Here is a 57,671-nt window from a genome sequence, read left to right on the forward strand (position 1 = left end):
CCCAAGACCTATTATATAATTTTAAAATCATGCTTATTCTCAATATATAATATTTTTAGGGTCAGTATTCAAAAATTTACAAAAACAATTTCTTTTCTTACTGCATTTTTTCGGTGTAAATTTATTTAATAAAGTGTCTTGTAGTAACTATAAATAAAAAAAATAGCATCAGAAAACAATTTACTTTTCAGCTTGGTCGAAAAATAGATTAGCTTAATATTCTTCGATATACTATTCTCTTAATACTATAAATTGATTCAAAAATCCTTCTTTTCCTAGAAGAATATTTATAATAGAAAAGCCCTTCAGCAAAAAGCCAAAGGGCTGGTTATTGTCTGGCTCCCCTAATTATAGAAAAAAAGAGTACCTATGCTAAATAAATTTTGCAAATTTTTTATAAATCCCTTTTCCCTGCTTAGCTAAAATAATATATTAAAATTATTATAATAACCAGGGGATAGAAGGTAGTAACTTTCCATTCATAGAGGGTTTAATGTTTTCTTTAAACAATATATAACTTGACATCGCTATTTTGGATAATCTCTTTCCATTCTTTGGAAATTCCTGTATCAGTTATAACAATATCAAAATCAGTAAGGTCGGCAAAGTAGGAAATCTTTATTTTCCCAAATTTTGAAGAATCCACCAATAAAATTTTAGTATCTGAAGATTCAATAACTGCTTTCTTGGTTTCCTTCTCGTAATTAGTTGCACAGGTAACTCCTAATTTTTCAGAAACACCTGCAGCTGAAATAAAGGCTTTATTGGCTCTTATCTTCTTGATCATATCAATCCCCTCTGGTCTCTCAAACATGAGAGTATCATCATGAAAATAACCTCCGGGGAATATTAGTTTCCAATTCTTATTTTCATAAACATTAAATAAAATATTTAAAGTATAACATATGATAGTTAGGGGTATATTTTCCGGAATAAATTTAGGGAGATTTTCGGTAGTAGAACCGGTATCTATAATAATCACATCATTAGGGTCTATCAAAGAAGCTGCTTTTCGAGAAATTTTAATCTTCTCTTCCAACATCAAGGATTCGGCAGTTTGAATTAAATACTTTTCTTTATCCGTATCAATCGGGGGATTCCTCTTTAAAACAGCTCCTCCAGGAATAAGAGTAACAATATTCTCATTTGACAGTTCTCCAAGGTCTCTTCTAATGGTCATTTCTGAAACTTTTAGACTTTTTGATAATTCTTTAATATTAACAAAACCATTAACAGATAAATTATTTATTATAAAATCAGCTCGATAGTTTCTTCGTGCCATAGTTTGCCTTTTTATTTATATAATTAAAATTATTTATTTTCAATTTTTTTAAAAGCTAAAGTATGTCTTTATTTTTTTATATAAATTGAGATAATTCTTATAAATTGTATTATAACACACTGAGTGGTTAGATAGAAAAAATTTTTTAAGGAAGCCATATAGCTTTAGTAAATGAGTTGTATATTAGTGATCCATAAGTAGTACAAATCGTTGAATTAATATAATCTCACACTGGTTTGTATAGCATGATATAGTAAGAGAAAATCAGTAAATCCTATTTAATAATCTTTATCCTTCTCCTATCTATTGTGGATATGCCCATAACTATAGCAATGAAGCCGAAAATTACTATCTGAATACTACGACCAAATCCAAGCATCAGCAATCCAGCTTGAATCCAGGTAATAATAATCACTCCAAGCAAGGTTCTTTGAGGACCTCCCACCCCTCCCGTGAGAGCTGTGCCACCCGCGACTACACTCGCAAAAAGCGGTATCATCATATCTGCACCCATCTCTATGGAACCTCCTCCAAACTGTGCCATATATAAAATTCCTGCCAATCCAGCAAAAAACCCACTTAGCATGAAAACGTAAATTCTATTATTTTCCACGTTGAATCCCGAAAGCATAGCACCTATGGGGTTTCCTCCAATTGCGTAAATACGTCTTCCAAATGGTGTCCATATAGCAATGAAAGTGCATATAATCCAGACACCTATCGCCCAATAGAATATCGATGGTAAACGCATTATAAAAGTTACTGAAAGAGCCCTGAAGGTCCTATTACTCATTATGTGAAGGAAGCCCTTGGAGAGATACAGTGCTATTCCTTCAACCACAACAGAAACGCCAAGTGTTGCCATAAAAGAGGGGACTTTCAGTTTTGCAAATAATAACCCGTTAATGAAACCGAATCCTACACATATCGATAAAGCTAATGGTATGACCCAAAGACCGATCTTGTCGATATATAAAACACATAATAACGCAGCAAGCTTCACTAAACTTAACACTGAAAAATCAAAAGATCCCATCATGATAACGAAGGTCAATCCGCAGGCAGCGATTAGGAAGTATGACATCGCATAGACTAAAGTTATTATTCCCTGATATCTGAGAAATAAAGGGTTTATCAGTTGGAAAATAACTATAATCACTATGGTTATAAGTATTGGACCGATTATACTCATATTTTTTCGAAACCATTCTGAAAACGGTTTGACTATCATCTTTTTTCCCCTTTCATGTAATCATTACTCCCTTTGACCCTCTGGAACTTGCTACAATAGAGGCAATTAACAGTAGCCCGGTAATGAGTTGTATCATTGTAGGATCTATAAATGAAAGGGTTAATCCGCGAAAAAGCACAGTAAAGGTCAACGCACCGAGTATCGTTTTTTGGGGCCCACCGCTTCCACCTGTAAGTGGCGTTCCACCCAGGACTATTGCCACAAGCGGCCAAACCATGGTGTTTAGATTCAGTACAACTGGCACAGAACCTCCTTGATTTTGGAAATAGATTACCGATCCTATACCTGTAAATAGCCCACTTATTGTGAAAGCCAAGATCTTATAGTTATCAACATTTATTCCGGCCAATCGAGCTCCTTCTTCGTTTGACCCAATAGCGTATAGATATATACCTATCTTAGTGTACTTCATAATAAATACCGCTGCAATTATTATGGGAATAGTCCATAGAAAAGCTGTGGGAATGTAAGGTATCCACCTCCTGGTTATAAACTCGTATCCGCGAACCGATCTGGAGATTCCGCCTGAGATGATACCGGTTAATCCACAGTATATTACCAATACACTTAAAGTTAGTATAAAAGAGGGTATTTTCGCCTTGGCTTGTATTACACCAACGATGAACCCTGTCGCTAATCCCAAGAGTGGTATAACGAGAATTGAGACCATGCCTAATGTTGGCATGAGAACCCAAACCAGGATACCTCCCAGCATCCAAATTCCTACATAAGATAAATCTAAAGAACCGGTCACCACCACAATTGATGGGCCCAGTGCAAATAACATGAGTGACACAAACTGTCTTAGGATTGTCGATAAATTTAGGGGGGTGAGAAATTTACCTGGGTATAAGCTTGCGAATAACACAACAAGAGCAAATAAAAATAGAGTAACAGGATAAATCTTTATCGTTTGAATTATGACGGATATAATGGAAGGTATCAACTTCTTTTTGTTTGGGATCTTCACTTTTCCAGCTCCTCCTTAAATTTTTCACCACTAATCACTTTTTGAATCTTTCCATGCTTTATAAATATTATCTCGTCACATAGTATAGAATATTCTTTAGGATCATCACTAATCAGAACCATTGAGATACCTCTCTTCTTTATCTCCAAAGTATTTTCGTAGATATCTTTTCTGGCTCCCACATCTATTCCGATAGTAGGGTCTTCTAATAAAAGTATATCAGGGCTTCTTTCAAACCATTTACCCACAGAAACTTTCTGTTTGCTACCACCACTTAGAGAGTAACAATCCGTATTAACCCCTGGAGTCTTTATTTTCAATCCCTGTACTATCTTTTCCGCCATCTTTTTCTCAGCGTTAAAATTTATCACCGGGATGAATTTTCGCAATATTTTTTTAATATTCACTATGGAGATGTTCTTTGTAATAGGCCAGTTGAGGAATAGCTCTTTCCCAGTTTCACCCGAAAAATATCCAATGCCCCTTGATAGCCTGATGTGAGGAGGTTCTTTAGTTTTAGCTTTTTGTCCCTTTATTGTTAAAGTTCCATTCTCAAAACTTATCAGTCCAGCAATTGTATTTATTATTTCACTTTTACCTGATCCCGCTGATCCAAAAATTCCTATACACTCACCCCTGTGAAGTTCAAATGAGATATCATAGTAACATCCATTTTTAGTAAGTTTTTCGACTGATAAAACTACTTCCTCGTTTTTTACTCTTTTAATTTCAGGTTTGTCAATATGTGCCAACGATTCTTTTCCGACTATTGCTCGGAAAAAATCTTCTTCCGTTATTCTATCCTTGGACAAGTTATAATGAGCAACCATCTTGCCATCTCGCAACACGTGTACTTTATCCGTGAATTCCATTACTTCAGGTATAATGTGAGACACAAAGACAAAAGAAGCATTTTTCTTCATGTTTAATATATCGTTGAATAATTCTTTACGTTCTTCGATGGTTAACGGTGCGGTTGGTTCATCAAGTATGATGACTGAGGTAATATTGTTATCTTCATGTTCCAATCTTACATTTAAAATTGCTTTGGCTATTTCAATCATCTTCTGGGTGGAAAGTGGAAGTTCATACATAAAATTTTCAATATTGCATTTTACATGAAACTCCTCCAATATCTCCCTAGCATACTTTTTTATTTGGCCTATATCTAATCTAGAGTATTTTATGTACTTATCCTCATGCCCCAGAAAGAGGAATTGATATACCTTTAAACAGGGTATAACTCCTTTTTCCTGGTAAACTATTGAGATACCTCTTTTTGCTGCCTCTTTTGGATTTTTGGGGAATGGTACTTTTTTCCCCTTATAGTACCATTCCCCATTATCTGGAGGATAAACGCCAACCAGAATCTTCATGAGCGTAGATTTTCCGGCACCGTTTCCCCTACCACGCCTATTATTTCATTTTTACCAATCGCTATGCTAACGTTATCCAGGGCATGCACAACTCCATTAAAGGTTTTAGACACATCCTTTATTTCGAGTATTATATCATCTCTTGGCATCACCATACTAATCCATCCTTTCTAACGTTAACCATCCATACAAATTACAGAAAAAGTAAATATAACGATATGGTCTTTATTCCCAGTTAGGCTCTAATTTTAGTTCTGGTGGGAACTGTTTTGCATATGCTTCTGCCTCAGCCCAGGTATCTGCCCAGCTGGTATCGAGGAAATATTTAAATAGAACAGTAACGTGCTTCCTAAGTGCATCAATGCTTCCAAACTTCTTGGTCATAGCTGGGAAGTAGTAATCATTCTGACCTAACGTAAGATCCCCACCTGCGTGCTTGTCAAAGGTTAAGCCGAGCTCTTTACATTTTGATATGGAGGCTAGTCTAAAATCAAATGGATACTCTGGCGGTGTTGCCTTCATTTGCTTTAATATCTTATTCATATTTTCCTCTGTTGGACCTATCTTGAAGCTTGGATTATTGATTACACCAGAATCTTTGGCTAACTGCTCGATTTCTCCTGGATAACCATAACAATCTATCCTGCCTGCTTGAATCATCTCATCAGGAAGCGGATACCATGCCCCAACACACATGTCGTATGCCATTGGAACCATCCTTCCTCCAAAGTAGGGTACGGCAAATCCAGCGCTAACAATAAAGTTTTTATCGAGTATTGCCTGAGCTGTGGTTAATTCCATGTCTCTGGAAGCCGTATATGGACCTATCATTAAACCGCGGTCTTCAAGTGCTCTCAAGCCACCCATGGTCTGTGAGTCATTAGCTCCCCAGAAACCTTCATAATCCGTGCGCATCGCCAGTGATGCCTCAGCAGCTTTTCGTCCTCCTTCGTAGTTCCATTCACCATATTGGTGCCCCAGTAATTGCATCTCCGGATATTCTTTCCAAGCTTGGAAGACTCCCAGGTTTATATAAACTGTGGAGACAGTAGCGGCTACCTTACTCGCTTGATGTATCAGCACTTTTGTTTTTCCATTCTGCTTCATCTTCTCAAACAGAAGCATTAATGGAAGATAAGTCTGTTCGTCTGATAGAGGAGTATTGTCTACAACCCATCTTGGTCCTAAGTCTCCTGGAAACATTTCCCCTGTATATCCGAAGTGTGTTAGCAAGAAAACGTTATTTTCATTACAAATTCTCGCCAGTTCAGGCATGACAGCTACAGATGGGCAATTTAAAATAATTGCCTTTGCACCAGCGGCGATCATACTCTCGGTTGTGGTAATCCACTCTTCATCGCTACTAGCTAATGCACCAACAAACTCCAGACCAAGCTGCTTACAGGCCTGCTCATCAGCCTGATAGACCATCATCGCATATTCTTGTGACAGATGAAAAGTTATATGGCCTATTAGGAACTTCTCTCCAGGCTCAGCATTCTTGTACTTCTGTGCTAGTTCATTCCTCTCTTTTTCCTGAGCTATTACTTCTGTAAAACCTGTTAGGACAAACATTGCAACCATAGATATAATAAGCAACCATAAAAGTACTTTTTTCATTATCTTAATCCTCCTTTAATTAAATATATTTATTATTGAAAGAAATAATGAAATAACTTATTCACCTCCCTCCCGGTAAGATTTTTATCCATCCCATCTCGTTGAGAAGCTTCCAAGTTTCTGCCTCCGAATGTTTACAATCGATCTATCCGAAGCGGTCGCTCATCTCCTGTCTGCTAACACATATTACGCCTTTGTCGAGAACCGTGTTTCACTACACCATTGAGTACCCACCATCCACGATTAGGGTCTGTCCGGTACAATATTTGGAGTCATCGGAAGCGAAATATAGAACAGCACCGAGAAGCTCATCAGTCCTGCCGAGCCGTCCCATAGGAATACTCTGGGTTACCTGTTTTGTCCAATTAGGATCTGCCATCGCCAGTTTTGCCATTCCAGTATCCGTAGTACCTGGAAGGATCGCATTCACTTGTACGTTCCACTTGCACAATTCCAGGGCAAAGACCCTGGTAATAGGTAGTATGGCTCCTTTGCATGAACTGTATGCACATAGTCCAGCCTGGGCACCAATTGCCGCGATAGAAGAAATATTAATGATTTTCCCGCTTTTCTGTTTTTTCATCACTTTAGCGGCCGCTTGACAGCAAAAGAAAAGTCCCTTTACATTCACCGCAAACATTTTATCCCACATTTCCTCAGTGGTATCTTCCACTGGTGCGGTAAATAAAATACCCGCGTTGTTCACTATGATGTCTAAACAGCCAAATTCTTTGATTGCTTTCTGAACCATTACCTCGGTATCTGTTTTTCTGCTCACGTCCGTCTTAACAAACAGAGCCTTTCCTCCCGAGTTCCTTATTTGCTCCTCGACTTTATGTCCCGAAATTTCATCCACATCCGCGATAACAACGTTTGCTCCTTCCCGAGCCATCCCGATTGAGTAGGCTTCCCCAAGACCCTGTGCTCCACCAGTTACAATTGCTACCTTATTTTCCAATCTCACGGTAATTCCCCCCTTTTTTTCTTATAATCTTCTTAATGTGTACTATTTAACAATATATCTTAATTTTTTAACATAATACTATATTTATTACTTCTTTGTCAAATATCATTTGCTCTAAATTCCGTAGTATTTAGTGTCAAGAACTTGTGGTGATTTTTCTTATCTTAATCTACCAGGTCCTCGCTGAGCAATCTCTTTAGGCTACCAGTTGTCCTATTCATTGTTTACCATCTTCTGTCCTACTTTGCTCAAGCTGAGAACTCCTTTTTTTACTCCATTTCATCCCTTTTTTTGAACTCTATTTTTAGGTTTCCTCCCCTCTAAAACATCAATTAAATTTTGGGCAGCTTGCATGCCCATTTTTTCTATAGCTTCTTCTGTATAGGCAGCAATATGGGGAGTCATTATTACATTATCTAATTCCTTTAAGGGAGATTCCTCTGGTGGTTCTTTACTATAGACATCTAAAGCTGCTCCTTTAAATTGATTATGCTTCAGAGCTTTATAAAGGGCCTGCTCATCTACTATTCCACCACGTGAAGTGTTAATTAAAAATGCTTCTTTTTTAACTTTTTCCAGTTCTTTATAACTAATCATGCAACGTGTAGCATTGTTTAATGGAATATGTATAGTGATATAATCTGACTTTTGAAGAAGCTTTTCTAAATTAACATACTTAATACCATGCCTTGAAGCAAATTTTTTATCCTTGATTAGATCGAAAACTAAAATATTCATTTCAAAACCTTGAGCTCGCTTAACAACTTGTTTGCCTATTTTCCCAAGGCCGATAATTCCAATTGTTTTCTTCCAGACTGACTTTCCAATAATTTTTTCCCATTTATCACTTTTCATTTTTTTATCTGCTTCCGGAATTCTTCGAGCTAAACTCAATATTAATCCAAAAGTTAAATCTGCGACAGCATCAACATTAGCCGTGGGAGTATTGGTTACTGTAATGTTCTTTTCTGTCGCTAAATTTATATCAATATTGTCCAAGCCTGTGCCATACTTGGAAATTACTTTTAATTTATTTGCTTTTTCAATTATTTCGGTACTTAGTTCATCTATTCCAATGATAATCCCATCTATATCGCTTACAAGATTTAGCATTTCCTCTTTTTTATAAGGTCTGCTAGTATTATTTCTTTTTATTTCATAACCTTTCTCTGTAAGCATTTTTAAAGGCTTATCTGAGAACGAAGCAAAAGAGCGGGGAGTGATTAATATTTTCATATATACAAACCTCCTTTTTCCTAAATCCCAAATAAACTGATAACAAAATACCATTAAATAAAAGTTATAATACTCATTAATCCTAATAGACTATCCGCCTGAAATCATAGGCAAAATTATTATTTCATCGCCATCATTAAGAATGGTATTCTCTTTCTTTAGTTGATTAATTGACCTATTATTGACCATAACAATTCCTGTAGACACTACATTTTTATATTCTATCTGATATTTATTATTAAGTACTTTAAATACATCCTTAACATTTACTTTATCGTTCTTAAAGAATAGTTCTTCTTTGGAATGTCCACTAATCTTTTTAAAATCCAGAAAATATTTTACGGTAATCTTCAAAACAACTCACCTTTCAAGCTTAAATATTATCAAGGTTTAATTCATGTAATCTTTCTTTCGTTGGTCTACCATCCATGTCCCAGCCTCGGACTTCATAATACTCATCAAGCATGGTATTATAAATCTTATCACTAACCACATGCCCTTTTGCTTGACCTTCTGGCATTTTCTCTGTTCTTAGTCGTTCCGGAATCATATCATCTTTCCTAAATCTACCTTCCCTGTTGATAATTAATCTTTCTAAATTATATACTCTTTCGCCAATAGTCATAAGTTCCGGAGTAAAATCATAACCGGTTAAATATTCTAAAGCCTTGCCTTGAGGTTTATTAGTAAAACCATATCCGCTTCTAACTACAGTACAAATACCCAGTGAATCGATATAACCTCGGGTATCCTGAATAGATTTTATCAACTGACCCTTTCCCTCAACAGCAAAACGATCATATTCACCTGATATAAGTTCTTCGCGAATGCTCCAACCCCCAACATTATGACAAGCACCGCGGCTTGAAGTTCCATAAGTCAATGCATTACCATAAAAACCTCTTGGATCATAAGCTGCTAAAGGTAATCCTTTAACCTGCATTAGATATTTTTGCATTTTCGGCATTTTCTCCGCAATGCCTAACATACCTTCTGCAAGCAAATCTCCTAAATCTTCTCTTTTTGCTATTTTCTCAATCATATTTACCATTGCCACCCCATTGCCAAACTTAAGCTCAAGACCACCAGTATCTTTCTTGGTAATATACCCTCTTTCAAATAACTCCATTGCAAAACCAATAATCACACCTACTGACATAGTATCTATGCCCAGCTCGTCGCAAATTTCATTGGCCTTAATAATAGCGGCAAAATCACTCACCCCACAAACGGCTCCTAAAGTACCTATAGATTCATATTCCGGATCTGATTTTGCTCCTTTAAAAATACCTTCTTTAACTTCACATAACTGTGAACAGGCTACCGGGCAATGAAAACAGGCTTGGTTTTTTATAAAGTAGTGTTCTTTCATATATTCTGCTGTTATCGTGTTAATCCCATCAAATACTCCGGTTTGGAAATTGCGGGTCGGGTAACAACCAAGTTCATTCATAATAGCAGTATATTGAGGAGTGCCATATTCAGTATGACTCGCTTTGGTTTTACGTGCGTAAGCAGTAGCTTCTTTGGACACTTCTTGAAATTTATTCGGTTCACTTACTGCTATTTCACCGGTTCCTTTTATCGCGATAGCTTTTAAATTTTTTGAAGCCATAACCGCTCCGGCGCCACCTCGCCCCATACTTCTTTCACCAATCTGAATACAAGATAATCTAACCCTATTCTCAGCTGCCGGGCCACAGGAAAGAACCTGATCTTCTCTTCCTGCCTTTTCTTTCAGTATTTTATTAACTTCTTTAGTGGTTTTTCCCCAAAGATTTCCCCCTTTTTCAATTTTAATTTGATTATCTTCGATTAAAATATAAACGGGTTTATTCGCTTTTCCCTCAATAATAAGTCCATCATACCCACTTTTCTTCAGATGCGGGCCAAAAAATCCTCCCCCATTGGAACATAAATATTGCCGGGTTTCAGGAGATTTAGTTGCCACTCCTATTTTGGTAGTCGCCGGTCCTGATGTACCGGTCAATGGTCCGGTAAATAAAATTAATTTATTATCAGATGAAAATGGCTCAATATGATTAGCTATTTCATCATAATAAAATCTTGCTGCCAAACCGCGTCCACCTAAAAACTTTCTCTGCCATTCAGGATTAATATTTTCCTCTTTTATTGTTTTATTGGTTAGATTTATTCTTAAGTACTTTCCCTGATAACCTCCAGAAAACATCCAACTAACCTCCTCTGCCTCAAGTAATAAGATATTTATTTACTATATATTTCACTTTTTCTTCTATTCGTCTTTCCCTTTCAAATTTTCAAAATTCTTCTATCCCTAATGACCAATCAATTATTATCATTTCTACACTTTGTACCTTGTAAAAATCATAATAAATATTTAACTTTTAGACAGCAAATCGCCTCCTTCGCCACTGATCAAAAACAACAACACCAATAATGATTAAACCCAGAATAACTCGCTGCCAGAAAGCAGAGACATTGAGTAAGTTTAAACCGTTACCCAGTATGCCCATTGTAAATGCGCCAATAAGTGAACCGATAACACCACCTTCACCACCAAAGAGATTTGTTCCGCCAATGACTACAGCAGCAATACTCTGCAATTCCGCTCCTTCTGCCATTAAAGCATTGGCTGAATTTAGACGGCCGGTTAGGACAATGCCTGCAACTCCAGCAAGTAGTCCCATAATGGTATAAGTGATGATTTTGGTACGCACAAAGCTTATGCCTGAAATTCTAGCAGCTTCCCGGTTGCCTCCTACAGCATAAATAGCCCTGCCTAACGTAGTACGAGTCATAATCATCCAACCCAGAATAGTTATAACTACAGTAATTAGTGCTGGAACTGGTACACCTAAAATGTCACCGCTACCCAGCCAGATTAATCCTGCGGGTAAATATCCTACAAGTTTAAGGGCAGTGAAGTGAGAGGGAACCGGCAGGCCTTGTGTTAAAATCAGCGCTAAACCTCTTGCTGTAGTCATCATGGCTAGCGAAGCAACAAAATCAGGTATCCTTCCTTTGGTAATGACGACACCAGTTATAAATCCCGTTAGTGCTCCAGTCCCCAGACCCAAAATTATACCAACTGCCATATTGAGTCCCCAGTACGACACTGCTACCGCAGACATTGAAGCTGAGAGAGCAAGGACAGCACCAACAGATAAATCTATACCAGCACCGATAATAACCATTGTCTGACCTATAGCAAGGATGGCATTGATGGAAGATTGTCTTGTAATATTTAAAAAATTACTCATAGCAAAAAAATGTGGTGTAGCAAAAGCAAGGTATATAATCAGGAAAAGCATTGCTACAATTGGACCCCCTTTTAGCAAAATTTTCCTGATTACTTCACCCCCCATAGAGATCCACTGATTCTTTAAAGATACTGCCGAAGGCGCTCTTGAGGGTAACGAGCTTTTGGTATTATTTTTAAATGTAGATATTTTTTTTCTTTGTTCCCTCATAATTTTTCCTCACTTTTTTCCTAACTTTTTTATATCTTAACTGGCACTTTTTAACAGTTGCTCCTGTGTTGTCTTTCCTCTTTGATATTCTGCAGTAACAGTTCCTCTTCGCATTGCGAAAATACGGTCAGCCATAGCCAAAATTTCTGGTAACTCAGAAGATATCATAAGGATTCCTACTCCTTCCTTAGTCAACTGATTAAAAAGCTGAAAAATCTCGGCTTTTGTTCCTACATCAATACCCCGTGTAGGTTCATCAAAAATCAAAATTTTCGATCCACTACACAACCATTTGGATAAGGCAACTTTCTGCTGATTACCACCACTAAGATAAGTAAGCTTCCGAGTCAGGTCAGAAGGATGGATACGCAGTTCATTAACGTATTTTTCTCCTATTTGCTGCTCTTTTCGGTGCTTGAGCAGACCTAACTGTGAGATTCTTTTTAGACTGGCTAAGGTTATGTTTGACACTACGGACATTGGGTGTATGAGGCCATCTTTTCTATCTCTGGTGAGATAACCCAATCCTAACCCGATTGCCTCTTCAGGAGAAGATATGGTTACTTTTCTACCATTAATATAGACTTTACCACCATCAATCTTTTCCAATCCAAATAATGCACGGACCAGGGTAGTACACCCAGCTCCTAACAAACCAAAAATGCCTACTATTTCCCCTTCATGTAAGGTGAAGTCTACATGATTGATGGTCCCTTTTATCTCCAGTCCTTGCACCTTCAAAATAGGCTTACCAGGATTCGTTTCCTCTTTGGGAAACTGTTCTTTAAGCTCTCTCCCCACCATCATTTGAATAATAGTATCCTCGTCAGCTTCATTCACGGGTAATGTAGCAATCTTCTTTCCATCTCTCAAAACAGTTACTCGTTGGCCTACTAAGGGAACCTCGGACAAGTGATGGGAGATATAAATAATAGAGATCCCTCGTTCATGCAATTCATTTACGAGGTTAAAAAGTTGTTGCCGCTCCTCTTCTGATAGTGCTGATGTAGGTTCGTCAAAGAGTAGAATTTGTTCATTTAAAGATAAAACTTTAGCGATTTCTATGAGCTGCTGCTCAGCCAGACCAAGATGCCTTACAGGCACAGTAGAGTCAATATTTAAGTTTAGTCTCTTCAGAATTTGTTGAGCCTTTTTATATATTCCTGGCCAATCAACAAAGAAAAACCTACTTCTGGGTAATCTACCTAAAAAGATATTCTCAGCTACACTCAGGCTGGGAACGAGACTCAACTCTTGATATACCATACCGATTCCCAATGTACGAGCATGATAAGGACTGGTTATTTCGATTTGTTTACCTCGGAGGCTGATACGGCCACTATCTTTGGGCAAAGAACCGCTAAGGATCTTCACTAAGGTAGATTTACCAGCACCATTTTCACCCAAGAGAACATGGGTTTCTCCTTTATAAAGGTCAAAATCAACATGATCCAGAGCATGAACACCCGGGAAACTTTTATCAATAGCTTCTAATTGTAATAAAGGCTCTTTTGGCATTCTTCTCCTTCTCCTTTTAGAAAAATAAGTATACTGCTCTATTATAGGCACACAAGATAAACGAGTTACTATCCATTTTTATGGAACTTGACAATGTTCTATGTTGAAAAGCTACCCGTTCACTTATTCTGTACAGTAACTTTATCGAAAAATTTAAAAATCTCATATTGATAAGAGATATAATGCTAAATGTACAAAAAAGCAGATTATAGAAATCAACTTATTTTAAGTTTGTTATAAAGAGGTAGAAGGGGCTTTTTATAGAGGGACCCCTTCTACCTCTTAGCTTATTTCGCCAGATATTCAGCCTTGATTGCATCCCAGTCTATAGGCTCAAGCTTTGGTTCAGGATAGAACTCATCCGCATTTTCCTTATACATTGTCCTGGGCCTGATGTCGAAAATCGGAGGGACATCTAGTCCTAGAGCTGCCCTAACCGCATATTCGACTCCATACCAACCCCAGTCCGCAAATCCATGAGTTGTTTCTGCTACCATTCTTCCTTCACGCACTCTCTCCGCTGACTCCGGTGTAACATCATTGGTGAATATTTTTACCTCATCTTGCCTGCCAGCAGCCTCAGCAGCTAGCATTGCACCCATACCCATCTCATTAGATGCGGCCCACATAAAATCAAGCGTTCCTTTGGGATGGGCTGTGAGAAAGTCTTCCGCTGCCTTGATACCTTTTTCTCTGTTCCAATCTGCTGCCAAGGTGCCCACTATTTTGATACCTGGATACTCATCAATCACTTTGTGAAAACCGACCAATCGAGCTGTAGAGAAGAAACCACCGGCAATCCCCTCGATAATGGTTCCGGTTGCTTTTATAGCTGCTTTTTCTTCTGGGGTGACAGTAGCATATAGGTTTTGCCACCATTTTAGGTCAAGGTACTCTCCTGGCTCAACCGCAACTTTTCTTCCTGTACCTAATACACCCGGTCCACCAAAGTAATCCAGCACAGAATAGGCAGAGATTTCAGCTGCCATACCATTATCGAAGCCGATATAAGAAGCTACCTCAACTCCGGCAATAGGCTCTAACAAGTTTACAATGATCACCGGGATACCTGCTTCGGTAGCTTTACGAATAGCCGGAATAATCACTTCAACTTCTATCGGCGAGATGGCAATCACATCTACTTTCATCTGAATAAAGTCTTCGATAATTGCCACCTGATCCCCAAAAGCGATATGTGAGGCCGGAGCCCGATAGAGGAGAGTAACTGGAATTCCATTAAGACTGGCATCGTAAGCACCTACCTCGAAGTAATGTGTTGCAGTTCTAAAGACCCCGGTGATATCAGGTGGTGTCCATCCTATAACTATTTCCTTGGGTAATTCTTTTGCAAATATACCAAATGAACTTAAAGTTACTAACAAAGCGACAACAAGAATTATTAATAAACCTTTCTTTAACACCTTTCAATACCTCCCTTTAATTTACTAAAATTTATTTAATTATCCGTAAATAAACTAAATATATTTTAGTTTATAATCACCCCCTTCTTTTCAAATCTATAATTTATATAGTTATTTATAACCACCTCCTTCTTTTTTATATTTAAGGTATGATTATAATTATGAGCAGTTTCCCTATATTCTCTTTCTGATATATATTATTTTCCTTCCATTTTATTTATTTTCTAAATTATAATATTTATTTAATAATTAGGATTATCTATTACTTTAATTTGCCCACCTTTCTCAAGAATTAATTTACTAAATCCTTTACTTTCAATAATGCCATAATTATGTCCGGCTTCACCAGGATAAACCGCAAAAAAGATTAATGGTATATTCCCAGTATTTATCGTCCTATGGGCCCAATAGGGAGGAATATAGGATATGCTTCCTGATTGCATATCCAGGATCTTAACTTCTGTATCTTTCTTCTGCATTAATAATTTACCTGTTCCCTGTAATACTAAATATATTTCCGCAGTATCTTCCTGTTCATGAAAATGTCCTTTGGTCATATGGTATTCGTCACCTACTCGTCCAGGATAAATAATGCTGGTGCAGTGCTGTAAATGCCCATGTTTCTCGGGAACATCGATATTGTAGACTCTATATATTAAAGGATCACCATCATTGATAATCTTTCTAGTAGCTTCTAAATCATGATACATTCCTTCCATATCGCTCAAATGGCGAACTAATATAGCGCAATTTCCAAGAATCTCACCCGTATTAAAATTTAAATAATTATTAAAAGGTTCCATTAAACCTATGCCTCTCCTTCCTTCTCAATTTCATTATGAGAAGCTATTTAACCTTCCCCGGTCCAGACCAAGAAGGTTCTTTTAATTGTGCAAGTCTTTGAAAAGTATTAGTAAGATTATCAATTAAACCAATATAGATTTCAGCATATTTTTTATAGTGTTCCTGATATTCGGCTCGGGGTTCTATTCGATCTTTGACCCGAACAAATTTTTGTGAAGTTTTAGCCAAGTCATCAAATAGCCCCACAGCATAGCCACCAATAATTGCACTACCCAGAATAGCTGGTTCTTGCTGGGTAACTATGGCATAGGAAATATTAAGAGTATCTGCCTTTATTTGATTCCACAACTGACTCTTCGATCCCCCACCTAAAACCCTAACCTCCTTAAATTCAATATCGGGATAGAGATTTTTCATAATCTTCAAATAGTAGTAGTATTCATAAGCTATACCTTCAAGAATGGATCGGTAAAAATGATTTTTACTCTGCCCCCAGCTGAAGCCAACCCAACTCCCTCTCAAATTGGGTTGGGCTGGTAAGACTCTTCCTCCGAGATGAGGAATAAAGAGCAGCTTATCACTGCCAGGCGGAATTTCAGAGGCCAGCTTATCAAGAAATTTATAGGAATCTTGCCCTTTTGCTTCAACTTCTTCTGTTTCCTGATGGGCTATTTCATCTCTAAACCATCGCAGACAAAGCCCTCCACCATTTATAAAAGCAATGGGATTCCACAGATTTTGAATAACTGAGCGTGAACACATAACAGTACCATATTTTAAATCAGGGGAAAATTCATTGGTACAGCTGGCTAAAACCGATGCTGTACCAGCCACATCGAAAATAATCCCCGGTTTAACTATTCCTGCTCCTAAATAACTGGTAGTGGTATCCCCGGCTCCAGCTACGATAGGAATACCATCCACCAAACTACAATGATTAGCCGTTTCTTTACTTAAATGCCCGATGATATCCCAGGGTTTGACTATTCGTGGTAATTTTTCCTTGGGAATACTAAAGATATCACATAATTCATTATCCCAAATCATTTCTTGAATATTGGCTACACCAGAATAATGGAGATAAGTATAATCTATAAAAGCATCAAAAGAACTCAAGCCTGCCATCTTACCAGCAACATAACATCCCGGGACAATAAACTTGGCAATCTTTTTGAAAACTTCCGGACGCTCCTCTTTCCACCATAATATTTTTGGGCCATGGGCATAGGTAGGTGGACAACCGGTCTTCTTCAGTACTTCCTTTCCTGCCCTTCTCTGCATCAACTGAATATAAGGTTCGCAACGAGTATCCAACCAGGAATCATAACGAGCCGCCGGATGCCAATCCTTATCAACCATGCCAATTCCTGACATCTGGCCATCTATTGTTATGGCAGCCACTTTTTCTGGTTTTATATCTGCTTTTTCCATTATCCGACGGATAGTTTTTACTGCTGAGCTGTAAAAATCCTCAAGTTCCTGCTCGACCCAACCAGGCTTTGGATAATAGAGTGAAGATTCTTCGTAAGCCTCAGCCAATAGAACCCCTCCTATGTCAAAAAGACCTGCTTTTGTTCCTGCAGTTCCTATATCTACACCGATTAGATAGTCTGCCATTTAGTCAACCTCCTTAAAAAATTGATTCTCTTTGCTATTTTGCGGTATAACCGCCATCAATAGAAAGGACAGATCCAGTGGCGTATCCTAAATGATCAGAAGCCATGGCTAAAATTGCTGCGGCTATTTCTTCTGGTCTTCCTAATCTATTTAAGGGGCGGCATTCTTCAAGTTTACGTCTTTCATTTTCTGGATTTTTAGATCTCTTCAAAGCATTTTTAACTAACGGAGTCTCTGTTGTTCCCGGACATACTGCATTAACCCGTACCCCTTTCTGGGCAAAGTCTACAGCCATACTTTTAGTCAGAGAAATAACTCCCGCTTTGGAAACATTATAAGCTACCTGATCGGCAATGCCAACAAGACCGGCTTCGGAAGCAACATTAACCACTACACCGCTACCTCTCTCAAGCATAACTGGTATGACATAATGAGAACAAAGATACATCCCCTTTAGATTTACGGCCATCACTTTATCCCATTCTTCTTCAGTCGTTTCAATTACATCACCTTGATAATAGATTCCAGCATTATTAACTAAAATATCTACCCTGCCAAATCTATTCATAACGTCTTTAACCATATTATTCACACTTTTTCTGTCGGCTACGTTTAGTTCAATAAAAAAGGCGTCCCCACCAATGAAAGAACTAGTCTGTTTACCTTTTTCGACATCAATATCAGCTACAACGACTTTGGCACCTTTTTCCGCAAAAGCTATAACTGTGGCCTTGCCAATTCCCACGGCAGCCCCCGTAACTATAACAACTTTATCTTCAAAACTCATGATCTATCTCCTCCAATATAAATCTTTGAAGATCAATATAAAAATAACGCTTATTGTACAATTTATATACTTATAAAGCTTCAGGTAATACCTTCGAAATATTTCAAGCCCATGATACTTTCTGCAGCATATTGATCGAAAATATTTTCTGAAAATCCTCCTTCAAGAGCAAGGTATGGGTCAGAAATCGGTGGTAATGGTTCTAAAGTTAAAGCATATTGATAATTTATTTTCTTCAATGCCTTAATAAGGGCTTTAAAGTTTATATGTCCTCTTCCTACTGAACAACGATTACTGTCTGCTATATGAATGTTAATCAGGTTATTACCGGCTATTCTAATTGCTTCTGGTATATCTCGTTCCTCTATATTCATATGAAAAGTATCAGCCATAATTTTTACATGAGTTGAATTTACCTCGCTGGTAAAATATAAAGCATCCCGGATATTATTGACCAAATAAGTTTCATACCTATTTATCGGCTCTACTGCCAGCAAAATATCTTTTTTCTTAGCATATTTCGCTACTTCCCGAACTGCCTTCACGGAATTTTTCCAGTCTTCTTTTTTGCTTAGAGATGGACTTAATTTAGATACAGCAGCGGGGACAATAATAACAAGCTTTGCACCTATTAACTGGGCATAATCTATACACTTGAACAAATATTTAATCGTCTGATCCCTGATTTTAATATCTGATGAAGCCAGATCTCTTTTTATTTCTTCTTTCCATAAATACATTCCAGCAATAGAAGAAACTTTAAGTCCATACTTCTGTAACATTTTTTTGACCTTTTTAGGTTCATATTTCGCCTTATCGGGTTCTCCTTCAAGTTCAACCGCATCATATTTGTATTTTGCTAACCTTTGAAGGCTCTTTTCCAAGTCTTCCGTTGCATATATCCAGTTGCTGATAGAATATTGCATATTTCTACCTCTTAAATTTTATATTGATAAAAATAATTATAATTTAACTGGTTTACCGGTCTTAATCGATTTATTTGCAGCAATAACTATTTCAATCGCTTTTTCCCCATCTTTAATACCAACTTTTGGATCTTCATTATTTAATATACAGTTAACAAAATGCTTATCTTCTTCTAAGTATGCATCCTTGAATAAAATCCTCCAGCTTTTATTGCCTTCTTTAATTAGTTGACTCTTATTATTCCATACTAAAACTGAATAGGCCTGTTGGGAACCTATTTGTAGCATTCCCTCTGTTCCTAAAATTTCCATCCTCGCATCATAACCATAGGTAGCAGGACAACATCCATCAATCATGCCCAAAACTCCGTTTTTAAATCTTAAATTAACTGCAGCAGTATCATAGAAATCAGGATATTTTTCCTTATATTGGGGGCATTTAAAATTATCAGCCATAGCAAATACTTGTTCATATTCACTGCCAACTAACCACCTCATAGAATCAAAATCATGGCTGTTAACCTCTGCTAAAAGCCCATTGCTTCTTTTTACATCACAGTACCACTTTGGTGGTAAACCGGGTCCTCGTCCTACAGATTTTACAAGAATGGGAGTCCCTATTTCTCCTTGTTCGATAATTTTTTTAGCTTTTAAGAAATTTTGATCAAACCTCCTCATAAACCCAATTTGAAACTTCACCTGATTTTTTTTTATTGTTTTTTCCATTTGATCTGCTTCTTCCAAAGTAGAAGAAAGCGGTTTTTCACAGAAAATATGCTTTCCGGCATCAGCTGCTCGAATAACCGTTTCAGCATGAATGAAGGTCGGCGCTGCAATACAAACTGCATCAAATTTTTCACATCTTAACGCTTCTTCAAAGTCGATAAAAAAATTATTGGCACTTAGCTCTATGGCAGCTTCCTCAGCAATCTTTTTATTAGTATCCACAACTGCAACAATTTTTGTATCAGTTATTCCAAATTCATAGTTTCTTGCATGAACCATTCCTGCTCTACCGGCTCCAATTAAACAAAACTTTATTTTTTCCATTGAAACACATCCTTAATTATATTTCGTTATAAAGTTCAACCCTTACTTTCCCTTTATCTCCCCTAAAACGCGATTCAAAATAATCCATTGCTATATTATCCTTTGTATAAGTAATATTTTGCATTAAGTGCATCGGGGCTCCTAATTTAATTTTTAAAATTTGAGAATCATATTCTTCGGCGACAATCGGTTCCAGGGTAATTTTTGCCCTATATGGTTTTAATTCATACTTATTAATAAGTGTACGATAGAGTGACTTATTCTCTAAATCTTCATTTATTAAGCTCGGACATAATTTATAAGGAATAAAATTCATTACGCTAACGACTGGTTCATTCTCAACAAATCTTATCCTGTTAAGAAAAATAATCTTTTCACCTTTCAGGATGTTTAACTTATTAGCTGTTGTTCCTCTCGCAATCTTTACTTCCTGTTTAATGACCTTTGTTTTTGGTATATACCCTTTTTCTACCATATCATCGTAGAATGTAGTTAATCTTTGGATAAACCCATAATCTATCTTAGGTTTTGCTATAAAAGTTCCTTTCCCCTTTTCGCGATAAAGTAAGCCTTCATTGATCAATCCTCTTAATGCTTGCCTAATGGTCGGCCTGCTAATTTGATATTTTTCGGATAATTCTTTTTCTGAGGACAGTAAATCACCTGGCTGTAATTCTCCAGTTTCGATCCTCTCTTTTAATATCTCTTCTAATTGGAAATATAATGGTATGGGTGAATTTTTATCTAATGTGTCTACATTTATTTTTATCATTCTAAGAGCCTCCGTCTTAATTATTTTTTAGTATACCCCCTCTTACATTTTCAAAAAAAACTTAAACTATTTTTAGTTAAGTAATGCAGTTTCAGAATTTAAAATCCTACCTATTAAATCTCTAATTGCTTTCTTATTTTTAATATTATTAAATCTTAATATCTCTACATGACATACTCATGTAAACATGTCTTTACATTCTATATATCTTTATATGACATTTATTTAAAAAATCCTTCTTTTTTTGGAAATATTTTAAATTTTTTTTATAATCCTAACTCTTAAGGCTGTGATCCCGGCTTAAGAAGGTATAAAATATGATAAGGGCAGCCATTAGGAGTAGAAGCGTGAAAGCATTTTGAAAAAGATTCAGGAATCAACATATAATTCATAGAATTATTAAGCATAATTTCAAAGTTAGCTGCCTAAGTAGGGGATATCTATTTTATCTTCTACTCTGGAAATAATAAGCAATCTTTGGTCTTTGAACTTTTCTCTAAGGTTCGGTTAAAATTTTCTACAATTTAATAGATGTATAATCTACTGAAAATATTTTTTGCTTTTTATAAATAACTATATAGTTTTATTTTATAATAATTTGGGAGGTCAATTATGAATATAGAAAAAAGATTGGAAGGGAAAGTAGCCATCGTAACTGGCGCAGCATCTGGAATTGGAGAAGCTGTCTCAAAGATTTTTTCCATTAATGCCTGCAAAGTTGCCTTGATAGATATTAATAAGAAACGTTTGAAACAAGTGGAAGCCGATATTTACAAAACCAATGGTATATCCCTTACTTTTTGTGCCGATGTAACTGATGAAGATAAGGTCATTAAGTTTTTTAAGCAGACTATAGATGAATGGGGTCATTTGGATATTTTAGTCAATAGTGCCGGCCGTGATTCGCTTTCTCCACCAGTTTCTGAAGTTACATTGGAGGAATGGAATAAAACCATTGGTCCAAACATGACCGGCGTTTTCTTATGCTGTCGTGAGGCCTTCAGGTATATGGAAAAACAAAAGTCCGGCGGTAGAATTATCAACATGGGATCTACCTCTGCCATGCTTGCATCAGGTCCTGGCCATAGCCCCTACCGGGCTTCAAAACATGGTATGATGGGTTTTAGTAAAAATATTTTGATTGAAGGTAAGGATAAGAATATCGGTGTGACCGTGATCAATCCTTCTCATGTAAAGACACCAATGACCGAAATCATTGACCAGGGTCTTTATGATGGCTCTCTGAAAGCATACCTTGATGGATGGTTAGACGAAAAGGAATACAAAGAGGGAATTTATGCAAGCTGTATTGATGTTGAAAACGTGGCTGAAATAACCCTCTATATTGCCACAAGAACTCCTGATGTGACCATCCCACATATTACAATCTATCCTACTCATAAAATTCATCGCTACGGAATGGAAGTCTAATATAAAGAAAGCCTTGATTTCTTTGTGAATATGCTTTCCAATTATATTTGGTACAATAAGGTTGTTTTTGTTATTTCAGTTAAGGCTAAATTAGAAATTAATTCAGGAAAAATATAAGCATTTTTTAAAATCCCTACTAAAATTTTATACTACTGAATCGTCTAATCCATATAATATCCACCATTGATATTAATCGTTTCTCCTGTAATAAAAGCAGAGGCATCCGATAATAAAAACAACACTGCCGATGATACATCTTCAACCGTTCCTAAACGTCTAACTGGTATTAACTCTCTCATCTTATTTTTCTTTTCTTCATCCCAACCATTCATGATAGATGTCATTATAGCATGAGGTGCTACTGCATTAACGTTAATACCATAAGGACCTAATTGCCTGGCTAATGATTTGGTTAAAGTAATTATTCCACCTTTTGAAGCCCCATAACATGGTGAAGTATTATTATCTCCTCGTTTCCCAGTGATGGAAGAAATATTTACAATTCGTCCGTACTGATTTTTTTTCATGAAAGGCACAACTTCGCGAACACAATACATAACTCCTTTTAAATTAACTGACAATATTTTTTCTAGGATATCATCTGTGGTATCTTCAATAGAAGCATAACTCAAAATCCCAGCATTATTTATTAATAAATCAATTTTACCAAAATAATTTATGGTTTCTTTTACTACCTTACTTACCTGATTACTTTTGGAAACATCAGCTTGAAAGATAATAATTTTATTATTATTAAAGTTAAGCTCTTCTTTTAAATTATTTACTTGTTCTTCCTTAATATCAAAAGCAGCAATTTTTGCTCCCTCTGAATACAAATCTAAGGCTATTTGTTTACCTATCCCTTGGCCTGCACCAGATATTATGGCAACCTTACCTTCAAAGCATCTCTTAAACAAGTTATCTTCCTTCGTTTTTTTATGAACCACCCTTTTTAAAATTAACCTCACTTTTAATAAGTTTTTATCATTTTTCTAAATTCATCCATAATTTTTACTCCAGAATTAGTACCTATCCTGTCTGCTCCATTGCTTATTAATCTCAAAGTATCTTTTAAATTTTTGATTCCTCCCGCAGCTTTTACTTGGCAATAATCTTTTACAATACTTTTTATTAACCTTACATCATCCACTGTTGCTCCTTTTTTACCAAATCCGGTAGAGGTTTTAATAAAATTTACACCAGTATTCAAAGCACATTTGCAAATATTAATTTTTTCATTCTTATTTAAATAACATGTTTCTATGATTAATTTTGTAGTCCTACCCTCTGCAGCTTTTACCAGTTCCTTTAATTCATTCTCAATATAAAAATAATCTTGAGATTTTAATCTCCCAATGTTAATTACAAAATCCAATTCATCCGCTCCTGAATTAATAGCATCTTCTATTTCTACTGCCTTACAAAAAACTGAAGTTAACCCTAAAGGAAAACCGATAGCGCAGCATAATTTCGTATTACTTTTATTAGTAATACATTTGGCAATGGAAGCGAATCCAGAATTGACTGCTACAGAGGCAAACTGGTATTTTACACTTTGATGGCAAAAAGCCTCGATATCTGAAATCTTCATATTAGGTTTTAGAATAGCATTATCTATTTTTGAGCTTAAATTTTCATAGGTAAGATTCATTTCGTTTATTAATCTAAACATCTGATTAGAATGAACCATAATGAATTACCTCTTTGGTTAAAAATATAAATTATAAAAAAGAAAAATATTTACTTTAGTTAGCCCAATTTAAAGATCTCTTGACAGCTTTTTTCCAACCACTATATAGTGCTTCTTTTATATCTTCTTTCATCTTTGGTTCATATACTTTCTCTAATTTCCAATGATGTTCTAACTCTTCTGTGCTGTTCCAAAAATTAACTCCTAAACCAGCAAGGTATGCTGCTCCTAAAGCTGCCATTTCAATAATAGCTGGTTTTTCTACTGTAACACCTAATATATCAGCTTGAAATTGCATTAAAAAATTACTCTTCGAGGCACCTCCATCTACCCTTAAAGTTTTTATTTCCTCACCGGAATCAGTCTTCATTGCTTCTAATACATCTCTGACCTGGTATGCTATAGACTCAAGAGCACTCCTGGTGATATGTTCCTTAGTAGTACCTCGAGTAATTCCGATAATTAGTCCTCTGGCAAACATATCCCAATAAGGTGCACAAAGACCCGTAAAAGCAGATACAAAATAAACACCGCCTGTATCCTTTACCTTTTCAGCTAGTTCATCTGATTCTCTTGCGCTTTTGATTATTCTTAATCCATCTCTTAGCCATTGTATAACCGTACCACCATTAAAGACCACCCCTTCTAATGCATAGGTCACCCTTCCCCCAATATTCCAGGCAAGATCAGTGGTAAGTCCATTTCTCGATAAAATCGGCTTTTCTCCTATATTCATCATTAAAGCAAGCCCTGTACCATAGGTATTTTTTACCATACCAGGTTTAAAACAAATCTGTCCTATAGTAGCTGCATGTTGATCTCCTGCATCGCCAGCAATAGGTATTTCTTCTCCAAAAAATACCCGTTTATCAGTTTTGGCCAATATACCACTGGAAGGTAATACGTCAGGCATAATACCTACAGGTATATTCAACATATTACATAGTTCATTATCCCACTGAAGTGTATGAATATTAAAAAGCATCGTTCGAGAGGCATTAGAAAAATCTGTCACATGATAAGCTCCTCCACTTAATTTCCATATAAGCCAGGAATCAATATTCCCCATATATATTTTACCGTTAGCAATCTCCTTTTTTACACCAGGTACATTTTCTATAATCCATTTGATTTTCGTAGCCGAAAAATAGGCATCTATCACTAAACCAGTTTTTTTTCTAACTATTTTTTCATAACCTTTATTTTTTAAATCATCGCAGATATCGGCAGTTCGGCGACACATCCAGACAATAGCATTATAAACTGGTTCTCCTGTATCCTTATTCCATAATACAGTTGTTTCTCTTTGATTGGTTACCCCTATAGCTGCAATTTCCGCTGGTGAAACATTACCTTTTTTTAATGCTTCTTTTATACACTCCATGGTACTATCCCAATACTCTAACGGCTTATGTTCAACCCATCCCGGTTTAGGATATATTTGCTGTATTTCTTGATAGGCTATGGAATGTATTTCTCCATTCCGGTTGAATAAAATAACCCTTGTACCACTTGTCCCTTGGTCAATAGCCATCACATATTTTTTATCCATATTACACCTCATCCTTCCTTACTTTAATAAAGTAATTAAAACTTTATTCAGTAAATGGAATTTTGAAATTATATTAGATGAATAAAACTCATAAATAACTTATTGTATTACCGATCTTATCATTACGCCTTCAGCGTTATCTTCTTTAATATCTATATTCTAATTACCTTTAAGGCACGATTGAGATTTTTAGTCCTTTTCCAGAAATTACTTTCTCGAAGGCATTTTCAATTTCTTTCAAACCAAAAGTATGAGTAATTAACCCTCGAATATCAAATTCTTTTTTACTTAAAATTTCCATTGATTTTATAAATTGTAAAATAGTTGATCCTGTGGTTGCTGTTATATTTAACTGTCTGTAGTGAACAATATTAGACTTAAACATAATACTATCTTTACCTTCGGGTAGTCCTCCAAAAAAATTAATCCTTCCCAACTTAGCGGCTAAATCCAGGACCTCCTCTTGAACAGATGGAATTGAACAAGCAGTTATGATAACATCAGCTCCTTTTCCAGCAGTATGAATAAATACTTCCTCTTTTAAATTAACTCTCGAGGGATTTAAAATAATATCTGCTCCATATTTTTTAGCTAATTTTAATCTATCGTCACTAATATCCGAAATTATTAGCTTTCTTGCTCCAGCAATTTTAGAAAGAATTAAGTGAAGTAAGCCCATAGCGCCAGCACCTATAATTAAAACACTATCACTTGGGCCAATTCTCAGAGATTCATAAGCATTGTACACACATGATAAGGGTTCATTTAATGAAGCTTCAAGAAAATTAAGATTTTCAGGTATTTTAATTAAATTCCCACCAATAATTGCTTTATTTATCACTTTCATATACTCAGCAAATCCACCATTCAGATTAATTCCGAATGCCTCATAATCATTGCATAGGTTATTATATCCTGCTGCACATAAATAACAATGGCCACATCCAACATTGGGAGCTACAGCAACCCTATCCCCCAAATTAAATGTAGATATATTTCCCCCTTTTTTAACTACCTCTCCTACAACCTCATGTCCTAAGATTCTATGTTCTCCTTCTTTCATTTGGCGATATCCATATTTTAATATCTTAATGTCGGTACCACAAATATTACAGGCTTTAACCTTTATTAGTAATTCGTTTTCATTGATTTCCGGCATGGGAATTTCTTCTACATCAATTATGTTCCTACCTTTATAAATTGCAGCTAATATTTTTTTTCGCCCCCTCTTAATTGAATAATAAAAAACGATAATTTAAGGAATTTCTATACTAAAATTTAGGGAATACTAAAAAGCAAATATATCTATAATTACATTACCACAATACATAATGAGCTAGACCCAGTACTTTAGAAGCATCTTAAGGTTAAAATGATGAATGATTATCTTTTTAATTGATACTGATCCATTATTGTTTGAGTCTATCTGTGTCAACATCTTCTTTATTTATTAAATGACCATAATCCATAAAACTTTCAATGGTAAATTTTACAGCTTTCATTTCCTTCATATACAAATATCTTCTTTTTTATCCCAAACAAGCGATCTCTTAACAGCTCTTTTCCATCCAGCGTATAATTCTTCTCTCCTATCTTCTTTCATTTTCGGTTCGAATACTTTTGATAACTTCCATTGTTTTGAAATTTCTTCCTTATTCGCCCAGAAACCTATTCCGAGACCGGCTAAATATGCCGCACCCAATGCTGCCATCTCGGTAACTAATGGCACTTCAATAGGTATACCAAGTAAATCGGATTGAAATTGCATTAGAAAGTCACTATTAGTTGCTCCACCGTCTACTCTTAATGATTTTGCATTTATACCAGAATCTACTGTCATTGTATCAAGTACGTCTCTTGTCTGATATGCTATAGCTTCCAAAGCACTCCTTGCGATATGCTCTCTACTAGTCCCCCTGGTAATGCCTATTATCAAACCTCTCGCATACATATCCCAATACGGAGCACATAATCCGGTAAAGGCTGGAACAAAATATACTCCTCCTGTATCTGCTACTTTTTCTGCAAGCAAGTCACATTCATGAGCAGTTTTAATTATTTTCAATCCATCCCTTAACCACTGGACTGTTGACCCACCCGCAAACACAACGCCTTCAAGTGCATACTCAACATTATTATTAACCACCCAAGCAATATTGGTGGTCAGACCATTCTTTGAAAATAAAACCTTTTCTCCAACATTCATCATTAATGCTAATGCAGTGCCATAAGTATTCTTTGCCATTCCCGGCTGAAAGCATACCTGTCCAAAAGTAGCTGCATGCTGGTCACCAGCATCACCCGCAATAGATATTTCTTCCCCAAAAAATACATCCTTATTCGTTGTCGCCATTATTCCACTTGAAGGTTTTAACTGCGGTAAAATATTTACAGGAATATCCAAAATATCAAGCAACTCTTTATCCCACTCAAGAGTATGTATATTTAAAAGCATTGTTCTTGATGCATTTGAATAATCCTCTACGTGATAAGCCCCCCCACTTAACTTCCATATAAGCCAGCTATCTATGTTACCCATGCATATTTTTCCTTGCGAAATTTTTTCCTTAACGCCAGAGACATTTTCAATAATCCATTTAATCTTCGTTCCAGAAAAGTATGCATCGATTAAAAGACCAGTTTTGTTTTTGACAGTATCTTCATATCCTCTTGTTTTTAACTCTTCACATATACTTGCAGTCTGGCGGCTCTGCCAAACAATTGCATTATAAACAGGTAGCCCAGTATCTTTATCCCACAATACAGTTGTCTCTCTCTGGCAGGTAATGCCTATCGCTGCTATTTCGCTTGCCTTAACGCCACCTTTTTCGAAAGCTTCCTTTGTGCAAACCATAGTTGTATCCCAATATTCCATTGGATCATGTTCAACCCAACCAGGGTTTGGATATATCTGTCTTATCTCTCTATAAGCTTTTGAATGAACTTGGCCTTCATGATTGAATAGAATAACCCGTGTACCTGTTGTACCTTGGTCAATTGCCATTATATATTTTTTTTCCATCTATTCTCCTCCTTAAAATTATTTAATGCTATTTTTGGGCAAGTTTACATTCATATATGGGCAAACTCATGGTATTCTGCCCTTCGATTTTATAAAATTATTAATATTGTTTCTTTTTATCTTTGTTACTTTTTATAAATCCGGAATAAATAAAACTTTATTAAATATCTCTTTTTTATAGTACATCATTTCAAAAAATTCTTTACAATCCTCTAACTTTGCTCGGTGGCTTATTATTGGCTTCACTTTAATTTTTCCTTTATCCATGAAATCTAAAGAGGATTTCCATTCATTAACCGGAAGAGGAACAATAGATGAATTCCACGAACCAATAATAAATAATTCTCCTCGGAGTATCTTATTCACTTCTTTACTGGGAAGCAACAGATCATCGTAAGATATTCCGCAATAAATCACCTTACCCATTTTACTTGCTGATTGAATTGCTTGTAATTGAGTTATTTTGTTTCCCGCTAACTCAATAACAATATCTGCTCCTTTGTTATGGGTGTAATCCATTATTGCCTCAATAACATTGTTATTTTTTGCGTTAATTGCTAAATCGACTCCTATTTTTTTAGCTAAATCTAATTTTTCCTGAAAAATATCTACGGCAATAACTTCGGAACATCCTAAAATTTTTAACCATTGTATGGCAATAAGTCCAATAGCCCCTAAACCAAAAACTACTGCTGATTGGCCAGCATTAATATTTGCTTTTCCTATGGCATGTAATGCCACACTTACCGGATCAGTCATTGCGCCACTTTCATAATCTACATTTTCAGGTAATTTAAGAAGATTGCTTTCCTTTACTACAATATATTCCGCCATTGCACCGGGAATACGAGAGCCATAATATAGATAATCATCACAAAGATTATATTTTCCTATTTGACAAAATTCGCACTTTCCACAAGGAATTAATGGCATGGCTGTCACTTTATCTGATACCTTAAAAGAAGAAATGCTTTTACCTATCTCCACTACTTCACCACTAAATTCATGGCCGATGATAATCGGCATTTTGTGAGCTCCCTTAACCATTACTCTTGGTATATCAGATCCGCAAACCCCACAAGCTTTAACTTTTACAAGTACTTCATTTGAATCTTTTATTTCAGGAACTTCTGTCTCCACGCAACTTAGGTTTGCGGGAGCAAATAATGTTACTGCTCTCATCATTGTTACTTATTCTCCTTATTAAGTACATTTTAATTTAATTGATTACTTTTTAAATATTAAAATATTGATTTAATCAAAGAATTTTTTAATAACTCTGGCTAAACATTTGTTACCTACATTTCCGGCATTGGCTTCCTCTATATCTAAATGAAGTGCTAATTTACTTTTAGAAGAAACCCTGATTACTACATCCTTATAAATAACGCCATGCTCTCCTGATACTTCCACCTTGACTCGATCTTCATCTTTCACACCATAATGTTCTGCATCTTCAGGAGCCATATGAATATGCCGCGCGGCTCGAATAGCTCCCTCTGAAAGAGCCAAAACGCCTTTTGGTCCGATAAAAATGATAGGTGGAGAGCCTTTTATATTCCCCGATATTCGAGTAGGAAGGTCTAATCCTAAAAAATAGCCATCGGTAATAGATAATTCTGCTTGCGTATATTCTCGCAAGGGTCCAAGAATTCTTACCTTTTCAATCACTTTCATATTTGCGCTAACTATTCCCACCTGTTCATTGCTGGCAAATTCTCCGGGCTGAGATAAATCACGTAATTTAGTAAGCTTATAATCCTTTCCAAATAAAACATCCAGGGAATCTCTGGTTAAATGAACATGATGATTGGAGATCTCTACGGGAATAGAAAAAAGATGAGATGATTCTTTTTTCGGTTTTATTTCTTTATAAATCGTTTCAGTTATCATATCTACAAGTTTTTTATATTCTTGCTCTTCCATTTTTTATCACCCTCGACTCATCTATCCTTTATCATATCAGAATAATATCAGACACTGACAATCTTTACACTGGCACTACAACCCAGCCGGGTTGCCCCAGAGTGAATCATTAATAAAGCATCTTCGTAAGTACGGATCCCACCCGCTGCTTTAATTCCCATTTTAGGACCAACAGTCCTACGAATCAGAGCAACATCATGGGCAGTAGCTCCGGCGGTAGAAAAACCGGTAGATGTCTTTACAAAATCAAAACCAACTTTTTTTACCAATTGAGAAGCTATTACTTTTTCCTCGTCTGATAATAAACAGGTTTCAATTATCGCCTTGGTAATCGTGGTCTTCCTGCAAGCCGTAAATACTGCTCTTAGATCAGCTTCTACCGTCTTTAGATCACCGTTTCTTAAAGCACCTACATTAATTACCGTATCTATTTCACCAGCTCCGTTTTCTATAGCATTACGCGTCTCGTAAGCTTTGGTCCTGCTGTCTGTTGCCCCTAACGGAAATCCCACAACAGCACAGACCTTGACTCCACTTCCCCGTAATTTTTTAGCACAATAAGACACCCAGGAAGAATTAACACAAACCGTACAAAAACCATACTGAACGGCTTCTTCGCATAATTTTTTCACCTGAGCTTCTGTTGCGTCAGGCTTTAATAAAGTATGGTCAATATATGGTGCAAGGTCAGCAGGTGTATTAATTTGTATATTGCAACCCACAGAAGAACCCTGTATGTTTTTATTACCCAAATCAGATTTAAAAGAAAGATTATCAGAAGAAGATGTCTTCTTTAACTTTGATATTATTTCATCACTAATCTTATCTATCAACTCTTTTTTATCCATCTTATCTATATCCATAATTTTAAACCTCTTCTTTTCATATTTTTATTTATTTCTTTCTGCAGCCATTATTTTATTAACTCTTTTCCAATGTCTTCCACCAGCAAAAGAAGTTTCCAGCCATAGTTTTACCATTTCGCGTAATTCATCCGGAGTGTGTAACGGGCCACCTAAAGTTAAAACATTTGCATTATTATGTTCTCTGCTGTTTATAATCGTTTTTTGGTTATAACACAGGGCAGCTCTTATCCCTTTAACTTTATTACAAACCATTGAGGAGCCAATTCCGGCTCCATCAATCATAATTCCTCTATCGCATTCCCCGCTAGTCACCTTCCTGGCCACTTTAAGGGCAAAATCAGGATAATCGACGCTATCCTTACTAAAAGTTCCGACATCTGTCACTCGATAACCAATGGTACGCAAATAATCTCTAATAATTTCCTTGGCCTCAAATCCACCATGATCTGACCCAATAGCTACACAACCCACTTTGTCCCGAACATTATTGGGGATAGGTTGGATTTTTTCAGGGGCAGCGGTAGAATATAATCCACTCACCACATTCTGGATAATTTTTATTCTATTTATACTATCAGTCATTTTCATTAACCTTATTCTATACTTTAATTAATTGTATCAACAATTCCTACAATCATTGTTCTAATCGGGGCTGTCGAATTATTTATAATCAAACGAGAAGAATTTCCTTCATCAATCACCAGGACCGTATCTCCCACCCCTGCCTGGACAGTATCCAAAGCCAAAACACTTTCTCCTTGGAGTTCTTCTTGGTCATTCACCGGCTGAACGATTAAAATCTTATATCCTTGATAAATCGGAAGCTTTATAGTTGAAACTACATTACCAATTACTTTGCCTAAAATCATAATTATTCTCCAATATTTACCTGATCAACTATACCCATAATAGTCAAATCAGAAGGGTTGAACCAATTTTTAAGTCCCAAAGCTGCCTCTCTGCCACCTTCATAAAAAACAATGTCATTTATACCTGCCTGAACCGTATCGCAAGCTACTACAGGATCACCAATTTCTTCTAATTTTTCATTAAGAGGTTGGAGTAATAACAGTTTTATATCTTGAAAAGATTCTACTTTCTGGGTACAAACAACATTACCAATAACTTTCCCTAATTTCATCTCTATCCTCCAGACAAAAAGCTAATAAAAAATAAATTAATCGATAGTAAATAATCGTTAGTAGGACAGGCCTCTCGCCTGTCTATTTAGTTTTTATTGTAGGGATCGGATTTATCCGACCCGTTTTCATTGCGGGTTCGATGAATCGAACCCCTACGGAAAGAAATGCTTATATGATTAAAGTAATTTAAACAATTCTAAAATAACCAACCAAGACACAACGTCTTTCCCTGGTAAAGGTTCTTGCTCGGGTTAAGCCCTCCCCAGTAGGAGTAGCGATGGTAAAGGAAGTATAACCGGCACCTCCAAATCCCAAACCACTATAATTGGGTCCATTTTTTATAAAGAGAGAACAGTTCATCAATTTAGCCATCCTGGAAAGTGTAGCAATATTCCGGGAATGAATAGAAGCAGTATGCCTGAAATTATGCTCACACTGCACGGCAAAATCTATGGCTTCATCGACATGGCTAAAGCGAACCAGGGGAATCACCGGTAAAAGCTGTTCAGTCCAGACCAAGGGATGATAAGGATCTACTTCGCAAAGTAATATTTTAGTTTGATCAGAAATATCTAGTCCTATATCCCGGGCGATTATACTGGCATTTTTCCCCACATATTCTTTATTTGGTGCCCCTTCATGCCCGGGTTTGCCCGGGTCAGCGATGACTAATTTAGTAACCTTTTCAATCTGATCGTCTTTTAATTCATAAGCGCCATTTTTTATCATTTCCTCTTTTAATTTATCGGTAATTTGAGAAACGGCTAAAATCTCTTTCTCACATATACAGACAATATTATTATCAAATCCTGCTCCGATCACAATGTCGCGACCGGCTTTAACTAAATCGGCAGTTTCATCAACCACACAGGGAGGATTTCCGGGACCAGCCGCAATGACTTTCTTGTTACTGTTCATAGCGGTTTTCACTACCGCCGGACCACCGGTTACTACCAGTAATCTAATTTTAGGATGTGTCATTAAAGTTTGGGCTGAATCAATAGTCGGATTAGCAATAGCACAAAGAACGTTGGGAGGACCACCGGCTTTTACAATCGCTTGATTGATCAAGGAAACAGTCAAGCAGGAACTTCTTTTTGCTGCAGGATGAGGATTAAAAACTACCGAATTCCCACCGGTAATCATACTTATTCCATTATTAATAACTGTAGAAGTAGGGTTGGTTGAGGGTATAATAGATCCAATAACCCCATAAGCTGCTCGTTCCATCAAGGTCATTCCATGATCATCGGAGTAGGCTGTAGGTTCGAGATCTTCTATCCCCGGTGTTTTTAAAGCTGCTAATCTATTCTTTTCAATCTTGTCTTCTATTCTGCCAAAAGTTGTTTCTTCTACCGCTAATTTAGAAATTTCTTCCAGATGATCCATTATTATTTTGCGTATGCTCCGAATAATTTCTCTACGTTGATCCAGGGTTAATTTAATCAGTTCAAGATGGGCAGTCTCGGCAGCATCCACAGCAGCATTTATTTCTTCAAATATTCCATCCTGACCAGAAAAAGGCCTGTTTAACGAATCATTTGATATTGCTTTATCACTTTTTGTATCTTCTAATTTATTAAGTACGCTTTCAATGATTGATTTTAAATCTTTTTCGTTTATTTCCATCATTTACCACCTATGTGTAAATCTCTTTTTTATCTTTAATAAATAAAATAAGGTTTAATCTCCGGATGAGGGTTGGGGATAATGACCTCTTTACAAATCAGACCTTTCTCACTTATGGTCTTTACCGCTGCCCTGACTGCAGCTTCCACCTCGTCTATATTACCAATCATTTTAATATAAGATTTACCACCCATCCCTGCAGCCAATCTAATCTCGTTAACTAAAACATTAGCAGTTTTGGCAGCTATATCGGCAGCCTCAATACTGGCAACAACTGAAAAAAATTCTACTACAGCTACTGCATCCCAAATCTTACATTCAACCGTACCGACAATTGCCGGAATAATTTGAGAATGTAAATTGGGAATAAATAATTCATCAACGATATAACCTTCTCCAATTTCCTTACCAGCGGTAAGGGAAGCATCAACTGCTGCCACATCACCGGTAAAAAGAATGACAAATTTTCCCGGACAAATCGTCCTGGCATCTATTACTTTTACCGAGGCAGCTTTTACTATGCCGTCTAAAGCCTTTATTCCGACTGCTATACTGTTAAATTCTAATACTCCAAGAACGATTATATCCATATCTTACCTATCTTTCATCATTATTTTTTAATAATAATCTTTTGCTCGTCAATATAAATTATTTTACCTTTAATGCTCGCGTGTAACCGAGCACCCAATTTCCCTTCAGGAATTTCTGCAATAAGATCACCCTCGTTTACTTGTTCATTAACTTTCACTACAGGTTTCGAAGGAACGCCCGTGTGTTGTTTGAGCAAAATCTCCACCTGATCGGGATCATTTTCCATTACTGGTAATGGATGTCGATCATCCTCATCATACTTTTCTAATCTCAAGCGGTTTTTAATCCTCGAACTGGGTATTTTTCTGTAATCTTGCTGCTCTCTTGGACTTTCTTTTTTCTCCGAAAACTTGGCTTGATAGCCGGATACCAGAAGATTTTCCTTAATTTTTTGATTGATAATGCGAGGGGATAATTCCATCGGACAAGCGAACACCTCGCAAAGCCCGCATTCACTGCATAGAAAAGCATTTTGAATCATTTCGTAAGGAATATCGAGTCCAAAGTTTATCTGTCTCATAATCTTATGGGGATAAAGCTCATGACCTAATAAATAACGAGGGCATAAGTCGGTACAATAACTGCATTGACAGCAAGCAGCTTTACTTTGCTTGATAATATATTCAATTCTTAAGGTCTTCCTTAAAACTAAGGGGTGGTCTCGAGGTAAAACTAAAATCCCGGTGGTAATTTTAGTGACCGGTGAATCAAGGTCAAAGACTACTTTGCCCATCATAGGTCCCCCCACAATAACTACAAAATCTTCCAAGGTAGGTTCACAAAGATTGATAACTTCCCGGAAAGAAGTACCAATCCGAGCAATGATGATACTCGGCTTTTTTACTTCTCCTATGCAGGTGAGTGTCCTTCTGGTTACTGCATTACCTTTCTCTGCCATAGACACATTTCTCAAGGTCTCTACATTATTTACCAAACAACCTATATCCGGAGGAATACCCCCTTCCGGAATAACTTTACCGGTAATTTCCTGTACCAGAATGAACTCATCACCAACTGGATAATAATCCTTAAGAAGGAATAGTGATATATTTTTCTTTCCATTTATAGCTTTGTTTAATTTTCCCGCAATAGAAAGGTATTTTTTTTTCAGGGCAATGACCCCTTTTTTTGCACCAGTCAATTGTATAATTAACTCTAAACCTTTTATTACCTCTTCTCCCTGTCTTTCAATAATATATTTATCATTATAAAGAAGAGGTTCACATTCTGCTCCATTTCCAATGACTACATCATATTTATTGGCAACTTTAATATGAGTAGGAAAACCAGCACCGCCAGCTCCTACTACTCCCATATCTCTGAGCACATTTTCAAGTGCCATAAATTATTCCCCTTCTTATAGACTATTCGCCTATTTTTTAAAAACAATTTTATTGTATGCTTCTACCATATCGACAATTCCTACAATGACGCAATCGACTGGTTTTTGATGGGTAATTTCCGTCTGTCTAGCAGAACTTCCCTGAGAAATAATCACTATCTCTCCTACTCCTACTCCGACCAGATCTACAGCAACCAGATAATTACCATCTGTTTGCCCTTTATGGTTGCAAGTTTGAACAAGAAGACACTTCTTTCCTTTTATTCCTTCATCCATTTGGGTGCTGACTACAGTCCCCACAATTTTACCAAATATCATCTTAACCTCTTTTTATTAATTTCTTAAAATTTTAGGAATAAACAAACTAGACGTTATTGAATAATCGAGCCCTTAGTGGTTAGTTTAAAATTGAAAACTTTTTGCTATAAATTAATGTTTTTTTAAATAGGGGTTGAATTTATCCGATCCGTTCTCATTGTGGCGGGTCCAATAAATCGAACCCCTACAAAAAAGGAAGATCTCTAAACAATTTTATTATTTTTTGTATACATATTCTCCTTTAATATCTATAGAATCAACGATAGATATTATTGTTGCATCACTCGGTTTTCCTTCGGTAGTTGCCGTCATCCTGGAACTACTTCCGGCCACAAAAAAGACTATTTCCCCTAATCCTGCTCCCACACTATCCATTGCTACCAGATAATCGCCTTTCCCCTGCATGTTGGTAGGATTAATTTTCTCCAGAAGTAAAAATTTTATGCCCTCAATTTTCGGTTCTTTCCTGGTTGATACCACTGTACCCACTACTCTTGCCAGTATCATATTTTTTCCTCCCGTATGATGAATGTATCAATTAATCAGTACTCATTTTATCTTTTTTGTTTTTACTCGGACCTCTGCCCAAAGGGAGAACACTATCTACATTACTGTGTGGCCGTGGAATAATATGAACAGAAATTACTTCACCAACTTTTTGGGCTGCTGCATTTCCGGCATCAAGGGCAGCTCGAACAGCTGCTACATCGCCACGTACAATAGCAGTATTGTACCCACCACCAATTTTTTCATAGCCTACCAAATCTACCCTGGCTGCCTTTAACATCGCATCTGCTGCCTCTACCATTGCTACAAAACCTCTTGTTTCGATCATTCCCAATGCATCTGTATAAACGTCCATCTTTCTTTTTACCTCCTTAATGTTATTTTTCTGACAAATTTTTTTACTTTTTTAACATTTTAACATACTATTTTTTTCATGTCAATACTTTTTGGTTATTTTTTATAAAACAATTAATATTTTTTATAATTTTTAAATCTCTGCAAAGATATTTAAAAATTGTTGTTGGGTAGGCTGAAAAATTAACGGATTACTAAAGAAGTTAAAATAAAAAAATTATCTTTTCCTTTGAATCTTTTCCAAATATCCACACTCTCTAAAAAATTCAAGAGGATTTAAAGGAACCTTCATCTCCTCTCTTACTTTAAATAAAAGAGGTGTTATATCAGTTTCAAAGGCTTCAGTGAGCACCTTCTCCGCCATAATTATATCTTCATCTTGTTGGAATTTTTTCAAAGATCTTCTATCTACAATGAGAGCTTTTGCATAGATTTTATGAATATTTACAACACTTTGGATCATTTCTTCAATTTTTGGCTTAAGATTGTGACATTGGTCTATCATATAAGCTATGTTGGCTTTTATTCCATCCTCTTCTGCTGATACCAGTTCATTGAAAATAAGGAAAAATTCATAAGGATTTATAGAGCCCACAGTTAGGTCATCGTCAGCATATTTTTTATTATTAAAATGGAATCCTCCCAACTTTTCCTCATCTAAAAGATAGGCTACTATCTGTTCTATATTGGTGCCTAAAGCGTGATGTCCTAAATCAACCAATACCATCGCCCTATTCCCTAATTTTAAACACAAATTATATGCGCTACCCCAATCAGGTATATCGGTATTATAAAAAGATGGTTCAAAAAATTTATATTCTATAAGTATTCGCATATCATCTGGTAAATTATCATAAATTTCTTTCAAACTATCTTCTAATCTATGCTTTCTCTCTCTTATATCATCCTGCCCGGGATAGTTGGTTCCATCGCCTAACCAGAGAGAAATATCCTTGGATTTAAGTGTCTTGGCAATATTGATACACTCCAGAACATGATTGATAGCTTTTTTTCTCACTTTTTTATCAGGATTACAAAGACTCCCCAATCTATAATCCGGGTCTTGAAATAAATTGGGATTTATAGCTCCCGGTTTTATTCCCAAAGAAAGAGAATATTCTAAAAGAGCATGCCAATTATCAGTGATATCCCAAGGGATATGTAAAGCTATAGACGGACATATGCCGGTGATCTTATGTACTTCTGCTGCATCCTGAATTTTTTCCCTTACACTATTAGCAGCTCCTTTTTGCTTAAAAATTGCAAAACGAGTTCCTGAATCTGAATAACCCCAACTTGGAGTTTCAATCTTTAATTCCGTTAACTTTTTCTCAATTTTACTTACATTAATTCCCTTCTCTTCCAAAGAGGATTTTAATATTTTATAACTTGTTTTATAATCTCTCATTTTAATCAGGATAAATAACCCTATTCCTCCTTTCTTTAGAATATATCTTTGTTTTCTGTTTTATTGAGAATGATTCTTTAAAAATTCTTCCACTTCCTGGCGATAAGGCATAGCAGGAGCAGTACCAATTTTGGTTACATTGAGACTGGCAACAGCATTGGCAAAATAAGTCGCATCCACTAAATTCTTTCCTTCAGAAAGAGCAATAGCCAAGCCTCCATTAAAAGCATCTCCTGCTCCCGTAGTATCCACAATCTTTACTTCCTGGAAAGTAGGTACATGGGTAATCTTTTTAGAATTTACTACTAAAGCTCCTTCTTTACCCAGAGTAACCACCACATCTTTTACTCCAGCAGATATCATTTCTTTTGCAGCTTTTTCAGCTTCTTCAATTGTATTAACATTTCGATTAGTAATAAGCTCTAACTCACTTCTATTGGGAGTGATTAAAGATACTTTCTTTAAAATATCTTTCTCTAATTTCTTCCCCGGAGCAGGATTAAGAATAGAAATAGTATGGTTAGATTTATACACCAGGCTTATAACATGTTCTACGATTTCCACCGGAATTTCTAACTGCAGTAGTACTATATCTGCACTCATAATGAGATCTCGGGCATTTTCTACCAATTGAATATCTATTTCCATGTTAGACCCAGGAGCTACTACTATCATATTTTCAGCAGTTTTATCATCTACTAAAATAAAAGCCATTCCCGTGTGTTGAGTTTTGCTTACCTTAAGATAGTCAATGTTGATCCTCTCTTTTATAAAATTATTTCGGGCAATCTCCCCGAAATAATCTTCCCCTACACAACCGACGAAACAAACTTCGGCACCTAATCTTGCCGCCGCCACAGCTTGATTTGATCCTTTCCCTCCAGGGCCTAATTTAAATGGCCCTCCCAACACAGTTTCTCCGTGTTTTGGAAGCCAGGGAGTTTTGGACATCAAATCAGTATTATAACTTCCCACAATTACAATCTTATTTTTTTTCAAACGAATCACCTCCATAAACTATCCTTTTACCGCTCCAAAGGTCAAACCTCTTACTAAATATTTCTGGAAAAATACTACCAAGATAACTCCGGGGATAATTGCAACCAGAGAAAGAGCCGATAATTCTCCCCATTGAATTCCATGACCCCCGATTAACTCTGAAAGAACTACCGGTAGAGTTCTTACATTGGATCTGGTAAACATAAGGGCAAAAAGAAATTCATTCCAGGCAAAAACAAATACAAATAGTGCTGATACTACCACTCCGGGAATAATTAAGGGAAAGGTAACTTTCCGAAAAGCCCCAAAACGAGAATAACCGTCCACTAAAGCCGCAAACTCGATCTCCTCGGGTAGGTCTTCAATAAATCCTTTAATTAGCCATATAGCAAAAGGCAAATTGATCAATAAATAAGACCATATCAAAGCAAAGTAGGTATCCACTATCCTTAAATATCTAAAAATATTAAACAGAGGTAATACAGCGATGATAGGTGGTGCAAAGAGTAGAGAAAGAACAAAAAAAGATAAATTTGGTCCTCCAAATTTAAATCTTCCTAATCCGTAACCGGCAAAAAGGGCGAGAACAACCACTAAAGCAGTACCGATACAGGCTACAATAAGACTATCTACTGTTCCTTTTGAACCACCCAAAGAAAGTGCACGAGTAAAATTATCAAATTTAAAATGAGTAATCCAAAAAATGGGAGGATAATGGAAAAATTCTCCTTTTTCCTTAAAAGCCCCTATAAAAATCCAATAAATGGGAAAACCAAAAAGTAGAACAAAAAAAGTAAGTAATAAGTTTTGAAACCAAGTGCGTAATTTTTTCCTTTTTTCTCTTTGCCTAAATTCTTTTAATTTTTTATCATTCATACCCATTTACACTCTCCTCCTTTGCATAACCTTTCTAACAAAGATCGTGGCAATAATAGTCATTATTATTAATTGAACTAATGCTAAGGCTGAAGTATAGCCCACTTTCCAATATTTTACCCAACTGATGTAGGTGTATAAACTAAGTGTTTCGGTGGTAATACCAGGACCTCCTCCGGTAAGAATATACACCGGGTCAAAAATCTTAAAAATCCAAATGGTCCTAAAAAGAATTACTAGAACGAACATAGGACGAAGAAGAGGTAAAGTAACACGCCAAAAGGTCTGCCACCCCGTTGCACCATCGACATCAGTCGCTTCATAGACTTGATGTGGAATAGATTGCAATCCGGCAAGTAAAATTAAAGTTACAAAGGGAGTCCATTGCCAGGTATCAACTAAAAAAATTGAAAATAGAGCTAATTTCGGATCAGCAATCCAAGATGATCCAGCTCCGCCTAAAAATCGAATAATGTAATTCAGAGGACCATAATGTTCGTGAAATATTATTCTCCAGTTAAACCCCAACACTACCGGGGTAACCATTATAGGTAAAGCTAAAATGGTTATTGCAAGTTTTTTAAATCTAAAATTTCTATTAAGAAGAAAGGCAAGGATTAATCCTAATATAGATTGGGCAACTATTCCGGCTATCATTAATACTGAAGTATTTTTAAAAGCATTCCAAAATCTCGCATCTTTAAACACTAATCCGAAATTGTAAAACCAGGCAAAACGTGGGGGAACAGGCACTGTAAGGCTCCAGTCAAAAAAGCTTGCGTAGAGTAAAAATCCCAAAGGTCCTACAACGGTAACCACCAGGATGATAATTGAAGGTAGGGTTATCCTTTTTGCAAAACTATTTCTTCCAATTAGAATATTGGTCGATATTTCTTTCATATACATCCCTCTTTCTCACTTTAAATTTAATAGGGGAACGAGAACCTCCCGTTCCCCTAAAAAGAACATGGAACAATAAAAGCTCTAATCCTTAATCAATTAATCCTACTTCTTTCCAGCCTACTAAGAGTTCATTGTAAATTTTAATTTGATTTGCTTTTCCTAAACTATCGGTAATACTGTTCCATTCTTTTGCAGTGGCATCCAGAGCTTCTTTTGGCGATAATTCTTTGGTATATGCTTTGCCCAAATTGACTTCTAATACATCGAGATATTGTGCAGTACCAGGCAAACTTAAATCAGGAAAGCCATAAGTTAAATTATTCGCAATAGCAGCCAAATACTCTGCAGCTTCTTTTTCTGGTCCAAATGCTGAGAAAGCTGCCGGATTACTGAAATGAGATTTTCTAAATGGATCAAGACCAGTCTCGGGAGTAGAAACATCAGCTAAGGAAAAATCATCAGAAAGAAGTTTAGCTACATAGTAAGCTGCCTCCGGATTCTTGCTATCTTTGGCTACAGCTAGAGTTCTTCCACAAGGCATAGGAGCACGGTATTCCAGCTTTCCATCTTTCATGACTCCCGGAACATGGGTAACCCCGACATTTCCTACAATTTTTGATTGAGCAGGATCATTACCCTTCTTCCAGTTACAAGGCCATTGTAAACACATAGCTGTTCTTCCTAAGATTAAAGCATTGGTTAACTCATCATACCCATAAGAAAGAACGTCCGGTGGGCAATAAGGGAGAAGATCTACTAATCTTTGTAGGGCAATCACTCCTTCTTCCGTATTTATCATAGCATTCATATCTTGATCAAAATATTTCCCACCTCGACTGGCAAATTCTGCTAACCACCAAGCATAAGCGAAACCACCTCTTTGAGCTAGGAAGGCAAAGCCATAGAAATCTGAATCTAATACCTTCCCTGCTAAGGTTTCCCCGGTCTTTCTGGTGAAAAATTCAGCTACATCCAATACTTCATCCCAGGTTTCTGGAGGAGCAAGTTCCTTATTATACATTTTTTTAAAATTACTTTTCTCTGTCTCATCATTAAATAAATCTTTACGGAAGTAAAGACTTAAAACATCTCCATCATAGGGGAGAGTATATAACTTGCCCCCATAATAGTCATAAAGTTTTAAGAAACCTGCTGCGATATCATCTAAACGAGGATCATATTTTTTCGCATATTCATCCAAAGGTTTGAGATATCCCATTCCTGCAAATTCACCCAGGTACATCGGGAATAGCACAACTAAATCATAAGCTCCCGTACCGGCAATAAATTCACTGGTTAGCTTTTCATAGACATTAGCAAAAGGCGCAGTAACTACATTCACCTTGATTCCTGCCTTGGCAAATTCATCAGCATACCATTCAAAAGGACGAGCATTATGTCCTGCGTCACAGAAAGCAGTAATGGTAACATTGTTAAATTTTGCTTGAGCTTGAACCAGCATAGAGCAAGAAAAAACTAATAACAATGAAGTAATTAAAATAAACAAATATATTTTTCTCATTAGTAAACCTCCTAAAAAATAATTTAACTTTTTATTGAACCCTACACCCTTACGGGTATAGTATGTATCCTTGCAGACTATGAATACTTTATCACCTCCTTTTACTTTTTATATTGCGGATTAGGAGTAATTTGCTTTAATTCTTTCTCCGGTAGTGGGATTAAATATAAGAATTTTCTCTAAGTCAAAAGTAATGTCTACTTTCTCACCTAATTTAAAAGAATACCCCGGGCTAAGCTCGACTCTGATTAAAGCATCACCAATCTGCACGGTTAATATACCGGACTCACCGATATCTTCAAAGACATATACTTCTCCACTTACTGTCTGACCTTCGGTAGGCTCAGAAATATAGATATAAATAGGCCTAATCCCCAGCATTATCTCAATGACATCTCCCTGGTAAAATTTTTCTATAGAATCTTTATAGTTTTCGGGAATCTTCAATTTTTGATTATATAATTTTGCCATATATTCATTTTCTTCTCTTACTAGAGTGGCTTTTATAAAATTCATCGGTGGTTCTCCCACAAAGTCTGCTACAAAAAGGTTCTCGGGATACTCATATACTTCTTCTGGTGTTCCGATTTGTTGTAAAACCCCTAAGTTTAAAACAGCTATTCTATCAGCTAAAGCTAAAGCTTCCAATTGATCATGAGTAACAAAAAGCATAGTAAGATTCTGGGTTTTTTGAATTCTTTTTATCTGTACTCTAAATTCCGTTCTTTGTTGGGTATCTAAATGAGAAAGTGGTTCATCTAAAAGATAAAGAGAGGCGGGGCGTATCAATGCACGTGCTAAAGAGGTTCGCTGTTGATGTCCTCCGCTCACCTCAGAAGGAAGTTTGCCTAAAACGTTTGTAATATCAAGTATATCAGCTATTTTCTTGACCTCTTTTCTCACTTCTTGATCTCTTTTTCCTCTTATTCGAAGGGGAAAAGCGATATTTTCAAAAAGACTAAGATGAGGATATAAAGCATAAGTTTCAAAAGCCAAGGCAATATTTCTTTCTTTTGCAGATAACCAATTTATAATTTCCCCGTCAAGGTAAATTTCTCCTTTAGTGATATCCTCTATACCAGCAATCATCCTAAGCGTGGAGGATTTGCCACAACCCGAAGGTCCCAATATAGCCAAAAGCTCCCCACTTTTAAGAGATAAATTCAAATCCTTTACAGCCTCCACAGTTCCTTGTACGTAGTGTTTATATACGTTTTTTAATTCTAATTTTTCCACAATTTTGCCTCCTAGAAAATTCTATTTCCCGAAATAGCATCGAAGAAATCAAGTTTTTCCTCCTTAAAATCTACGGATATCTTATCCCCCAAAGATGCTTTAAAGGATTTTTCTTCCCTAATTTTAATGATAGTATTATTCAATTTAATTGAAATGATGTTATAATGTCCTGCAATTTCACTAACGTACACCTCTGTATTGATAATTTTTGCATTTTCTTTTTGTTTTAAAACACAATGCAGATCAAAAGGTCTGATTCCAATAATTAATTTCTCTTGATTCATTTTCAATAAAAGCTTATCGGCCAAAGATTTTGATAAAGATATGGAGACATCCCCAATCTGGAAAAAATATTGTCCGTCTTTTGCTTTTAGAATTCCTTCGATTAAATTTGTGGGAGGATCTCCCAATAAATTTGCTACAAAAATATTCGCAGGCTTCTTAAAAATCTCTTGTGGGGTACCAATCTGTTGAGTTACTCCCTTATCTAAAATCAGTACTTTGTCACCCAAGGAAAGTGCTTCTCTAAAATCGTGGGTTGCATAAAGTATGTTCATTTTACGTATATGTTGAATCCTCTTAAATTCTCCCCGCATTTGGTATCGTAATTTTGCATCTAAATGAGCTATAGGTTCATCCATTAAATATTCATTGGCTTTTTTAACCAATGATCTGGCTAACACTGTTCTTTGTTTCTGACCTCCGCTAATCATTGAAGGAAGTCTTGAAAGAAGTTCTTCAATTTGCAAAACATGCGCAATTTCTTTTACTTTTTTATCGATTTTATCTTTAGGCAGATTTATAGCCTCTAATGGTGAACTAATGTTTTTATAAACAGTTAAGTGTGGATAAAGGGCATAATCTTCGAAAACCATAGAAACATTTCTGTCCTTAGGTTCCAGTTGGTTTACTAACCTGTTTCTAAGAAATATTTTCCCCTCTGTAACCTCTTCCAATCCGCTAATCAATTTTAGTGTAGTAGTTTTTCCTGCTCCTGAAGGTCCGAGTAAAACAAATAATTCTTCCTCTTCACAGGAAAAATTTAGATTTTTAATCGCTTCATTTTTCCCATATTTTTTATAAACATTTTCTAATCTTAAAGCTTCCATTCCTGCCTCCTAAAATTATTTTGTTAGAACAATTTTTACTTTTTCCGGTAGATCTACTATCTCCAAATCTTTTTCTACGGTAGGTTTTTTAAGAAGAAGGGTAAATTTCATTTCAGGAGTAATAGTGAAGGGAAGCCAATGCCATACTCCCGGAGTTAAGAAAAAAGAAGCAGTACCGTCTATCCAAAAAGCTTCAATAGAATCTATATCCGGAACTTTTTTGTCAGGAGTTGCGGGAGCCAGACAAAAGATACCGACTCCTGATGTAGGAATAAAAGCTTCCAATGAATTTTGATGTCTCTCAATCTTATCCAGTATAAATTCTCTTCTCTTCCTTTTTATTTCTAAAAATCCTACAACACCCTCTTCCCCTAACTGAGAAATGTCGGCTACATTATGCCAGTAATTGTGGTTTTCTGAAAAGGTGGCAGGAGATTCTTTAAATGAAGGGACTACTATGGTACCAAACTTGGTGAAATTATCCTTTGTGGGATACTTTACTTTAATTTCCATTTCTTTTCCTCCTAATTTTTATAATTTTTGCTTATACCGATAATATTGTTAATTAAAAAACATTTAAAAAGCTCTCTGGAACATTTAAATTTTTCTGGGGTTTTTAAAATTCTTTTCTTTTTTCGTATAGATTGGAGACCTTTAAAAATTCAATATTGCACTCTTTTAGGCAAATTAAATAAATAAATTGATCTAATTATATATTTTTTATTTCCTTCTTTTTGCTTTTTATTATTTCATATCTATTTTTCATATACGACATATCTAAATAAAACCCTCTTTTTTTTAATAAAATAATTAAAAAAGTTAACTTTATCACAATATTATTTAAAAATAGTACATAAAATAAAACATAAAACATTATTTTGATCAAAATAGTGCTTACGATTTGAATCCACTATATGTGTTTTGCTTTTTCAAGTAAGTATTTTTCAGCTTCTGCCGACCATAGACCATTACTCTTTTCTACTATCTTCGCCAATTGAGTAAATAAGGGATTAATTTTTCCCTCTTTCTTAAAATCGGAAATTGCTGTTAGTTCCATTTCGATATTAGTATAAATCAACTTTTTGTTACCGGGTATTTTAGGAAGATTTAAAGTAGTATTCACCACACAATTTAATCCACCGATATGAGTAATCATGGCAGCAGGGTTTATGAGATCTTTTCTCATCATCTCCAGAGACTCAATCATATCTTGAGTATTCCCCCCACTAGTTCCGACAATATGAGTCGAAGCATAATGGACATTATAAAAATTAAGCATTGCTGAAAACTCAGGATCGCTTGGACCAGCAAAAAAATTTAAACAACCATCTTTTGATAAAATTCTATCACCCTGTTCTACTACTTCTTTGACCGGTGCAAAAACAAATACATCATCATATTTCTTCCCTTGAGCTACGGAAATAAGGGAGACTTCTGGATTTTCCATACCTTTAGTATTTATATATTTTAATTCAACTCCTTTCTTTTTAGCTTCATTCACGGTATGAATTGAGGAAGCCCTTTCCAATCTTGTTTTATCAACATCAGTTACTACTAATAATTTAGGTCTTCTATCACTATGCAAGGCATAATCTATTGCTCCAAGACCCATTGGCCCCGCTCCGGCTAAAATTGCCACATTTCCATTTTTTACAATACCCATATGATGAATATACTGACCCTGGATAGTATGATAGGCAGCATGAAAAGCGCCTATGATGCAGGACATGGGTTCAGCTAGAGATCCGCCGTAAAAGGCTTCCCCCTTATATTCTAATAAACAATCCATCTCCATCACTTCATTGGGTATAATGATATAGGTAGCATCTCCACCTACATAAGGGAAAGAATAACCGGGGGCATGAAGACTCCCTTGATAATTTAGAGCAGGCTGAATAGCAAACTTCTGACCTTTTTTGAATTTATGTTGCCATTTTTTACCAACTTCAATAATTTCGCCACAAAATTCATGACCGATTATTACTGGATTTTCCGCCACATTGTGTGGCACTCTCTTATGGCCAGCTCCTTGAACTACCGCTTTATAAGAAGACATGCAAAGACTGTCGGAAATAATATGAGCAATAATTTCGTCATTCTTCATTGCTGGGAGATCAAATTCTTCCAACCTCAAATCATTTTTTCCATATAGTCTTACTGCTTTAGTCCTCATTATCACCGCTCCCTAAAATTTAAATAATTTATTTCAGCATGACCTGACCACCGGTTATCGGTATGGCCTGGCCTGTTTCATATTTTTGATCGATGATATAATAAATAGCTTTTATAATATCCTCACCAGTACAACCCCTCCTCATGGGAATCTTTGATTCGTAGAATTTCTTCACATCTTCAAGGGTCTTTGCGCCCGGAACTTTCCCAGTCCTAAGGTATTGGATAAAAAGACCATTTTCCGGATCTGCCCATAGAGGGCCTTCAAAGAAATTTCCCGGACAAACGGCATTTACTTTAATATTATCCGCAATAAGCTCTAAAGCAAAACTCTGTGTAAGACCTAAACCTCCAAATTTACTTCCCGCATAAGCACTATTTTTATCTGAACCTTCAAGCCCGGATTTGGAGTTTACTTGAATAATATCGGTAAAATATTTTTGGGTAGGTATATTTTGAAGTGCCATAATTTTGGAAGCATGTTTTGCACATAGAAAATAACCAAAGTAATTCACTTTATTGACAAAAGCAAATTCACTTAATTCCATTTCTTTTATACTGCCAGCTTTTAATACCCCCGCATTACTTATAAAAATATCAACACCACCAACTTTTTTTATAATCTCGAACATCATTTCTTTAACAGAATCTTCATCTCCTACGTCTACTTTTATAGGGAAAGCGATTTTCCTTTTGTATTCATTATTTAGCTCCCCTGCTAACCGGTTAGCTCCCTTTAGATTAATATCGGCAATAAATACCAAGCATTCTAATTTTGTCAACTCTCTTACTATGCTTTCTCCAAAACCCTGAGCGCTTCCGGTAACTACTGCTATTTTGTTTCTTATTATCTGATTTCTATATAATCTTCCGCCATGATGATTCTTTTCCAAACTTCGATTGCAGTTATAATCAGTTATTGTTTCAGAATTTTTATTCTCTGTAGAACTTTCAAGTTTAGTGATTTTACTTGTAATTATTATTTCTTTTTGGACATCATTAAAACCATTCTTTATATTCGCTGCCTGCTCATAAGATTCTCCCAGGTAAAATACACCAATATTTTCCAGAATTACGATTTTTGGTTTTTGTTTATTTTTCTTGATATAATCTTGGAACTTATGAAGAATAGAAGGAATTATTTTTTCTACAAGTTTTCCTTGGTTTAGTTGATGGCTATTTTTAATTTCTTTTAAATAAAGAGGTATTATTCTATCTGATTTGATCTTGTTAAAAGCAACGTTCATTTTTTTTGGACTATCTTCAAAAATAATAATATTTCCTTTTTCCCCATCAAAGGTTAACCCGCGTAAAAGCGGAGCAATAGTTTCTATGTAAATTTTCTTCATTTTTCTCCTCCGAGTAATAATATCAAAACATTATTTTAAAAATTTATTTGTTGATAACCAAGTTCAGGGTGTCGAACATCTATTTTCCTGCCAATTTCACTATATATGGTAATCCTTTCTTGTAATGATTTACTTTTTAAGGGATTTTTATGATTAAATAAAGCATATTTTTCATCATAATTCGCCAGTTTTTCATGGGCAATAAGAGCCCAGGTTGCTTCAATTAGATGAGCAAACTCTGGCCTTAGAATGATGGGGTAATTAAAAGATTGTCGTGGGCTGTTTATATCCACACCACTTATTTCCATAAGTTCATATTTTTTACAGAGTCTTTGCAAACGTAAAAGTTGGCTTAGGGTATTACGTGGTGGCATATAAGTAATTGCCTTAAAACCTATTTTTTTTAATTCAGGAATCAGTTCTCCCAAGAAATCATCTTCAAACTTTTCATCTCTCTTATCACCGGTGGGCGATTCAGTCACATCCCCTAAATAAGCATAAGCGGGGATAGCGTTTATAGAATGACTGAATTTCACTGTTTCATATACAGATATGCATTCATCGTACTCCGGTTGAATGAAAATTTTATCTAAAAAAGAGCTCTTTAATATTCCCAAAAGGTCATATAAATAAAATGGATTATGGGTATCGAAGAGATATTTTTCCACTTTTTTGGAAAGCACCATACTAAAATCCTCTTTTAAGAAGGCAATAAGTTTTTCCCCTTTTCCTATTTTTTTAATAATTTTTTTAGCAAAAGCATAAAGAATATGACGTTCAGTTATGCTACCGCCTTCTTTCGCCTGGGAAATTCTGTAAACCTCTTTCTTAAAATCAATCTCCTCTATTCCATAACTTTTAATCAACTGATTCAGTTTAGCTAACATTTTTTTGTTTCTCTTATTGCGAGCTATCTGTATTGGATCTAAAAATTTCATAGCTCTTGCTATCCCTATTTCAGGGATACCATGAACAGCAATATAGCCTATATTTTTAGAATCAGGATTATTCAGTTTTCTTCCTTCAACACGAGTTCCGGAAAAATTTACCCGTAATTCAAATCCTACAGTTGAGGCAATACCTAATATCTTGCATGCTTCTATCAGCTCCTTACAGCCGGAAACAGAATCATGATCCATAATCCCTACAGATTGAAGACCCACTTTCCAAGCTAAATAAGCAGCCATAGAAGGTGAATAAGGACTAAAAGAGTAGATAGTATGTATATGATTATTTACTTCTTCTGTTTTTTTGAACTGTTCTTTTTCTTTTTCTCTTAATTTATAGATTTTTTCCAATCCATAAAGTCTGAACTTTTTATTACTACCATTTATTTCTTGAATAATTTTATCCTTCATCTTTTTATCTCGAACTAATTTTAATCTTTAATAAAAATCTTATATCCCCAGTTTATTTCTTCTAATCTGCCCGGTTGTAGACTGATCAGTGGTTATTTGATGCCCCTCTAAAAGATAAAGACGTTCATGAATCGCATCAATAATCCACTCTTTCTGGGGGAAGAAACTAGATTCCATTTCAGCGGCAGGGGTAATCCAGTTGCGGGAACCAACTACCACTGCAGGACCATCAAGATAGTCAAAAACAAATCTGGAAACATTTGAAGCAATAGTATGAAGGAAAGAACCTCGTTCACAAGCATCGGAAACAAGCACAAATCTTCCTGTCTTCTTCACAGACTCGATAATCAATTCATAGTTTAAGGGATTAATAAATCTCAAATCGATTACTTCTGCCAAAACTTTATATTTCTTTTCAAGTTCTTCTGCAGCCTCCATTCCCTTGTAAAGAGTTGCCCCTATAGTGAGAAGAGTAACATCTTTTCCTTCTTTCCTGATAATTGGCTCACCTTCCGGTACTTCGTAATAATCTTCGGGAACTCCGCTGGGAACAAAGTACTCTCCTATATCATAAAGTCTTTGACTTTCAAAAAATACTACCGGATCTGTACCGTGTAAAGCAAGATTTAACATGCCTTTGGCATCATAAGGCGTAGCAGGAAACATGACCTTAAGACCAGGGATATGGGCAAGCAGGCTAGTCCATTCTTGAGAATGTTGGGCACCATATTTATTCCCTACTGATACTCGAATGATAAGGGGCATAGTAAGGAGACCTGCTGACATTGACTGCCATTTAGCTACCTGATTGAAAAGTTCATCCCCTGCCCGTCCGATAAAATCACTATACATCAGCTCTACTACTACACGTCCCCCACATAAAGCATACCCTACAGCTGACCCTACAATGGCTCCTTCAGAAATAGTCGTATTAAACAATCGATGATAAGGAAGAGCTTCGGTTAACCCTCTATATACGGCAAATGCCCCTCCCCAATCACGATTATCTTCTCCGTAAGCTACCATTGTTGGATCCTCATAAAAGCGATAGAGCATGGCTTCAAATAAGGCATCACGATAAGTAAAGACTTTTACTTTGGGGTAAACTTTATTATTTTCATCCAAAGCAAAACGGTATTTATGGGTAATTGATCTAACCCGGGGATTATCTTTTTGGGAAATGAGTACTTCTGGTGTTCGTTTTTCCATTCTATCTTTGTGCCGATTTGAAAACATGACTGTTTCAAAAAAATCGGATTTTACCCTGGGCGAGATTTCTTGAGATACTGCTAATTTCAGGGCTTTCGTAATTTTCCAAGTTACTTCCTGTTTTAAGAACTCTACTTTAGAAGAGGTTATTACTCTGTTTTGTTTAAGGTAATCTTCATATCCTTTAATGCAGTCAACCTCTTGCCAGGCTGAAATCTCTTCTTTGCTCCTGTACGATGATGCATCAGAGGGCGAATGACCTGAAATTCGATAGGTAATAACATCCAGAAGAACCGGACCCTTTCCTTTAAGAAGGATTTTTTTCTTTCTTTCAATCGCATCAGCTACTGCCAAAGGATTATATCCATCCACTCGTTCAACATGCAAGTTTTCAGGGTTTACCCCGGCTCCTACCCGGGCAAGAATTTTGTAACCCATCGTTTCACCCGAGGTCTGACCACCCATGCCATAGAAATTATTAAAGAAATTGAACAGAATAGGGGGAGCACCTCCAAGATCTTTATCCCAAAGTGTACGGTATTGATCCATTGCAGCTAACATAATGGCTTCCCATACCGGACCACAGCCCATAGAGCCATCTCCGATATTACAGATTACTATGCCTGGCTTTCGATTAATTCTTTTAAAAAGAGCAGCACCTACCGAAATATCCGCTGCACCTCCGACAATAGCATTATTGGGCATACTGCCAAAGGGTGCAAAAAAAACATGCATCGAACCTCCCAAACCCTTATTAAAGCCGTTAGCCCGCCCGAATATCTCTGCTAAAACTCCGTATAGTACAAAATCTTGAGCAAGCGATTTAATATTACCTTTATGTTCCTTTTCTACTACTTTTAAGCAAGCTCCATCCATATAAGATTTCATTATCTTAAGAAGTTTATTCTCATCAAGTTGATCTATTGCCGAAAGACACTTAGCTAAAACTTCTCCATGACTACGATGAGAACCGAAAATGAAATCTTCGATCCCAAGATTTACACACTGACCCACCGCAGATGACTCCTGACCGATAGATAAATGAGCAGGGCCTAAGTGATCATATTGAATCCCCTCATAAGAACCTTGGGTTTTTATCGCATTCAGCATGGATTCAAATTCTCGGATGATGAGCATATCATAGTAAACCTTGAGGAGTTTTTCTTCTCCATACTTCTTTATTTCTTTTTTTATATCCGGTTTATACTGATTTAGGGGAATGTCATTTATTTTCAATATCTGTGGTTTTCTGACTTCTTTGGGGTCAATGAAAATAGATTTAGGCATAACTTTCTCCTTTCTGTAAAAGTTTTCTTACTATTTTCTCATCATGATAAAATCACATTCATTTTTCTATTAGGCTAATTTTATATTGTCCAAATTAAAATTTGCTATTCGCCTAATAATTTCCTGCAGGAATTTAGCTGCCGGAGCACCGTCTACTGCCCTATGATCGAAGGTAAGAGATAAACCAAGGTGAGGAATAAATTGTATTTTATCTTCTTTTAATAATGGTTTAAGAGAAAGATTGCATATACCAAGAATTGCTACCTGAGGAATATTTAAGATAGGAGTAAAGCTTTCGATGCCCATTGTTCCCAGATTGGTGACCGTAAAGGTCCCTCCCTTTAGTTCATCCGGTAAGATAGTATCCTCTTGACAGGCAGCACTTAATCGTCTTGCTTCTTGAGAGATCGCCTTCAAAGATAAGAGATGGGCATTATGAATGATCGGTACTATAAGCCCTCGTGGGGAATCTACTGCAAATCCCAGATGGACTGGTTCAAATTCAAGTATCTTATCTTTCAAGAAATGAGCATTCATGTTTTTAAATTCAGGAAGAAGGTGAGCAATAATATACAGCAGAAAATCATTGATATTAATTTTGCTTAGCTCTTTCATTGAGGCACTGGATTTTAGCGATTCCCGACCAGCCAGTAAATTAGAAGCGTCAGCAGAAGTATTTAAAGTAAGTTGAGCAGTGCTTTGCAAAGAAGTTAGCATTCTTTCAGAGATAATCTTCCGTACTCCTTCAACTAAAATCTCTTTAGCGGGACCGGAAAAATTCTCACTAACCGTACTTGAAATAAGTGCTTCACCTTCAGATATTGCTTTTTCAATATCTTTCTTAATAATCCTTCCTCCCGGGCCTGTACCGGTAAGCCGGGAAAAATCAATTCTTTTCTCCTCTGCCAAAAGTCTTGCTACCGGCGAAATGGATATTAATACAGTCTTAGGAGAAGGTGTTGTTTTTTTAAAAGCTTTATCTGGGACTTGGACTTTTTGCTTTTCAATATATTCACCCTTAGAAATGGAGACAGTTTTTTTGGGGATAAGATGGTCAATTTTTTCTCCCGGTTGCCCTATAATAGCGATAGTATCAAGAACTGGAACATCCTCTCCCTCCTTATAAAAGATTCTTAATATTGTTCCGGTTTCAGGAGCCTCCACTTCAAAAACAGCTTTATCGGTTTCTACTTCACAGATAGGCTCTTCAGCTTTTACTTTGTCTCCTTCTTTTTTATTCCATTTAATAATGATACATGATTCAACAGATTGTCCTTGTTTGGGCATAAGTACTGCTATAGCCATTTTAGCCCCTCCTTAGTGTACTTTACTGTTTTTCTAAATAATATATCAATAAAATAATCATTTGGTATTTTAAAAATAATTAAATATTTATATTTAACTAATTTTATCCTTATTCTTCAGGACAGTATTTTTTAATATCAAAAGATTTCCTGATTATCTTTCTGCCCTCAACAATTGATTTAATTTGTCCCATAGATTTTGCCTGAATCATTAGATTCCCAATGGCAGTTGCTTCAACCGGTCCTGCAAAAACTGACAGACCTGTTACATTAGCAACAATTTTACATAGGAGACTGTTTCGACTTCCCCCTCCTATGATATATATCTCTTTGATAGATTTACCGGTGATCTCTTCTATCATTTTAATCGTTTTTGTATATTTATCTGCTAAACTCTCTATAATCCCTCTGGTAATCTCTGCCGGTGTCTCTGGTACTTTTTGCCCTGTTTCCCGGCAATAAGCTTTTATTCTTTCTGGCATATTATCATCAATCAAACCGGGTTTTAAGAATTTTGAGTCATCAGGGTCAATCCTAAAATTTGCAGGACCATATTTTAAAGCTATTTCAGTTAGTTCATCATAAGAATATGACTTTACCTTCTCATCCCAGAATTTTTTACACTCCTGAATAATCCAGAATCCGGTTACATTCTTTAAAAATCTAAAGCCTCCATCCGCAGAGCCTTCATTGGTAAAATTATATTTGTAGCTCTTTTCATTAATAATTGGCTCAGGGCTTTCTATACCCACTAAAGACCAGGTTCCAGAACTAATATAGGCATATTGAATATTATCTTTCACGGGAATAGCAGCCACTGCAGAAGCGGTATCGTGACAGGCAGGAGCAATAATCACAACCTCTGAGCCTGCGCTAATTTCCCGTACAATAGTCGGTAAAAGTCTCCCAATCTTTGTTCCAGGCAAAATTATTTCTCCAAATATCTCCTTCCTAAATCCAAGCTTATCCATTATCTTGGTTGACCAGTCCTTTTTTATAGGATTATAAAGCTGAGTAGTGGTAGTGATTGAATATTCATTTTTTATAATTCCAGTTAGCCAATAATTTAAAAGATCAGGAATAGTTAGGAAATATTTTGTATTTTCAAAGATTTGAGGTTTTTTCTTTGCAAATGAATATAATTGATAGAGGGTATTAATCTGCATAAATTGGATGCCGGTCTCGGAAAATATTTCCTTTTTGGGTATTATCCTAAAAACTTCCTCCATTATATGGTCTGTCCTATTGTCTCTATAATGATAAGAATTCCCCAGAAGATCACCATTATCATCCAAAAGAACATGATCAACTCCCCAGGCATCAATACCAATGCTCGCTATTTGATGGGGATATTTTTTAAAAGCTTTTTTTAAACCTTTCTTTATCTCATTGAATAGTCCCAGAATATCCCAAAAAATACTATCTTTAATCCTTACTAAATAATTCGGGAAACGATGTACTAATTCCATTTTTGATAAATCACCAACAATAACTCTTCCGCTTTCGGCACCCAGATCAATCGCTACAAACTTTTTCATACTATTACCCCTTTTAATTTAGTTCTAAGCAAAGAAAAATACTGATCAATCTTTTTTGACTTTTTTCAACTTAAATTACTCTATTCTTTAAACAGGTTCTGTCGATATTTTTCATCGGGTCTTCCCGATATATGTGTTACCATATCATTAGAAAGGGTATTTATGCCTCCTGCAAGTAATGCACCAAAACGAATTTCCGCTGCCTTAGCAGCAGTTAAAGTAATATTTTCTACTTCGGTCGGAGTAGATCCTAAAGCAACAAATCCATGGTTTTGAAAATAGATAGATTTAGGCCTCTCTCCATGTTTCTTTAAAAATATTTCAATTTCTTTTTTTACTTTTTGCGCCAATTGAACTCCCGGATCAGTATAAGGAATGAAGATCGATTCTTTTCCCAATAGTATAATTTCATCAGGATAAATTCTCCCTTTCAGATTCGCCGGAAAACTCTTTGAACAAGTCAATCTATTTACAGCAGTGGGGTGAGTATGGCCAACAAAATTTACTCCCTCCAAGCTAAGGCAAATAGCATGCAACAGGGTTTCTACAGAAGGATTTGCTAGATGTTTTTTATCCACTTTTGCTTTTTCAAAGATGTAATTAATTTCTTTAGCATTCGGATTCTCCATATTAATAAGCTGCACGATTGGTGCAAAATAAACTTGAATAAAATCATTCTCGGTTACAGTGGCCAGCTGTGTCCCGCTTGCTTTTATAAAAAAACTATCAGAGACATCTTTTATCTCAACTTTAGCTGAGGTATTACCCTCTCCAATAATGGCAAGGTGATAGTCTATTCTTCCTAAATTATTAGACAGTTTTACTAACTTATGTAATGCCTCGACCTGAACATTTTGCCATTCTTTCATTTTCCCTTCCCCCCTAGTGAATTGCTTTTTTGTACTTAACCTTATATGCTGTAACGTCTTAAAAAAAAGTCCTTTTATTTGTAAAATATTTTCTAAAAGGAAACTACCTCTTATATGATCAATTTTCACTTTTTTGAATAAATAAAATTGTTTTGATTATTTTCTCTTCATATATTTATTTAAAAATATATTTAATCCATATGAAAAACCTCTTCCAAAGAGGTGATAACCGGGGAATTATCTGGATTAGTTTCCATAATATCTTGCATATAATCCCACCATTTTTTCATTATCTCTTTAGAGGGGAGTTTTTCAACTGTATTATTTTCTTTTAATTTTTGCACCGCAAAGAGAGTAAGCGTTTCTTTATCAAGAAATATGGAATAATCATAAATTCCCGCCCTGGATAATTCTTCTTTAAGTTCAGGCCAGATTTCATTATGTCTTTTTTTATACTCTTCTTCATAGCCCACCTTTAATTTCATTTTAAATACTGCTCTTTTCATTAACCTGCTCCCAAAACTATTTTTAGGTTTTAATCTTTCCAGTAATTGGGGAAGCATAATTGCTAAAATTAATAATAAGCCTATAATAATAGTCATTACCTTGCCAGGTATATTAATTAGGCCCATTCCGAATTTAAGAAATCCAATAATAAAAATGGAAATAACTACTCCAAAAATATTTCCTTTTCCGCCGGTAATAGCTACTCCACCCAGCACAACTGTGGTGATAATCTCCAGCTCCCAACCACTAGCAATATTTGGACGTGTACTCCCGATTCTGGAAGTTAGCAAGATTGAAGCTAATCCTGAACAGAGTCCGGTAACGGTAAAAATAGCAAGACGTACTCTGTTTACAGGTATCCCTGAAAAACGAGCAGCAGTAGAATTATTTCCAATGGCAAATACCTTCCGTCCTATAGTCGTTTTATGTAAAATGATACCAAAAATTATAGCAAGTATGAAAAAAAGGATCAATTCAAAAGGAATCATGGTGTTTCCTATGTATCCCTGCCCAAAAAAAGCAAAAGAGGTTGGGTACTTGGTAAATGCCTTGTCTCCGAGAATAACATAAGCAATCCCTCTAAACAAAGACATACTTCCCAGAGTAAC

The 57,671-nt window shown here is 36.0% G+C and carries 51 protein-coding genes and 1 pseudogene (1 of these 52 running past the window's edge); 1 reads left to right on the forward strand and 51 read right to left on the reverse strand.

The genetic code is table 11. From position 1 onward, the window contains the following. Window positions 1–502: 502 nt before the first annotated feature. The 18 genes and pseudogenes from ENO17_08505 to ENO17_08590 all read right to left on the reverse strand — a co-directional run bounded on the left by ENO17_08505 (window position 503) and on the right by ENO17_08590 (window position 21,047). A complete protein-coding gene (locus ENO17_08505; protein ID HER25073.1) occupies window positions 503–1,282 on the reverse strand; it encodes a DeoR/GlpR transcriptional regulator in 780 nt (259 codons plus the stop codon). A gap of 274 nt (window positions 1,283–1,556) precedes the next feature. Further along, window positions 1,557–2,513, reverse strand: a complete 957-nt coding sequence (locus ENO17_08510; GenBank protein ID HER25074.1) for an ABC transporter permease — start codon at window positions 2,511–2,513, stop codon at window positions 1,557–1,559. Between the two features lie 13 nt (window positions 2,514–2,526). After that, window positions 2,527–3,504, reverse strand: coding sequence for an ABC transporter permease (locus tag ENO17_08515; protein HER25075.1), 978 nt, complete (start codon window positions 3,502–3,504; stop codon window positions 2,527–2,529). Further along, window positions 3,501–5,029: pseudogene (locus tag ENO17_08520) on the reverse strand (sugar ABC transporter ATP-binding protein). Before ENO17_08520 ends, ENO17_08515 begins: the two are co-directional and overlap by 4 nt. A gap of 76 nt (window positions 5,030–5,105) precedes the next feature. Continuing rightward, window positions 5,106–6,500: a sugar ABC transporter substrate-binding protein gene (locus tag ENO17_08525; GenBank protein ID HER25076.1), complete on the reverse strand. Its 1,395-nt coding sequence runs from the start codon at window positions 6,498–6,500 to the stop codon at window positions 5,106–5,108. Window positions 6,501–6,714: 214 nt separating this feature from the next. Next, window positions 6,715–7,470, reverse strand: a complete 756-nt coding sequence (locus tag ENO17_08530) for an SDR family oxidoreductase (GenBank protein ID HER25077.1) — start codon at window positions 7,468–7,470, stop codon at window positions 6,715–6,717. 273 nt (window positions 7,471–7,743) lie between these two features. Next, entirely contained in the window at window positions 7,744–8,700 is a 957-nt protein-coding gene (locus ENO17_08535; protein HER25078.1) for a hydroxyacid dehydrogenase, read from the reverse strand. A 90-nt stretch (window positions 8,701–8,790) separates the two neighbouring features. After that, window positions 8,791–9,054: a MoaD/ThiS family protein gene (locus ENO17_08540; GenBank protein HER25079.1), complete on the reverse strand. Its 264-nt coding sequence runs from the start codon at window positions 9,052–9,054 to the stop codon at window positions 8,791–8,793. A gap of 19 nt (window positions 9,055–9,073) precedes the next feature. Beyond that, window positions 9,074–10,891 carry an aldehyde ferredoxin oxidoreductase gene (locus tag ENO17_08545; GenBank protein HER25080.1) on the reverse strand — a complete coding sequence of 606 codons (1,818 nt, stop codon included), beginning with the start codon at window positions 10,889–10,891 and terminating at the stop codon, window positions 9,074–9,076. 175 nt (window positions 10,892–11,066) lie between these two features. After that, window positions 11,067–12,047 carry an ABC transporter permease gene (locus ENO17_08550; GenBank protein ID HER25081.1) on the reverse strand — a complete coding sequence of 327 codons (981 nt, stop codon included), beginning with the start codon at window positions 12,045–12,047 and terminating at the stop codon, window positions 11,067–11,069. A gap of 141 nt (window positions 12,048–12,188) precedes the next feature. Further along, window positions 12,189–13,670: a sugar ABC transporter ATP-binding protein gene (locus ENO17_08555; GenBank protein HER25082.1), complete on the reverse strand. Its 1,482-nt coding sequence runs from the start codon at window positions 13,668–13,670 to the stop codon at window positions 12,189–12,191. A gap of 287 nt (window positions 13,671–13,957) precedes the next feature. Beyond that, window positions 13,958–15,091, reverse strand: a complete 1,134-nt coding sequence (locus tag ENO17_08560) for a sugar ABC transporter substrate-binding protein (GenBank protein HER25083.1) — start codon at window positions 15,089–15,091, stop codon at window positions 13,958–13,960. Window positions 15,092–15,333: 242 nt separating this feature from the next. Next, a complete protein-coding gene (locus ENO17_08565; protein ID HER25084.1) occupies window positions 15,334–15,894 on the reverse strand; it encodes a cupin domain-containing protein in 561 nt (186 codons plus the stop codon). Between the two features lie 43 nt (window positions 15,895–15,937). Further along, entirely contained in the window at window positions 15,938–17,512 is a 1,575-nt protein-coding gene (locus ENO17_08570; GenBank protein ID HER25085.1) for a xylulose kinase, read from the reverse strand. Between the two features lie 34 nt (window positions 17,513–17,546). After that, window positions 17,547–18,299, reverse strand: a complete 753-nt coding sequence (locus ENO17_08575) for a glucose 1-dehydrogenase (GenBank protein ID HER25086.1) — start codon at window positions 18,297–18,299, stop codon at window positions 17,547–17,549. Window positions 18,300–18,379: 80 nt separating this feature from the next. Continuing rightward, the gene (locus ENO17_08580; protein ID HER25087.1) at window positions 18,380–19,225 is read right to left on the reverse strand and encodes a sugar phosphate isomerase/epimerase; all 846 of its coding nucleotides are present in this window, start codon (window positions 19,223–19,225) and stop codon (window positions 18,380–18,382) included. 36 nt (window positions 19,226–19,261) lie between these two features. Then, complete coding sequence (locus tag ENO17_08585; protein HER25088.1) at window positions 19,262–20,275, reverse strand: oxidoreductase; 1,014 nt, start codon at window positions 20,273–20,275, stop codon at window positions 19,262–19,264. A gap of 16 nt (window positions 20,276–20,291) precedes the next feature. Beyond that, a complete protein-coding gene (locus ENO17_08590) occupies window positions 20,292–21,047 on the reverse strand; it encodes a GntR family transcriptional regulator (protein HER25089.1) in 756 nt (251 codons plus the stop codon). Window positions 21,048–21,659: 612 nt separating this feature from the next. Here ENO17_08590 and ENO17_08595 point away from each other — a divergent pair. Then, window positions 21,660–22,478 (forward strand): SDR family oxidoreductase, encoded by an 819-nt coding sequence (locus tag ENO17_08595; GenBank protein ID HER25090.1) that lies wholly within the window; start codon window positions 21,660–21,662, stop codon window positions 22,476–22,478. 161 nt (window positions 22,479–22,639) lie between these two features. Here ENO17_08595 and ENO17_08600 read toward each other — a convergent pair whose 3' ends face one another. From ENO17_08600 to rhaM, 33 genes are all read right to left on the reverse strand, one after another. Next, window positions 22,640–23,446: a glucose 1-dehydrogenase gene (locus ENO17_08600; protein ID HER25091.1), complete on the reverse strand. Its 807-nt coding sequence runs from the start codon at window positions 23,444–23,446 to the stop codon at window positions 22,640–22,642. A 2-nt stretch (window positions 23,447–23,448) separates the two neighbouring features. Next, entirely contained in the window at window positions 23,449–24,168 is a 720-nt protein-coding gene (deoC, locus tag ENO17_08605; GenBank protein HER25092.1) for a deoxyribose-phosphate aldolase, read from the reverse strand. Between the two features lie 55 nt (window positions 24,169–24,223). Further along, window positions 24,224–25,720, reverse strand: coding sequence for a glycerol kinase (gene glpK / locus ENO17_08610; GenBank protein HER25093.1), 1,497 nt, complete (start codon window positions 25,718–25,720; stop codon window positions 24,224–24,226). 169 nt (window positions 25,721–25,889) lie between these two features. After that, the gene (locus ENO17_08615; protein HER25094.1) at window positions 25,890–26,879 is read right to left on the reverse strand and encodes a Zn-dependent alcohol dehydrogenase; all 990 of its coding nucleotides are present in this window, start codon (window positions 26,877–26,879) and stop codon (window positions 25,890–25,892) included. 348 nt (window positions 26,880–27,227) lie between these two features. Then, the gene (glpK, locus tag ENO17_08620; protein ID HER25095.1) at window positions 27,228–28,742 is read right to left on the reverse strand and encodes a glycerol kinase; all 1,515 of its coding nucleotides are present in this window, start codon (window positions 28,740–28,742) and stop codon (window positions 27,228–27,230) included. 132 nt (window positions 28,743–28,874) lie between these two features. Continuing rightward, on the reverse strand, window positions 28,875–29,927 hold the full coding sequence (locus ENO17_08625; protein HER25096.1) for a galactitol-1-phosphate 5-dehydrogenase: 1,053 nt from the start codon (window positions 29,925–29,927) through the stop codon (window positions 28,875–28,877). A gap of 69 nt (window positions 29,928–29,996) precedes the next feature. Beyond that, window positions 29,997–30,668, reverse strand: a complete 672-nt coding sequence (gene pduL, locus ENO17_08630) for a phosphate propanoyltransferase (GenBank protein ID HER25097.1) — start codon at window positions 30,666–30,668, stop codon at window positions 29,997–29,999. A 47-nt stretch (window positions 30,669–30,715) separates the two neighbouring features. After that, the gene (deoC, locus tag ENO17_08635) at window positions 30,716–31,516 is read right to left on the reverse strand and encodes a deoxyribose-phosphate aldolase (protein ID HER25098.1); all 801 of its coding nucleotides are present in this window, start codon (window positions 31,514–31,516) and stop codon (window positions 30,716–30,718) included. A gap of 42 nt (window positions 31,517–31,558) precedes the next feature. Beyond that, window positions 31,559–32,116 (reverse strand): ribose 5-phosphate isomerase B, encoded by a 558-nt coding sequence (gene rpiB, locus ENO17_08640; protein ID HER25099.1) that lies wholly within the window; start codon window positions 32,114–32,116, stop codon window positions 31,559–31,561. Window positions 32,117–32,139: 23 nt separating this feature from the next. Beyond that, the gene (locus ENO17_08645; protein ID HER25100.1) at window positions 32,140–32,403 is read right to left on the reverse strand and encodes a hypothetical protein; all 264 of its coding nucleotides are present in this window, start codon (window positions 32,401–32,403) and stop codon (window positions 32,140–32,142) included. A 2-nt stretch (window positions 32,404–32,405) separates the two neighbouring features. Continuing rightward, window positions 32,406–32,675: an ethanolamine utilization protein EutN gene (locus ENO17_08650; protein ID HER25101.1), complete on the reverse strand. Its 270-nt coding sequence runs from the start codon at window positions 32,673–32,675 to the stop codon at window positions 32,406–32,408. Between the two features lie 187 nt (window positions 32,676–32,862). Further along, complete coding sequence (locus tag ENO17_08655; protein HER25102.1) at window positions 32,863–34,305, reverse strand: aldehyde dehydrogenase EutE; 1,443 nt, start codon at window positions 34,303–34,305, stop codon at window positions 32,863–32,865. Window positions 34,306–34,340: 35 nt separating this feature from the next. Next, complete coding sequence (locus ENO17_08660; GenBank protein ID HER25103.1) at window positions 34,341–34,895, reverse strand: BMC domain-containing protein; 555 nt, start codon at window positions 34,893–34,895, stop codon at window positions 34,341–34,343. A gap of 20 nt (window positions 34,896–34,915) precedes the next feature. Continuing rightward, the gene (locus ENO17_08665; protein HER25104.1) at window positions 34,916–36,238 is read right to left on the reverse strand and encodes a hypothetical protein; all 1,323 of its coding nucleotides are present in this window, start codon (window positions 36,236–36,238) and stop codon (window positions 34,916–34,918) included. Window positions 36,239–36,268: 30 nt separating this feature from the next. Beyond that, the gene (locus ENO17_08670; protein HER25105.1) at window positions 36,269–36,556 is read right to left on the reverse strand and encodes an ethanolamine utilization protein EutN; all 288 of its coding nucleotides are present in this window, start codon (window positions 36,554–36,556) and stop codon (window positions 36,269–36,271) included. 216 nt (window positions 36,557–36,772) lie between these two features. Beyond that, the gene (locus tag ENO17_08675; GenBank protein ID HER25106.1) at window positions 36,773–37,063 is read right to left on the reverse strand and encodes an ethanolamine utilization protein EutN; all 291 of its coding nucleotides are present in this window, start codon (window positions 37,061–37,063) and stop codon (window positions 36,773–36,775) included. Between the two features lie 31 nt (window positions 37,064–37,094). Further along, the gene (eutM, locus tag ENO17_08680) at window positions 37,095–37,418 is read right to left on the reverse strand and encodes an ethanolamine utilization microcompartment protein EutM (GenBank protein HER25107.1); all 324 of its coding nucleotides are present in this window, start codon (window positions 37,416–37,418) and stop codon (window positions 37,095–37,097) included. Between the two features lie 216 nt (window positions 37,419–37,634). After that, window positions 37,635–38,825, reverse strand: a complete 1,191-nt coding sequence (rhaI, locus tag ENO17_08685; GenBank protein ID HER25108.1) for an L-rhamnose isomerase — start codon at window positions 38,823–38,825, stop codon at window positions 37,635–37,637. A gap of 60 nt (window positions 38,826–38,885) precedes the next feature. Further along, complete coding sequence (gene rbsK, locus ENO17_08690) at window positions 38,886–39,839, reverse strand: ribokinase (GenBank protein HER25109.1); 954 nt, start codon at window positions 39,837–39,839, stop codon at window positions 38,886–38,888. Between the two features lie 3 nt (window positions 39,840–39,842). Further along, window positions 39,843–40,706: a carbohydrate ABC transporter permease gene (locus tag ENO17_08695; GenBank protein HER25110.1), complete on the reverse strand. Its 864-nt coding sequence runs from the start codon at window positions 40,704–40,706 to the stop codon at window positions 39,843–39,845. Next, window positions 40,707–41,606 carry a sugar ABC transporter permease gene (locus ENO17_08700; GenBank protein ID HER25111.1) on the reverse strand — a complete coding sequence of 300 codons (900 nt, stop codon included), beginning with the start codon at window positions 41,604–41,606 and terminating at the stop codon, window positions 40,707–40,709. It lies immediately after the preceding gene. 85 nt (window positions 41,607–41,691) lie between these two features. Further along, window positions 41,692–43,125, reverse strand: coding sequence for a sugar ABC transporter substrate-binding protein (locus tag ENO17_08705; protein HER25112.1), 1,434 nt, complete (start codon window positions 43,123–43,125; stop codon window positions 41,692–41,694). Between the two features lie 120 nt (window positions 43,126–43,245). Beyond that, complete coding sequence (locus tag ENO17_08710; GenBank protein HER25113.1) at window positions 43,246–44,364, reverse strand: ABC transporter ATP-binding protein; 1,119 nt, start codon at window positions 44,362–44,364, stop codon at window positions 43,246–43,248. An 8-nt stretch (window positions 44,365–44,372) separates the two neighbouring features. Further along, window positions 44,373–45,470 carry an ABC transporter ATP-binding protein gene (locus ENO17_08715; GenBank protein ID HER25114.1) on the reverse strand — a complete coding sequence of 366 codons (1,098 nt, stop codon included), beginning with the start codon at window positions 45,468–45,470 and terminating at the stop codon, window positions 44,373–44,375. 15 nt (window positions 45,471–45,485) lie between these two features. Next, complete coding sequence (locus ENO17_08720; protein ID HER25115.1) at window positions 45,486–45,983, reverse strand: hypothetical protein; 498 nt, start codon at window positions 45,981–45,983, stop codon at window positions 45,486–45,488. A gap of 397 nt (window positions 45,984–46,380) precedes the next feature. After that, a complete protein-coding gene (locus tag ENO17_08725) occupies window positions 46,381–47,643 on the reverse strand; it encodes an L-sorbose 1-phosphate reductase (GenBank protein HER25116.1) in 1,263 nt (420 codons plus the stop codon). A 28-nt stretch (window positions 47,644–47,671) separates the two neighbouring features. Further along, window positions 47,672–48,889 (reverse strand): SDR family NAD(P)-dependent oxidoreductase, encoded by a 1,218-nt coding sequence (locus ENO17_08730; GenBank protein HER25117.1) that lies wholly within the window; start codon window positions 48,887–48,889, stop codon window positions 47,672–47,674. Window positions 48,890–49,026: 137 nt separating this feature from the next. After that, window positions 49,027–50,349 (reverse strand): PHP domain-containing protein, encoded by a 1,323-nt coding sequence (locus ENO17_08735; GenBank protein HER25118.1) that lies wholly within the window; start codon window positions 50,347–50,349, stop codon window positions 49,027–49,029. Window positions 50,350–50,388: 39 nt separating this feature from the next. Continuing rightward, the gene (locus ENO17_08740; protein ID HER25119.1) at window positions 50,389–52,845 is read right to left on the reverse strand and encodes a dehydrogenase; all 2,457 of its coding nucleotides are present in this window, start codon (window positions 52,843–52,845) and stop codon (window positions 50,389–50,391) included. 69 nt (window positions 52,846–52,914) lie between these two features. Next, entirely contained in the window at window positions 52,915–54,150 is a 1,236-nt protein-coding gene (locus tag ENO17_08745) for a 2-oxo acid dehydrogenase subunit E2 (GenBank protein ID HER25120.1), read from the reverse strand. A gap of 109 nt (window positions 54,151–54,259) precedes the next feature. Continuing rightward, complete coding sequence (locus ENO17_08750) at window positions 54,260–55,687, reverse strand: rhamnulokinase (GenBank protein ID HER25121.1); 1,428 nt, start codon at window positions 55,685–55,687, stop codon at window positions 54,260–54,262. Window positions 55,688–55,767: 80 nt separating this feature from the next. Continuing rightward, window positions 55,768–56,556: a class II aldolase gene (locus ENO17_08755; protein ID HER25122.1), complete on the reverse strand. Its 789-nt coding sequence runs from the start codon at window positions 56,554–56,556 to the stop codon at window positions 55,768–55,770. A 191-nt stretch (window positions 56,557–56,747) separates the two neighbouring features. Next, window positions 56,748–57,671, reverse strand: partial view of an L-rhamnose mutarotase gene (rhaM, locus tag ENO17_08760; GenBank protein HER25123.1) — the 3' portion only. The gene runs 405 nt beyond the window's last position; the window shows 924 of its 1,329 coding nt (coding positions 406–1,329); the start codon falls outside the window, past its right edge; the stop codon is at window positions 56,748–56,750.

It is taken from the genome of Candidatus Atribacteria bacterium (genome assembly GCA_011056645.1).
GTDB classification, from domain to species: Bacteria; Atribacterota; Phoenicimicrobiia; order Phoenicimicrobiales; family Phoenicimicrobiaceae; genus Sediminicultor; species Sediminicultor quartus.

Coding starts and splice junctions, on each gene's coding strand:
- ENO17_08505 (HER25073.1), bottom strand. CDS start 1,282: ATGGCACGAAGAAACTATCGAGCTGATTTTATAATAAATAATTTATCT.
- ENO17_08510 (HER25074.1), bottom strand. CDS start 2,513: ATGATAGTCAAACCGTTTTCAGAATGGTTTCGAAAAAATATGAGTATA.
- ENO17_08525 (HER25076.1), bottom strand. CDS start 6,500: ATGAAAAAAGTACTTTTATGGTTGCTTATTATATCTATGGTTGCAATG.
- ENO17_08535 (HER25078.1), bottom strand. CDS start 8,700: ATGAAAATATTAATCACTCCCCGCTCTTTTGCTTCGTTCTCAGATAAG.
- ENO17_08545 (HER25080.1), bottom strand. CDS start 10,891: ATGTTTTCTGGAGGTTATCAGGGAAAGTACTTAAGAATAAATCTAACC.
- ENO17_08550 (HER25081.1), bottom strand. CDS start 12,047: ATGGGGGGTGAAGTAATCAGGAAAATTTTGCTAAAAGGGGGTCCAATT.
- ENO17_08555 (HER25082.1), bottom strand. CDS start 13,670: ATGCCAAAAGAGCCTTTATTACAATTAGAAGCTATTGATAAAAGTTTC.
- ENO17_08565 (HER25084.1), bottom strand. CDS start 15,894: ATGGAACCTTTTAATAATTATTTAAATTTTAATACGGGTGAGATTCTT.
- ENO17_08570 (HER25085.1), bottom strand. CDS start 17,512: ATGGCAGACTATCTAATCGGTGTAGATATAGGAACTGCAGGAACAAAA.
- ENO17_08575 (HER25086.1), bottom strand. CDS start 18,299: ATGAGTTTTGAAGATAAAGTTGTTATAGTTACGGGGGCTGCCGTGGGA.
- ENO17_08580 (HER25087.1), bottom strand. CDS start 19,225: ATGCAATATTCTATCAGCAACTGGATATATGCAACGGAAGACTTGGAA.
- ENO17_08585 (HER25088.1), bottom strand. CDS start 20,275: ATGGAAAAAATAAAGTTTTGTTTAATTGGAGCCGGTAGAGCAGGAATG.
- ENO17_08590 (HER25089.1), bottom strand. CDS start 21,047: ATGATAAAAATAAATGTAGACACATTAGATAAAAATTCACCCATACCA.
- ENO17_08595 (HER25090.1), top strand. CDS start 21,660: ATGAATATAGAAAAAAGATTGGAAGGGAAAGTAGCCATCGTAACTGGC.
- deoC (HER25092.1), bottom strand. CDS start 24,168: ATGGTTCATTCTAATCAGATGTTTAGATTAATAAACGAAATGAATCTT.
- glpK (HER25093.1), bottom strand. CDS start 25,720: ATGGATAAAAAATATGTGATGGCTATTGACCAAGGGACAAGTGGTACA.
- ENO17_08615 (HER25094.1), bottom strand. CDS start 26,879: ATGCCGGAAATCAATGAAAACGAATTACTAATAAAGGTTAAAGCCTGT.
- glpK (HER25095.1), bottom strand. CDS start 28,742: ATGGAAAAAAAATATATAATGGCAATTGACCAAGGTACAACAGGTACA.
- ENO17_08625 (HER25096.1), bottom strand. CDS start 29,927: ATGATGAGAGCAGTAACATTATTTGCTCCCGCAAACCTAAGTTGCGTG.
- pduL (HER25097.1), bottom strand. CDS start 30,668: ATGGAAGAGCAAGAATATAAAAAACTTGTAGATATGATAACTGAAACG.
- deoC (HER25098.1), bottom strand. CDS start 31,516: ATGGATAAAAAAGAGTTGATAGATAAGATTAGTGATGAAATAATATCA.
- rpiB (HER25099.1), bottom strand. CDS start 32,116: ATGACTGATAGTATAAATAGAATAAAAATTATCCAGAATGTGGTGAGT.
- ENO17_08645 (HER25100.1), bottom strand. CDS start 32,403: ATGATTTTAGGCAAAGTAATTGGTAATGTAGTTTCAACTATAAAGCTT.
- ENO17_08650 (HER25101.1), bottom strand. CDS start 32,675: ATGAAATTAGGGAAAGTTATTGGTAATGTTGTTTGTACCCAGAAAGTA.
- ENO17_08655 (HER25102.1), bottom strand. CDS start 34,305: ATGGAAATAAACGAAAAAGATTTAAAATCAATCATTGAAAGCGTACTT.
- ENO17_08660 (HER25103.1), bottom strand. CDS start 34,895: ATGGATATAATCGTTCTTGGAGTATTAGAATTTAACAGTATAGCAGTC.
- ENO17_08665 (HER25104.1), bottom strand. CDS start 36,238: ATGGCACTTGAAAATGTGCTCAGAGATATGGGAGTAGTAGGAGCTGGC.
- ENO17_08670 (HER25105.1), bottom strand. CDS start 36,556: ATGATATTTGGTAAAATTGTGGGGACTGTAGTCAGCACCCAAATGGAT.
- ENO17_08675 (HER25106.1), bottom strand. CDS start 37,063: ATGATACTGGCAAGAGTAGTGGGTACAGTGGTATCAACCAGGAAAGAA.
- eutM (HER25107.1), bottom strand. CDS start 37,418: ATGGACGTTTATACAGATGCATTGGGAATGATCGAAACAAGAGGTTTT.
- rhaI (HER25108.1), bottom strand. CDS start 38,825: ATGAGAGATTATAAAACAAGTTATAAAATATTAAAATCCTCTTTGGAA.
- rbsK (HER25109.1), bottom strand. CDS start 39,839: ATGGAGGTGATTCGTTTGAAAAAAAATAAGATTGTAATTGTGGGAAGT.
- ENO17_08695 (HER25110.1), bottom strand. CDS start 40,706: ATGGGTATGAATGATAAAAAATTAAAAGAATTTAGGCAAAGAGAAAAA.
- ENO17_08700 (HER25111.1), bottom strand. CDS start 41,606: ATGTATATGAAAGAAATATCGACCAATATTCTAATTGGAAGAAATAGT.
- ENO17_08705 (HER25112.1), bottom strand. CDS start 43,125: ATGAGAAAAATATATTTGTTTATTTTAATTACTTCATTGTTATTAGTT.
- ENO17_08715 (HER25114.1), bottom strand. CDS start 45,470: ATGGAAGCTTTAAGATTAGAAAATGTTTATAAAAAATATGGGAAAAAT.
- ENO17_08720 (HER25115.1), bottom strand. CDS start 45,983: ATGGAAATTAAAGTAAAGTATCCCACAAAGGATAATTTCACCAAGTTT.
- ENO17_08725 (HER25116.1), bottom strand. CDS start 47,643: ATGAGGACTAAAGCAGTAAGACTATATGGAAAAAATGATTTGAGGTTG.
- ENO17_08730 (HER25117.1), bottom strand. CDS start 48,889: ATGAACGTTGCTTTTAACAAGATCAAATCAGATAGAATAATACCTCTT.
- ENO17_08735 (HER25118.1), bottom strand. CDS start 50,349: ATGAAGGATAAAATTATTCAAGAAATAAATGGTAGTAATAAAAAGTTC.
- ENO17_08740 (HER25119.1), bottom strand. CDS start 52,845: ATGCCTAAATCTATTTTCATTGACCCCAAAGAAGTCAGAAAACCACAG.
- ENO17_08745 (HER25120.1), bottom strand. CDS start 54,150: ATGGCTATAGCAGTACTTATGCCCAAACAAGGACAATCTGTTGAATCA.
- ENO17_08750 (HER25121.1), bottom strand. CDS start 55,687: ATGAAAAAGTTTGTAGCGATTGATCTGGGTGCCGAAAGCGGAAGAGTT.
- ENO17_08755 (HER25122.1), bottom strand. CDS start 56,556: ATGAAAGAATGGCAAAATGTTCAGGTCGAGGCATTACATAAGTTAGTA.